Annotated in this window: 47 protein-coding genes (2 of these 47 running past the window's edge); 29 read left to right on the forward strand and 18 right to left on the reverse strand. The window is 61.0% G+C overall.

From position 1 onward, the window contains the following. The 3 genes in view from thrA to thrC are tightly spaced (at most 3 nt apart) and all read left to right on the forward strand, a layout consistent with a single transcriptional unit that may run on beyond the window. Positions 1-1,475: the 3' portion of a bifunctional aspartate kinase/homoserine dehydrogenase I gene (thrA, locus tag ACJ8IM_RS10350; protein WP_060422500.1), read on the forward strand. 985 nt of this gene lie to the left of the window's left edge; the window shows 1,475 of its 2,460 coding nt (coding positions 986-2,460); its start codon lies beyond the left edge, outside the window; its stop codon occupies positions 1,473-1,475. A 1-nt stretch (position 1,476) separates the two neighbouring features. Continuing rightward, complete coding sequence (gene thrB, locus ACJ8IM_RS10355; RefSeq protein WP_049213070.1) at positions 1,477-2,406, forward strand: homoserine kinase; 930 nt, start codon at positions 1,477-1,479, stop codon at positions 2,404-2,406. 3 nt (positions 2,407-2,409) lie between these two features. Beyond that, the gene (gene thrC / locus ACJ8IM_RS10360) at positions 2,410-3,699 is read left to right on the forward strand and encodes a threonine synthase (RefSeq protein WP_033652890.1); all 1,290 of its coding nucleotides are present in this window, start codon (positions 2,410-2,412) and stop codon (positions 3,697-3,699) included. Positions 3,700-3,745: 46 nt separating this feature from the next. On the opposite strand, the gene yaaA is transcribed toward thrC, so the two are convergent. Further along, positions 3,746-4,522, reverse strand: a complete 777-nt coding sequence (gene yaaA, locus ACJ8IM_RS10365; protein WP_101455738.1) for a peroxide stress protein YaaA — start codon at positions 4,520-4,522, stop codon at positions 3,746-3,748. A gap of 106 nt (positions 4,523-4,628) precedes the next feature. After that, positions 4,629-6,065 carry an alanine/glycine:cation symporter family protein gene (locus ACJ8IM_RS10370; RefSeq protein ID WP_033637048.1) on the reverse strand — a complete coding sequence of 479 codons (1,437 nt, stop codon included), beginning with the start codon at positions 6,063-6,065 and terminating at the stop codon, positions 4,629-4,631. Positions 6,066-6,447: 382 nt separating this feature from the next. On the opposite strand from ACJ8IM_RS10370, the gene tal reads away from it, so the two are divergent. The 3 genes from tal (at position 6,448) to ACJ8IM_RS10385 (ending at position 9,571) form a co-directional block, all read left to right on the forward strand. Next, positions 6,448-7,401, forward strand: coding sequence for a transaldolase (gene tal / locus ACJ8IM_RS10375; RefSeq protein WP_033637049.1), 954 nt, complete (start codon positions 6,448-6,450; stop codon positions 7,399-7,401). A gap of 150 nt (positions 7,402-7,551) precedes the next feature. After that, positions 7,552-8,139, forward strand: a complete 588-nt coding sequence (gene mog / locus ACJ8IM_RS10380) for a molybdopterin adenylyltransferase (RefSeq protein WP_004932980.1) — start codon at positions 7,552-7,554, stop codon at positions 8,137-8,139. Positions 8,140-8,263: 124 nt separating this feature from the next. Beyond that, positions 8,264-9,571, forward strand: coding sequence for an MFS transporter (locus ACJ8IM_RS10385; protein WP_033637050.1), 1,308 nt, complete (start codon positions 8,264-8,266; stop codon positions 9,569-9,571). 44 nt (positions 9,572-9,615) lie between these two features. Here ACJ8IM_RS10385 and satP read toward each other — a convergent pair whose 3' ends face one another. Continuing rightward, positions 9,616-10,215, reverse strand: a complete 600-nt coding sequence (gene satP, locus ACJ8IM_RS10390; RefSeq protein WP_033652984.1) for an acetate uptake transporter — start codon at positions 10,213-10,215, stop codon at positions 9,616-9,618. A gap of 325 nt (positions 10,216-10,540) precedes the next feature. Between satP and dnaK the strand changes: the two genes are divergently transcribed. The 4 genes from dnaK (at position 10,541) to nhaR (ending at position 16,180) form a co-directional block, all read left to right on the forward strand. After that, positions 10,541-12,454: a molecular chaperone DnaK gene (gene dnaK, locus ACJ8IM_RS10395; protein ID WP_004932972.1), complete on the forward strand. Its 1,914-nt coding sequence runs from the start codon at positions 10,541-10,543 to the stop codon at positions 12,452-12,454. A gap of 106 nt (positions 12,455-12,560) precedes the next feature. Beyond that, positions 12,561-13,685, forward strand: coding sequence for a molecular chaperone DnaJ (gene dnaJ / locus ACJ8IM_RS10400; protein ID WP_033637051.1), 1,125 nt, complete (start codon positions 12,561-12,563; stop codon positions 13,683-13,685). Between the two features lie 236 nt (positions 13,686-13,921). Further along, complete coding sequence (nhaA, locus tag ACJ8IM_RS10405; RefSeq protein WP_033649145.1) at positions 13,922-15,088, forward strand: Na+/H+ antiporter NhaA; 1,167 nt, start codon at positions 13,922-13,924, stop codon at positions 15,086-15,088. Between the two features lie 192 nt (positions 15,089-15,280). Beyond that, positions 15,281-16,180 carry a transcriptional activator NhaR gene (gene nhaR / locus ACJ8IM_RS10410; protein WP_004932962.1) on the forward strand — a complete coding sequence of 300 codons (900 nt, stop codon included), beginning with the start codon at positions 15,281-15,283 and terminating at the stop codon, positions 16,178-16,180. A 71-nt stretch (positions 16,181-16,251) separates the two neighbouring features. Here the strand turns inward: nhaR and rpsT are convergent, their stop codons facing one another. Beyond that, complete coding sequence (gene rpsT / locus ACJ8IM_RS10415) at positions 16,252-16,515, reverse strand: 30S ribosomal protein S20 (RefSeq protein WP_004932960.1); 264 nt, start codon at positions 16,513-16,515, stop codon at positions 16,252-16,254. Positions 16,516-16,905: 390 nt separating this feature from the next. On the opposite strand from rpsT, the gene ribF reads away from it, so the two are divergent. The 5 genes from ribF to ispH are packed head-to-tail and all read left to right on the forward strand — an operon-like array spanning position 16,906 to position 22,622. Continuing rightward, positions 16,906-17,844 carry a bifunctional riboflavin kinase/FAD synthetase gene (gene ribF / locus ACJ8IM_RS10420; RefSeq protein ID WP_033649147.1) on the forward strand — a complete coding sequence of 313 codons (939 nt, stop codon included), beginning with the start codon at positions 16,906-16,908 and terminating at the stop codon, positions 17,842-17,844. 32 nt (positions 17,845-17,876) lie between these two features. Then, complete coding sequence (ileS, locus tag ACJ8IM_RS10425) at positions 17,877-20,693, forward strand: isoleucine--tRNA ligase (RefSeq protein WP_033649149.1); 2,817 nt, start codon at positions 17,877-17,879, stop codon at positions 20,691-20,693. Positions 20,694-20,706: 13 nt separating this feature from the next. After that, a complete protein-coding gene (gene lspA, locus ACJ8IM_RS10430) occupies positions 20,707-21,216 on the forward strand; it encodes a signal peptidase II (RefSeq protein ID WP_041033196.1) in 510 nt (169 codons plus the stop codon). Position 21,217: 1 nt separating this feature from the next. Further along, positions 21,218-21,688, forward strand: a complete 471-nt coding sequence (fkpB, locus tag ACJ8IM_RS10435; RefSeq protein ID WP_033637057.1) for an FKBP-type peptidyl-prolyl cis-trans isomerase — start codon at positions 21,218-21,220, stop codon at positions 21,686-21,688. After that, complete coding sequence (gene ispH / locus ACJ8IM_RS10440; RefSeq protein WP_033637058.1) at positions 21,669-22,622, forward strand: 4-hydroxy-3-methylbut-2-enyl diphosphate reductase; 954 nt, start codon at positions 21,669-21,671, stop codon at positions 22,620-22,622. The genes fkpB and ispH overlap by 20 nt, the downstream gene beginning before the upstream one ends. 273 nt (positions 22,623-22,895) lie before the next feature. Here ispH and ACJ8IM_RS10445 read toward each other — a convergent pair whose 3' ends face one another. Beyond that, entirely contained in the window at positions 22,896-23,822 is a 927-nt protein-coding gene (locus ACJ8IM_RS10445) for a LysR family transcriptional regulator (protein WP_033652892.1), read from the reverse strand. A gap of 190 nt (positions 23,823-24,012) precedes the next feature. Between ACJ8IM_RS10445 and pvcA the strand changes: the two genes are divergently transcribed. The 4 genes from pvcA to dapB all read left to right on the forward strand — a co-directional run bounded on the left by pvcA (position 24,013) and on the right by dapB (position 28,307). Then, a complete protein-coding gene (gene pvcA, locus ACJ8IM_RS10450) occupies positions 24,013-24,978 on the forward strand; it encodes an L-tyrosine isonitrile synthase (protein ID WP_033637062.1) in 966 nt (321 codons plus the stop codon). A 96-nt stretch (positions 24,979-25,074) separates the two neighbouring features. Then, complete coding sequence (locus ACJ8IM_RS10455; RefSeq protein ID WP_033649154.1) at positions 25,075-25,938, forward strand: TauD/TfdA dioxygenase family protein; 864 nt, start codon at positions 25,075-25,077, stop codon at positions 25,936-25,938. 24 nt (positions 25,939-25,962) lie between these two features. Beyond that, the gene (locus ACJ8IM_RS10460) at positions 25,963-27,222 is read left to right on the forward strand and encodes a glycosyltransferase (protein ID WP_101455740.1); all 1,260 of its coding nucleotides are present in this window, start codon (positions 25,963-25,965) and stop codon (positions 27,220-27,222) included. Between the two features lie 263 nt (positions 27,223-27,485). Continuing rightward, positions 27,486-28,307: a 4-hydroxy-tetrahydrodipicolinate reductase gene (gene dapB / locus ACJ8IM_RS10465; protein WP_033649157.1), complete on the forward strand. Its 822-nt coding sequence runs from the start codon at positions 27,486-27,488 to the stop codon at positions 28,305-28,307. Between the two features lie 126 nt (positions 28,308-28,433). Here dapB and ACJ8IM_RS10470 read toward each other — a convergent pair whose 3' ends face one another. After that, positions 28,434-28,586: a hypothetical protein gene (locus ACJ8IM_RS10470; RefSeq protein WP_154067215.1), complete on the reverse strand. Its 153-nt coding sequence runs from the start codon at positions 28,584-28,586 to the stop codon at positions 28,434-28,436. Between the two features lie 191 nt (positions 28,587-28,777). Here ACJ8IM_RS10470 and carA point away from each other — a divergent pair, with 191 nt between their 5' ends. From carA to kefC, 4 genes are all read left to right on the forward strand, one after another. Then, the gene (gene carA, locus ACJ8IM_RS10475) at positions 28,778-29,926 is read left to right on the forward strand and encodes a glutamine-hydrolyzing carbamoyl-phosphate synthase small subunit (protein WP_048232622.1); all 1,149 of its coding nucleotides are present in this window, start codon (positions 28,778-28,780) and stop codon (positions 29,924-29,926) included. Between the two features lie 17 nt (positions 29,927-29,943). Beyond that, the gene (carB, locus tag ACJ8IM_RS10480; protein ID WP_038873387.1) at positions 29,944-33,168 is read left to right on the forward strand and encodes a carbamoyl-phosphate synthase large subunit; all 3,225 of its coding nucleotides are present in this window, start codon (positions 29,944-29,946) and stop codon (positions 33,166-33,168) included. A 176-nt stretch (positions 33,169-33,344) separates the two neighbouring features. Next, positions 33,345-33,902, forward strand: coding sequence for a glutathione-regulated potassium-efflux system oxidoreductase KefF (kefF, locus tag ACJ8IM_RS10485; protein ID WP_033637069.1), 558 nt, complete (start codon positions 33,345-33,347; stop codon positions 33,900-33,902). Continuing rightward, on the forward strand, positions 33,895-35,748 hold the full coding sequence (gene kefC, locus ACJ8IM_RS10490; RefSeq protein WP_033637070.1) for a glutathione-regulated potassium-efflux system protein KefC: 1,854 nt from the start codon (positions 33,895-33,897) through the stop codon (positions 35,746-35,748). Before kefF ends, kefC begins: the two co-directional genes overlap by 8 nt. Before the next feature lie 35 nt (positions 35,749-35,783). On the opposite strand, the gene ACJ8IM_RS10495 is transcribed toward kefC, so the two are convergent. Further along, a complete protein-coding gene (locus tag ACJ8IM_RS10495; protein WP_015376619.1) occupies positions 35,784-36,398 on the reverse strand; it encodes a LysE family translocator in 615 nt (204 codons plus the stop codon). A gap of 127 nt (positions 36,399-36,525) precedes the next feature. Between ACJ8IM_RS10495 and ACJ8IM_RS10500 the strand changes: the two genes are divergently transcribed. The 4 genes from ACJ8IM_RS10500 (at position 36,526) to ACJ8IM_RS10515 (ending at position 40,483) form a co-directional block, all read left to right on the forward strand. Further along, complete coding sequence (locus ACJ8IM_RS10500) at positions 36,526-37,326, forward strand: threonine/serine ThrE exporter family protein (protein WP_033637071.1); 801 nt, start codon at positions 36,526-36,528, stop codon at positions 37,324-37,326. Further along, positions 37,323-37,787, forward strand: coding sequence for a threonine/serine exporter (locus ACJ8IM_RS10505; protein ID WP_033652897.1), 465 nt, complete (start codon positions 37,323-37,325; stop codon positions 37,785-37,787). Before ACJ8IM_RS10500 ends, ACJ8IM_RS10505 begins: the two co-directional genes overlap by 4 nt. A 143-nt stretch (positions 37,788-37,930) precedes the next feature. Further along, a complete protein-coding gene (gene folA, locus ACJ8IM_RS10510; protein WP_033637073.1) occupies positions 37,931-38,413 on the forward strand; it encodes a type 3 dihydrofolate reductase in 483 nt (160 codons plus the stop codon). Positions 38,414-38,593: 180 nt separating this feature from the next. Beyond that, complete coding sequence (locus tag ACJ8IM_RS10515) at positions 38,594-40,483, forward strand: PhoX family protein (RefSeq protein WP_033652899.1); 1,890 nt, start codon at positions 38,594-38,596, stop codon at positions 40,481-40,483. Positions 40,484-40,527: 44 nt separating this feature from the next. On the opposite strand, the gene apaH is transcribed toward ACJ8IM_RS10515, so the two are convergent. The 6 genes from apaH to lptD all read right to left on the reverse strand — a co-directional run bounded on the left by apaH (position 40,528) and on the right by lptD (position 47,289). Further along, positions 40,528-41,379 carry a bis(5'-nucleosyl)-tetraphosphatase (symmetrical) ApaH gene (gene apaH / locus ACJ8IM_RS10520; RefSeq protein ID WP_033652900.1) on the reverse strand — a complete coding sequence of 284 codons (852 nt, stop codon included), beginning with the start codon at positions 41,377-41,379 and terminating at the stop codon, positions 40,528-40,530. A 2-nt stretch (positions 41,380-41,381) separates the two neighbouring features. Continuing rightward, positions 41,382-41,759: a Co2+/Mg2+ efflux protein ApaG gene (gene apaG, locus ACJ8IM_RS10525; protein ID WP_016929119.1), complete on the reverse strand. Its 378-nt coding sequence runs from the start codon at positions 41,757-41,759 to the stop codon at positions 41,382-41,384. A gap of 12 nt (positions 41,760-41,771) precedes the next feature. Further along, positions 41,772-42,590: a 16S rRNA (adenine(1518)-N(6)/adenine(1519)-N(6))-dimethyltransferase RsmA gene (gene rsmA, locus ACJ8IM_RS10530; protein ID WP_033637076.1), complete on the reverse strand. Its 819-nt coding sequence runs from the start codon at positions 42,588-42,590 to the stop codon at positions 41,772-41,774. Next, positions 42,583-43,575 (reverse strand): 4-hydroxythreonine-4-phosphate dehydrogenase PdxA, encoded by a 993-nt coding sequence (gene pdxA / locus ACJ8IM_RS10535; protein WP_033649277.1) that lies wholly within the window; start codon positions 43,573-43,575, stop codon positions 42,583-42,585. The genes rsmA and pdxA overlap by 8 nt, the downstream gene beginning before the upstream one ends. Next, positions 43,562-44,863 (reverse strand): peptidylprolyl isomerase SurA, encoded by a 1,302-nt coding sequence (gene surA, locus ACJ8IM_RS10540; RefSeq protein WP_033637077.1) that lies wholly within the window; start codon positions 44,861-44,863, stop codon positions 43,562-43,564. Before surA ends, pdxA begins: the two co-directional genes overlap by 14 nt. Before the next feature lie 65 nt (positions 44,864-44,928). Then, positions 44,929-47,289: an LPS assembly protein LptD gene (lptD, locus tag ACJ8IM_RS10545; protein WP_033652901.1), complete on the reverse strand. Its 2,361-nt coding sequence runs from the start codon at positions 47,287-47,289 to the stop codon at positions 44,929-44,931. Positions 47,290-47,516: 227 nt separating this feature from the next. On the opposite strand from lptD, the gene djlA reads away from it, so the two are divergent. Next, positions 47,517-48,338, forward strand: a complete 822-nt coding sequence (gene djlA / locus ACJ8IM_RS10550) for a co-chaperone DjlA (protein ID WP_033637079.1) — start codon at positions 47,517-47,519, stop codon at positions 48,336-48,338. Between the two features lie 127 nt (positions 48,339-48,465). Here djlA and rluA read toward each other — a convergent pair whose 3' ends face one another. From rluA to ACJ8IM_RS10565, 3 genes are all read right to left on the reverse strand, one after another. Next, on the reverse strand, positions 48,466-49,116 hold the full coding sequence (rluA, locus tag ACJ8IM_RS10555) for a bifunctional tRNA pseudouridine(32) synthase/23S rRNA pseudouridine(746) synthase RluA (protein WP_033637080.1): 651 nt from the start codon (positions 49,114-49,116) through the stop codon (positions 48,466-48,468). A 57-nt stretch (positions 49,117-49,173) separates the two neighbouring features. Further along, entirely contained in the window at positions 49,174-52,080 is a 2,907-nt protein-coding gene (gene rapA / locus ACJ8IM_RS10560) for an RNA polymerase-associated protein RapA (protein WP_033637081.1), read from the reverse strand. A gap of 246 nt (positions 52,081-52,326) precedes the next feature. Beyond that, positions 52,327-54,693, reverse strand: coding sequence for a DNA polymerase II (locus ACJ8IM_RS10565; protein ID WP_033652902.1), 2,367 nt, complete (start codon positions 54,691-54,693; stop codon positions 52,327-52,329). A gap of 214 nt (positions 54,694-54,907) precedes the next feature. Between ACJ8IM_RS10565 and ACJ8IM_RS10570 the strand changes: the two genes are divergently transcribed. Continuing rightward, on the forward strand, positions 54,908-55,678 hold the full coding sequence (locus tag ACJ8IM_RS10570; protein ID WP_033637083.1) for a DedA family protein: 771 nt from the start codon (positions 54,908-54,910) through the stop codon (positions 55,676-55,678). A gap of 26 nt (positions 55,679-55,704) precedes the next feature. Here ACJ8IM_RS10570 and ilvN read toward each other — a convergent pair whose 3' ends face one another. Both ilvN and ilvB read right to left on the reverse strand, forming a co-directional pair. Next, a complete protein-coding gene (gene ilvN / locus ACJ8IM_RS10575) occupies positions 55,705-55,998 on the reverse strand; it encodes an acetolactate synthase small subunit (RefSeq protein WP_016929110.1) in 294 nt (97 codons plus the stop codon). Positions 55,999-56,001: 3 nt separating this feature from the next. Beyond that, on the reverse strand, positions 56,002-57,671 hold the 3' portion of the coding sequence (gene ilvB / locus ACJ8IM_RS10580; RefSeq protein WP_308317420.1) for an acetolactate synthase large subunit. It continues 25 nt past the right edge of the window; the window shows 1,670 of its 1,695 coding nt (coding positions 26-1,695); its start codon lies beyond the right edge, outside the window; its stop codon occupies positions 56,002-56,004.

The raw sequence follows: 57,671 nt of genomic DNA on the forward strand, positions 1-57,671 counted from the left end.
TCGGCATGGCCGCGCGAGTGTTCGCCGTGATGTCGCGCGCCGGCATTTCGGTGGTGCTGATCACCCAATCCTCTTCCGAATACAGCATCAGCTTCTGCGTGCCGCAGGGCGAACTGCTGCGCGCGCGCCGCGCGCTGGAGGAGGAGTTCTATCTGGAGTTGAAAGACGGCGTGCTGGATCCGCTGGACGTGATGGAACGCCTGGCGATCATCTCGGTAGTCGGCGACGGCATGCGCACCCTGCGCGGCATCTCCGCGCGCTTCTTCTCCGCGCTGGCGCGCGCCAACATCAATATCGTCGCCATCGCCCAGGGCTCTTCCGAGCGTTCAATCTCGGTGGTGGTCAGCAATGAATCCGCCACCACCGGCGTGCGCGTCAGTCACCAGATGCTGTTCAACACCGATCAGGTGATCGAAGTGTTCGTCATCGGCGTCGGCGGCGTCGGCGGAGCGCTGATCGAACAGATTTACCGCCAGCAGCCGTGGCTGAAGCAAAAGCATATCGACCTGCGGGTGTGCGGCATCGCCAACTCGCGCGTGATGCTGACCAACGTGCACGGTATCGCGCTGGACAGCTGGCGCGACGAACTGGCCGGCGCGCAGGAGCCGTTCAATCTCGGCCGCCTGATCCGGCTGGTGAAGGAGTATCACCTGCTGAACCCGGTGATCGTCGACTGCACTTCCAGCCAGGCGGTGGCCGATCAGTATGTGGACTTCCTGGCGGACGGTTTCCACGTGGTGACGCCGAACAAAAAGGCCAACACCTCGTCGATGAACTATTATCAGCAACTGCGCGCGGCGGCCGCCGGTTCGCACCGCAAGTTTCTCTACGACACCAACGTCGGCGCCGGTTTGCCGGTGATTGAGAACCTGCAAAACCTGCTGAACGCCGGCGATGAGCTGGTACGCTTCTCCGGCATCCTGTCCGGTTCGCTGTCCTTTATCTTCGGCAAGCTGGATGAAGGGCTGTCGCTGTCGGCGGCGACCCTGCAGGCCCGGGCCAACGGCTACACCGAGCCGGATCCGCGCGACGATCTGTCCGGTATGGACGTGGCGCGCAAGCTGCTGATCCTGGCGCGCGAGGCCGGTTACAAGCTGGAGCTGAGCGATATCGAGGTCGAGTCGGTGCTGCCGCCGTCCTTCGACGCGTCGGGCGACGTGGAGCATTTCCTGGCGCGCCTGCCGGAGCTGGATAAAGAGTTCGCGCGCAACGTGGCCAACGCCGCCGAGCAAGGCAAGGTGCTGCGCTATGTCGGCCTGATCGACGAAGGCCGCTGCAAGGTGCGCATCGAGGCGGTGGACGGCAACGATCCGTTGTATAAAGTGAAGAACGGCGAGAACGCGCTGGCCTTCTACAGCCGCTACTATCAGCCGCTGCCGCTGGTGCTGCGCGGCTACGGCGCCGGTAACGATGTGACCGCAGCGGGCGTGTTCGCCGATCTGCTGCGCACACTGTCATGGAAGTTGGGAGTTTAATATGGTTAAGGTGTATGCACCGGCCTCGATCGGTAACGTCAGCGTCGGTTTCGATGTGCTGGGCGCGGCGGTTTCGCCGATCGACGGCACGCTGCTGGGCGACTGCGTCAGCGTAGAAGCCGCCGAGACGTTCAGTTTGCAGAATGCCGGGCGCTTCGTCAGCAAGCTGCCGGCCGAGCCGAAAGAGAACATCGTTTATCAATGCTGGGAGCGCTTCTGCCAGGAGATCGGCCGCGAAGTGCCGGTGGCGATGCGGTTGGAAAAGAACATGCCGATCGGATCGGGGCTGGGCTCCAGCGCCTGTTCGGTGGTGGCCGGGCTGATGGCGATGAACGAATTCTGCGATCGGCCGCTGGATGAGACGACGCTGCTCGGCCTGATGGGCGAGCTGGAAGGCCGCATTTCCGGCAGCGTGCATTACGATAACGTGGCGCCATGCTACCTTGGCGGCCTGCAGCTGATGCTGGAAGAAGAAGGCATCATCAGCCAGGAGGTGCCGTGCTTCGACGATTGGCTGTGGGTCATGGCCTATCCGGGCATCAAGGTCTCCACCGCCGAAGCGCGCGCCATTTTACCCGCGCAATACCGTCGCCAGGATTGCATCAGCCACGGCCGCTATCTGGCCGGCTTTATCCATGCCTGCCACACCCGGCAGCCGCAGCTGGCCGCCAAATTGATGCAGGACGTGATCGCCGAACCGTACCGCACCCGGCTGCTGCCGGGCTTCGCCGAAGCGCGCAAGGCGGCGCAGGAGATCGGCGCGCTGGCCTGCGGCATCTCCGGCTCCGGCCCGACGCTGTTCGCCGTCTGCAACGACGGCGCCACCGCGCAGCGCATGGCCGCCTGGCTGCAACAACACTATCTGCAAAACGACGAAGGTTTTGTTCATATTTGCCGTCTGGATACCGCAGGCGCTCGACTACTGGGATAACGCATGAAACTGTACAACCTTAAGGATCACAACGAGCAGGTCAGCTTCGCGCAGGCGATCAAACAAGGCCTGGGCAAGCAGCAGGGGCTGTTCTTCCCGCTGGAGCTGCCGGAGTTCGAACTGACCGAGATAGACCAACTGCTGGAGCAGGACTTTGTCACCCGCAGCAGCCGTATTCTGTCGGCCTTTATCGGCGAAGAGGTACCGGAAGCGGCGCTGAAGAAGCGCGTGCAGGCCGCTTTTGAGTTCCCGGCGCCGGTGGCGAAAGTGACCGAAGACGTCTCCTGCCTGGAGCTGTTCCACGGCCCGACGCTGGCGTTCAAAGACTTCGGCGGCCGCTTTATGGCGCAGATGCTGGCGGAAGTGGCCGGCGATCAGCCGGTGACCATTTTGACCGCCACCTCCGGCGACACCGGCGCCGCCGTGGCGCACGCCTTCTACGGCCTGAAAAACGTCCGGGTGGTGATCCTCTATCCGCAGGGCAAAATCAGTCCGCTGCAGGAGAAGCTGTTCTGTACTCTGGGCGGCAACATTCACACCGTAGCGATCGACGGCGACTTCGATGCTTGCCAGGCGCTGGTGAAGCAGGCGTTCGACGATCAGGAATTGAAGGACGCGCTGCACCTGAACTCGGCCAACTCGATCAACATCAGCCGCTTGCTGGCGCAGATCTGCTACTACTTCGAAGCGGTGGCGCAGCTGCCGCAGGAAGCACGCAATCAGCTGGTGATTTCGGTGCCGAGCGGCAACTTCGGCGATCTGACCGCCGGGCTGCTGGCCAAGTCGCTGGGCCTGCCGGTGAAGCGCTTTATTGCCGCCACCAACGCCAACGACACCGTGCCGCGCTTCCTGACCAGCGGCCAGTGGCAGCCGCACGCCACGGTCGCGACGCTGTCCAACGCCATGGACGTCAGCCAGCCGAACAACTGGCCGCGCGTGGAAGAGCTGTTCCGTCGTAAGGTCTGGCAGCTGAAAGAGCTGGGCCACGCGGCGGTCAGCGATGAGACCACCAAGGAAACGATGCGTGAACTGGCCGAGCTGGGTTATATCTCAGAACCGCACGCGGCCATTGCCTATCGCGCGCTGCGCGATCGGCTGCAGGAAGGGGAGTTCGGTCTGTTCCTCGGCACCGCGCATCCGGCCAAGTTTAAAGAGAGCGTGGAAGCGATCCTCGGCCAGGAGCTGCCGTTGCCGAAAGCGCTGGCGCTGCGGGCCGATCTGCCGCTGCTGTCGCACACGCTGCCGGCCGGCTTTGCCGAGCTGCGCAAGTTCCTGATGGCGCTGCCGGCCTGAGGTTCGGCAGGCTAGAATGCGAAAAGCCGTCTTGCGACGGCTTTTTTTATGCCTGCTCCGGGCGTTTGAACACCAGTTCATTGCCCTGCGAGGCGGCTTCGTCGAAGGCGTAGCCTTCCAGGTTGAAGTCCACCAGCTGCTCGCTGCGCGTCAGGCGATTTTTGATGATAAAGCGGCTCATCAACCCGCGCGCTTTCTTGGCGTAGAAGCTGATGACCTTGTACTTGCCGTTCTTCTCGTCGAGGAACACCGGTTTGATCAGCGCGCCGTGCAGTTTGGCCGGCTTCACCGCCTTGAAATACTCGTCGGACGCCAGGTTGACCACCACGTCGTCGCCCTGCTGCTCCAGCGCTTCGTTGAGTTTTTGGGTGATTTTATCGCCCCAGAAGCTGTACAGGTCTTTGCCTTTCGGGTTTTCCAGCTTGATGCCCATCTCCAGCCGGTACGGCATCATCAGATCGAGCGGGCGCAGCACGCCATACAGGCCGGACAGCATGCGCAGATGCTGCTGGGCGAAGTCGAAATCGGCTTCGCTGAAATCCTGCGCCTGCAGGCCGGTGTAAACGTCGCCCTTGAACGCCAGCAGCGCCTGACGGGCATTGTCTGGGGTAAATTTCGGCTGCCACTCGCTAAAGCGCGCGGCGTTCAGCCCGGCCAGCTTGTCGCTGATGCTCATCAGGCTGGCGATTTGCGCCGGTGTCAGCTCGCGGCAAATTTTGATCAGCTGTTTCGACTTGTCCAGCATTTCGGGCTGCGTGAAGCGTTCTGTCGCCAGCGGGCTGTCGTAATCGAGAGTTTTTGCAGGGGAAATAATAACGAGCATGGCCAGATCCTGTTTATCCAAGTGCGGATACTGTAGCAAAAAGCGCGGGAAAAAGGGGCAATCGGTCCAATAGGCAGGGGCGCGCACCGCACGCGCCCCGGAAAACTCAGCGCGGCGGCTTTTGGTCGTCCCACACGCCCGGCTCCAGCTGCGACTTCAGCTCCGGATAACGGTTGGCGTCGAAGGTCGGCAGCTTGCCCAGACGGCGTTGGCGATGGTAGTCGTCGGCCAGCTTAAGCGCCACCCGCGACAGCAACAGGATGGCCGTCAGGTTGGTGATGGCCATCAGCGCCATGGAGGTATCCGCCATTTTCCACACCAGCGGCAGCTCCGCCAGCGCGCCGAACATCACCATGCCCAACGCCACGCAGCGGAAAATCAGCAGGCCGCCCGGATGGTTGTGCTCGAGGAACACCAGGTTGCTCTCGGCATAGGCGTAGTTGGCGATGATCGAGGTGAAGGCGAAGAAGAAAATGGCGATGGCGACGAACGGCGCCCCCCAGCTGCCGACGGCGGTCGACAGCGCGCGCTGGGTCAGATCGATGCCGCTGATGCTGTCGGTCGGCTGATCGAGAATGCCGGAGGAGAGGATGATCGCCGCGGTGGCGCTGCAGATGACGATGGTATCGATAAACACCCCGAGCATTTGCACATAGCCCTGTGAGGCCGGATGCGGCGGATAAGGCGAAGCGGACGCCGCCGCGTTGGGCGCCGAGCCCATGCCGGCTTCGTTGGAGAACAGGCCGCGCTGCACGCCCTGGGTCATCGCCTGGGAGATGCCGTAACCGACGGCGCCGGCCGCGGCTTCCTGCAGGCCGAAGGCGCTTTTGAAGATCAGCGTCAGGATCGCCGGCATGTGTTCGATGTTATGGCCAATCACCCAGAGGGCCAGCAACAGGTAGGCGCCGGCCATCAGCGGCACCACCAGCTCGGCCACTTTGGCGATGGAGCGGATGCCGCCGAAGATCACCACGCCGCTCAGCAGCACCAGGCCGATGCCGACGTGCAGCGGCTGCAAATGGAAGGCGACGGCGGAGGCCTGCGCGATGGAGTTGGCTTGCACGGCGTTGAACACCAGGCCGAAAGCGATGATCAGGAAGATGGAGAACAGCACGCCCATCCAGCGCATGCCGAGACCCTTTTCCATGTAGTAGGCCGGGCCGCCGCGGTAGTTGCCGTTATCGTCTTTGGTTTTGTAGAGCTGCGCCAGCGAGCTTTCCACAAAGGAGGTGGCCATGCCGATAAACGCCACCACCCACATCCAGAAGATGGCGCCGGGGCCGCCGGCGGTCAGGGCGATGGCGACGCCGGTCAGGTTGCCGGTGCCGACGCGCGCCGCCAGCGTGGTACACAGCGCCTGGAAAGAGGAGATGCCGGCGCTGTCGCTTTTATTGCTGTTTTTCAACACCGAGAACATGTGGCTGAAGTGGCGGAGCTGGATAAAGCGGGTGCGCAACGTGAAGTAGATGCCGGTGCCGAGCAGCAGATAAATCAGCACCGACCCCCACAAAATGTTGTTTATAAAATTCATCAGGTCCGTCAAGGGATCCCTCCTTTATCGAAATTTAATGCGCACCTTGCAGCATCCACCGCAGGTGAAAAACATTGGCCTATTTTTTACAAGAGCTTAGCTGGAATCTGTCCGGCGTCAGTCGATTAAGATTTTTCGCAGATTAGCGGACGAATTGCATCAATTTTTTCGAATTTAACATAATTTATTCGGACAATAGCACGTTATTGCCTTTCCATCCGCTCGGTAATGGCGAAAGATATCGGCGTAAACGGTTGCTCGCCCAAGGATAAAACAGATGCCTGCGCGCCGCGGTTTTCCAGCCTTGCACCGGGCTTGGCGCATGTTATTATCAGGGCAGGGCATGGTTGAACAATGCCAAAAGTTCATGCACAAACGATGAGATAATGCCAACATGACCGACAAATTAACTTCCCTGCGCCAGCTGACCACGGTGGTTGCAGATACGGGTGATATCGCGGCAATGAAGCTGTATCAACCGCAGGACGCCACAACCAACCCTTCGCTGATCCTCAATGCAGCCCAAATTCCTGAATACCGTAAACTGATTGACGAAGCCATCGCCTGGGCGCGCGGCCAGAGCAGCGATCGCGAGCAGCAGATCGCCGACGCCGCCGACAAGCTGGCGGTCAATATCGGTCTGGAGATCCTCAAACTGGTTCCGGGCCGCATCTCCACCGAAGTGGATGCACGTCTGTCTTACGACACCGATGCCAGCGTGGCCAAGGCCAAGCGCCTGATCAAGCTGTACAACGAAGCCGGCATCAGCAACGATCGCATTCTGATCAAACTGGCCTCGACCTGGCAGGGCATCCGCGCGGCGGAGCAGCTGGAGAAAGAAGGCATCAACTGTAACCTGACGCTGCTGTTCTCCTTCGCTCAGGCTCGCGCCTGTGCCGAAGCCGGCGTTTACCTGATCTCGCCGTTCGTCGGCCGTATCCTCGACTGGTACAAAGCCAACGGCGACAAGAAAGAGTTCGCCCCGCATGAAGATCCGGGCGTGATCTCCGTGACCGAGATTTACCAGTACTACAAACAGCACGGTTACAACACCGTGGTGATGGGCGCCAGCTTCCGTAACGTCGGCGAAATCATCGAACTGGCCGGCTGCGACCGTCTGACCATCGCCCCTGCGCTGCTGAAAGAGCTGGCGGAGAGCGAAGGCGCGCTGGAGCGCAAACTGTCTTACACCGGTGAAGTGAAGGCGCGTCCTGCCGCACTGACCGAACCTGAGTTCTACTGGCAGCACAACCAGGATCCGATGGCGGTTGAGAAACTGACCGACGGCATCCGCAAGTTCGCCGTAGACCAGGGCAAACTGGAAAAAATGATCGCCGACCTGCTGTAATTCCGGCAGATCGCGCAGTAAAAAGGTGGCTCAGGCCACCTTTTTTTATGCCCGACGCACCCGCCGGCGAGGGAAGCCCTTATACTCTCGGCAATGACAACAGAACAGGGACGAACCCGTTCGGACCCCATCAGGCTGTAGAGGTTACGCATGGATATTTTACGTATTGGTTTGGTTTCCGTTTCCGACCGCGCTTCCGGCGGCGTTTATCAGGATAAAGGCATTCCGGCGCTGGAGGAATGGCTGAGCGGCGCGCTGGCGACGCCGTTCAAGCTGGAAACCCGGCTGATCCCCGATGAGCAGACGCAAATTGAACAGACGCTGTGCGAGCTGGTGGACGAAATGGGTTGCCATCTGGTGCTGACCACCGGCGGCACCGGGCCGGCGCGACGCGACGTCACCCCCGACGCCACGCTGGCGATCGCCGATCGCGTGATGCCTGGCTTCGGCGAGCAAATGCGTCAGATCAGCCTACACTATGTGCCAACGGCAATTCTTTCTCGCCAGGTGGGGGCGATCCGCAAGCAGGCGCTGATCATCAACCTGCCCGGCCAGCCGAAGTCGATCAAGGAAACGCTGGAAGGGGTAAAAGATGAGCAGGGCAATGCGGTGGTGCACGGCATCTTCGCCAGCGTGCCTTATTGCATTCAACTGCTCGACGGGCCTTACGTCGAAACGCACGCCGCGGTGGTAGCAGCATTTCGGCCAAAGAGCGCGCGTCGCGAGATAAACCTCTAAATTTCAGCGTTCTGCGAGATCGGCTTCAGCCCGTCTGGTGTGAAAATAATTTGCCGCTATAGTAAGGATTCTTTTACAGAAAGCCTGCGGCTTTTATTTTTACAGCCTTTACCGACGGTGCCCTATGCCTCACGACAATAATCGCCGGCTGAACCGGCAAGACTACAAAACGCTGACGTTGGCCGCGTTGGGCGGCGCGCTGGAGTTTTACGACTTCATCATCTTCGTGTTCTTTGCCGCCGTGGTCGGCGATCTGTTCTTCCCGGCGGACATGCCGGAATGGCTGCGGCTGGTGCAAACCTTCGGCATCTTCGCCGCCGGCTATCTGGCCCGTCCGCTGGGCGGCATCGTGATGGCGCACTTTGGCGATCTGGTCGGCCGCAAAAAGATGTTTACCCTGAGCATTCTGCTGATGGCGTTGCCGACGCTGGCGATGGGCCTGCTGCCGACCTACGCCAGCATCGGCATCGCTGCGCCGCTGCTGCTGCTGTTGATGCGCGTGCTGCAGGGGGCGGCGATCGGCGGTGAGGTGCCGGGCGCCTGGGTCTTCGTCGCCGAACACGTGCCGCGCCGGCGCATCGGCTTCGCCTGCGGCACGCTGACCGCCGGGCTGACGGTAGGCATCCTGCTGGGCTCGGTGGTGGCGACGGTGATCAACACCACGCTCAGCCCGCAGAGCATTGCCGGCGGCGGCTGGCGCATTCCTTTCCTGTTGGGCGGCATGTTCGGCCTGGTGGCGATGTACCTGCGCCGTTGGCTGCAGGAAACGCCGATCTTCATCGAGATGCAGGCGCGTAAAGCGCTGGCCGAAGAGCTGCCGCTGAAGTCGGTGGTGCTCAACCACAAACGGGAGGTGGCGGTATCGATGCTGCTGACCTGGCTGCTCTCCGCCGGCATCGTGGTGGTGATCCTGATGACCCCGACCTATCTGCAAAAGCAGTTCGGCATCGCGCCGGCCTTGACGCTGCAGGCCAACAGCATCGCTACCATCATGCTGATCGCCGGCTGCATCGTCGCCGGTTTGTCGGCCGATCGCTTCGGCGCCAGCAAAACGCTGGTGGTCGGCAGCGTGCTGCTGGCCGGCTGCAGTTGGCTGTTCTATCAAACGGTGGGCGTGCGCCCGGAAATGCTGTTCGCCTGCTATGCCCTGGTGGGGTTCAGCGTAGGCGTGGTGGGGGCCGTGCCGTACGTGATGGTGCGGGCTTTCCCGGCGGAAGTGCGGTTTACCGGTATCTCGTTCTCATATAACGTCTCGTACGCTATTTTTGGCGGTCTAACCCCTATTTTTGTGACGCTGATCATGAAATTAACCCCGTTAGCACCCGCTTACTACGTGTTGGCGCTGTCGCTCATCGGGCTGCTGCTCGGCGTCTACCTGCATCGCGACCTGAACAGCGAAGCCGGGGAGCGGCAAGCCGATTCCTACAGCTAAAAAAAAGCCCTGCAATGCAGGGCTTTTTCGTCAGGGAAGGGCGATTATGCGGTGACCGGCGAGGCCGCGACGCGGGCCGGGGCCGGTTCGCCAATCGGCAGCACGGTGCGGCCGTATTGCTCGTTGAGCACTTCGGCCATCGCCAGGTAAATGGCGCTGGCGCCGCAGATGATGCCTTCATAGCCGGCGAAGGTCAGCAGCGCGTGGTTGCCGGTGATGTTGCCGACGGCCAGCAGGGCGAACAGCAGCGTGAGGCTGGCGAACACGAACTGCAGTACGCGGTTGGCGCCCAGGGTGCCGAAGAACATGAACAGGGTGAAGACGCCCCACAGCGCCAGGTAGATGCCCAGCACGTGCGCCTCGGTGGCCTCAGCCAGGCCCAGACGCGGCAGCAGCAGCAGGCCGACCAGGCTCAGCCAGAAGCTGCCGTAGGCGGTGAAGGCGGTCATGCCGAAGGTGTTGCCCTTCTTGTATTCCAGCAGACCGGCCAGGATCTGGGCCAGGCCACCGAAGAAAATCCCCATGCTGATGATGGCGGAGTTCAGTGGGAAAAAGCCCGCGTTGTGCAGGTTCAGCAAGACGGTGGTCATCCCGAAGCCCATCAGGCCGAGAGGGCCGGGATTCGCCAACTTGTTGGTGTGCATAAGTCCTCTGCGATAACAGAAAATTAACGGAAACAGCGAAGTAAAATAATAAATGGTCTGAATGGCCAAAAAATCGAAGTTTTCCACCAGAGCGCGCGCATCATAATGATCCCCGCAGCCGGAAACAATGATCTGAATGACGATAAAAAAAAGAAATTTTTTTCGCCTTGCCCCTTGATGCCGGATTGGATGGCCCCATCTTATTTGCAACCGCAGCTGCTAACCGCGGGTCGCACTGAGATATCGGGCAGTTGAAAAGCAAAAAATCGCCCGCATATAGGTTAGCAACCTGACTGATTATGAATTTTTTAGTGGAGACGTTTAGATGGGCAAAATTATTGGTATCGACCTGGGTACTACCAACTCTTGCGTAGCAATTATGGATGGTGCCAAGGCACGCGTGCTGGAAAACGCCGAGGGCGACCGCACCACTCCTTCTATTATCGCATATACCCAGGACGGTGAAACTCTGGTTGGCCAGCCGGCTAAGCGTCAGGCAGTGACCAACCCTGAAAACACCCTGTTCGCCATCAAGCGCCTGATCGGTCGCCGCTTCCAGGATGAAGAAGCGCAGCGCGACAAAGCGATCATGCCGTACAAAATCGTCGAAGCCGACAACGGCGACGCCTGGCTGGAAGTGAAAGGCCAGAAAATGGCTCCGCCGCAGATCTCTGCGGAAGTGCTGAAAAAAATGAAGAAAACGGCGGAAGATTACCTGGGCGAACCGGTAACTGAAGCGGTTATCACCGTACCGGCTTACTTCAACGACGCCCAGCGTCAGGCGACCAAAGACGCCGGCCGCATCGCGGGTCTGGAAGTAAAACGCATCATCAACGAACCGACCGCTGCGGCCCTGGCCTACGGCCTGGACAAAGAAGTCGGCAACCGCACCATCGCGGTTTATGACCTGGGCGGCGGTACTTTCGATATCTCCATCATCGAAATCGACGACGTTGACGGCGAAAAAACCTTCGAAGTGCTGGCGACCAACGGTGACACCCACCTGGGTGGCGAAGACTTCGACAGCCGTCTGATCAACTACCTGGTGGAAGAGTTCAAGAAAGATCAGGGTATCGATCTGCGCAACGATCCGCTGGCGATGCAGCGCCTGAAAGAAGCCGCTGAGAAAGCGAAGATCGAACTGTCTTCCGCTCAGCAGACCGACGTTAACCTGCCGTACATCACTGCAGACGCGACCGGTCCAAAACACATGAACATCAAAGTGACTCGCGCCAAACTCGAGTCGCTGGTTGAAGATCTGGTTGCGCGCTCTATCGAGCCGCTGAAAGTGGCGCTGAAAGACGCAGGCCTGTCGGTTTCCGACATTCAGGACGTGATCCTGGTGGGCGGCCAGACCCGTATGCCAATGGTGCAGAAGAAAGTCGCAGACTTCTTCGGCAAAGAACCGCGTAAAGACGTGAACCCGGACGAAGCGGTTGCCGTGGGCGCGGCGGTACAGGGCGGCGTGTTGGCCGGTGATGTGAAGGACGTTCTGCTGCTGGACGTGACCCCGCTGTCGCTGGGTATCGAAACCATGGGCAGCGTGATGACGCCGCTGATCACCAAAAACACCACGATCCCGACCAAGCACAGCCAGGTGTTCTCTACCGCTGAAGACAACCAGTCTGCGGTAACCATCCACGTGCTGCAGGGTGAGCGTAAGCGCGCCAGCGATAACAAATCTCTGGGCCAGTTCAACCTGGACGGCATCCAGGCGGCACCGCGCGGCATGGCGCAGATCGAAGTGACCTTCGATATCGATGCCGACGGCATCCTGCACGTGTCTGCCAAAGACAAGAACACCGGCCGTGAGCAGAAGATCACCATCAAGGCATCTTCTGGCCTGAACGAAGACGAAATCCAGAAAATGGTGCGCGACGCCGAGCTGAACGCTGAAGCTGACCGCAAGTTCGAAGAGCTGGTGCAGACGCGTAACCAGGCGGATCACCTGATCCACGGCACGCGCAAGCAGCTGGAAGAAGCGGGCGACAAACTGCCGGCGGAAGACAAAACGGCGATCGAAGCGGCACTGAAAGATCTGGAAGCGGCGGTGAAAGGCGAAGACAAAGCCGAGATCGAAGCGAAGACTCAGGCTCTGGTGCAGGTTTCCGGCAAACTGCTGGAAATGGCTCAGGCGCAGCAGGCTCAGCAGGGTGCTGACGCCGGCGCGGACAACGCGGCGCAGAAAGACGACGACGTGGTTGACGCTGAGTTCGAAGAAGTTAAAGACAAAAAATAATCGCCCTTAAGCGGGCACGGGGCGGCCGAGGTGCCGTTCCCGGAAACCAGCACGGGCGTCGAGGCAACTCTGCGCCCGTGCACGCATGTTAAGGGTAAGCAAAAGAATGGCGAAGAAAGACTATTACGAGATTCTCGGCGTCAGCAAGACGGCGGATGAACGTGAGATCAAAAAGGCGTACAAACGCCTGGCGATGAAATACCATCCTGACCGCAACCAGGAACAAGACGCCGAAATCAAGTTTAAAGAAGTTAAAGAAGCTTACGAAGTCCTGACCGACGACCAGAAACGCGCGGCCTACGACCAGTATGGGCACGCGGCCTTTGAACAGGGCGGCATGGGCGGCGGCGGCTTTGGCGGCGGTGCCGACTTCAGCGATATCTTTGGCGACGTGTTTGGCGACATCTTCGGCGGAGGCCGCCGTCAGCGCGCCAGCCGCGGTTCCGATCTGCGCTATAACATGGAGCTGACCCTCGAGGAAGCGGTACGTGGCGTCACCAAAGAGATCCGCATCCCGACGCTGGAAGAGTGCGACGTCTGCCACGGCAGCGGCGCCAAGCCGGGCAGCTCGCCGGTGACCTGCCCAACCTGTCACGGCCAGGGCCAGGTGCAGATGCGCCAGGGCTTCTTCACCGTGCAGCAGGCGTGTCCGCACTGCCATGGCCGCGGTCAGATCATCAAAGATCCGTGCAACAAGTGCCACGGCCACGGCCGGGTAGAGAAATCCAAAACGCTGTCGGTGAAAATTCCGGCCGGCGTCGATACCGGCGACCGCATCCGCCTGGCGGGTGAAGGCGAAGCCGGCGAGCACGGCGCACCGGCGGGCGATCTGTACGTTCAGGTGCAGGTGAAGGCGCACCCGATCTTCGAGCGTGAAGGCAATAACCTGTACTGTGAAGTGCCGATCAACTTCGCCATGGCGGCGCTGGGCGGCGAGATTGAAGTGCCGACGCTGGACGGCCGGGTGAAACTGAAGGTGCCTTCGGAGACCCAAACCGGCAAGCTGTTCCGCATGCGCGGCAAGGGTGTGAAATCGGTGCGTGGCGGCAGCCAGGGCGACCTGCTGTGCCGCGTGGTGGTGGAAACCCCGGTCAATCTGAACGACAAGCAGAAGCAGCTGCTGCGTGAGCTGGAAGAGAGCCTGGGTGGCCCGTCCGGCGACAAGAACAGCCCGCGTTCGAAGAGCTTCTTCGACGGGGTGAAAAAGTTCTTTGACGATCTGACTCGCTAACCTGCTGTTTCTGCTGGTTTATGTTCTAACCCCGGGCGTTTGTCCCGGGGTTTTTATTTGCACGCCATACCCCTAATCCCCTATAAATAATGTGACTTATTCGTGCTTTTGATCGGTTTTATCGAGCTATTTAGCATTTATAAACTTATTTTTTCGAACTAAAACGCCCTCTATACTCACTTCATGACTGTGGTTTGCAGGGCGCTGCGCCCTGCACAGATTTGGAGAGACGTACTGTGACCAATATCATTCGTCAATTTTTACGTCAGGAAGCTGCGGGCGGCATCATTCTGATCGCGGCGGCAATCGTCGCCCTGATCATGGCCAACACCCCGGCGCAGGGGATCTATCAGGCATTCCTTAACCTGCCGGTGATGGTGAAGATTGCTTCGCTGGAGATCGCCAAGCCGCTGCTGCTGTGGATCAACGACGGCCTGATGGCCATCTTCTTCCTGGTGGTGGGGCTGGAGGTCAAGCGCGAGTTGATGCAAGGCTCGCTGTCCGGGCGCGACAAGGCGGTGTTTCCGGCGATCGCCGCGCTGGGGGGCATGCTGGCGCCGGCGCTGATTTACCTGCTGTTCAACGGCGCGGATGAAGTCACCCGCCAGGGCTGGGCGATCCCGGCCGCGACCGATATCGCCTTCGCGCTGGGCGTAATGGCGCTGCTGGGCAACCGGGTGCCGACCAGCCTGAAAGTGTTCCTGCTGGCGTTGGCGATCATCGATGACCTGGGCGTGATTATCATCATCGCGCTGTTCTACACCCACGAAGTGTCGATGGTGGCGCTGGGCGTGGCGGCGGCGGCGACGGTGCTATTGGCGGTAATGAACTGGCGTGGCGTGGGTAAAACCTCGCTGTATATGATGGTCGGCCTGGTGTTGTGGGTAGCGATCCTCAAGTCCGGGGTGCATGCGACGCTGGCCGGGGTGATCGTCGGCTTTATGATCCCGCTGAACGTGAAGAAGGGGCCGTCGCCGTCGGAAACGCTGGAACATGAGCTGCACCCCTGGGTTGCGTTTATGATCCTGCCGCTGTTCGCTTTCGCCAACGCCGGGGTTTCTTTGCAGGGCGTATCGCTGGAAGGATTGACGTCGCTGCTGCCGGTTGGGATTGCGGCCGGCCTGTTTATCGGTAAGCCGCTGGGGATTTTCCTCTTCAGCCTGCTGGCGGTGAAAATGGGCATCGCCCGTTTGCCTGAAGGCATCGGCTTCAAACAGGTGTTTGCCGTTTCGGTGCTCTGCGGCATTGGTTTCACCATGTCGATTTTTATCGCCTCGCTGGCGTTCGGCGATGCGGATGCGGCGCTCAGCACCTATTCCCGCCTGGGGATCTTGTTGGGCTCCACCGCTGCGGCGGTGGTAGGGTATGGATTGCTGCGTCTGGCGTTGCCGCGCGTACGTTAATCCTGAATGTGCCCGGTAAGGGCACATAATAAAATGGCTGGTCGGAGCTGCACGGTATAAAATATGTGCAGCTTCGGCCGTTGTTCGTTGGGACTAATGGGGCTATACGTTGTCTGAAGCAGGGAAAGGAAGTTTGTCGCTCGTCACGGCACACCGTTTGCCGCTGCGAAACGTTGTTAAGGAGAGCCGCTCGTGAGGATGTCGCATATCAACTTTAATCACCTTTACTATTTCTGGCAGGTCTGCAAGGCCGGTTCCGTGGTCGGTGCCGCCGAAGCGTTGTTTCTGACGCCGCAGACCATCACCGGCCAGATCAAAGCGCTGGAAGAGCGGTTGGACGGCAAGCTGTTCAAACGTCAGGGGCGCGGGTTGGTGCCTTCGGAGCTGGGGCAACTGGTGTTTCGTTATGCCGACAAGATGTTTATGCTCAGCCAGGAAATGCTGGATATCGTCAACTACCGCAAAGAGTCGAATCTGCTGTTCGACGTCGGCGTGGCCGATGCGCTGTCGAAGCGCCTGGTCAGCCAGGTATTGGAAACGGCGGTGGTGGTGGACAACGAACAGATCCACCTGCGTTGCTTTGAATCGACGCACGAGATGCTGCTGGAGCAGCTCAGCCAGCACAAGCTGGATATGATCCTGTCGGATTGTCCGGTGGACTCCAGCCAGCAGGAAGGGCTGTTCTCGCTGAAGCTGGGCGAGTGCGGCATCAGCTTCTTCTGCCGCCAGCCGGCGCCGGAGCTGCCGTTCCCGGCTTGTCTGGAGCAGCGCAAACTGCTGATCCCCGGCCGCCGCTCGATGCTGGGGCGCAAGCTGCTCAACTGGTTCAATACGCAGGGCATTCAGGTGGAGATCCTGGGCGAGTTCGACGATGCGGCGCTGATGAAGGCCTTCGGCATGTATCACAATGCGATTTTCGTGGCGCCGACGCTGTATGCGCAGGATACCTACAACGATGACAACGTGGTGGAGATTGGGCGCATCGACAGCGTGCAGGAGGAGTATTACATCATCTTCGCCGAGCGCATGATCCAGCATCCGGCGGTGCAGCGCGTGTGCAACAAAGATTTTTCTGCGCTGTTTTCCTGCTAGCGGTTCACTGAACGCAGGACGTAAAAAAACCGGCCTGAGCCGGTTTTTTTATCAAGCAGATAACGAAATGCTTATTGCATTGCGTTGATGCGTGCAGTCAGGTTTGACTTATGACGCGCTGCTTTGTTTTTGTGGATCAGGCCTTTAGCTGCCTGACGGTCCACCAGGGGCTGCATTACCAGGAATGCATTTTGTGCTGCTTCTTTGTCGCCAGCTGCGATAGCTGCGTCTACCTTCTTGATGAAGGTACGCACCATTGAGCGACGGCTTGCGTTATGCTTGCGGCGTTTCTCAGACTGTACGGCGCGTTTCTTAGCTGATTTGATATTAGCCAAGGTCCAACTCCCAAATATATTCTATTGAGGACAATTCAAAGGCCGAGGAATATGCCCTTTTAGCCTTCGTTTGTCAATGGATTTGTGCAAATAAGCGCCGTTTGTACAGGCGGCACTCGCTACGTTGTGATGGCGCAGGATTTTACCAGCTTCGCTCTTGGGAATACAGTGTTTCGCGAGAAAATTCGCCAATGTTTTGCCGCGGCGGGCGCAAGCCGTTGGCTGCGGTCGAGAATCGGCCCGGCGGCGCCGGATAAACTGCGGCGAAGCCGTTTCACGCGCAGATTATCTCCGGTATGGTGTGTCTATTACATAAAGGCACCAATCGCGGGTTAACCTTACCGGCTGTACAAGGTATAATCCGCCGATTTCCACTGTTTTGAGCCAGCTATGGAGCTAATTCGCGGCATTCACAATATCCGGGCGCGCCACCATGGTTGCGTGCTCACCATCGGCAACTTTGACGGCGTGCATCGCGGTCATCAGGCGTTGCTGGAGCAGTTGAAGCAACAAGGGCAACGCCTCGGGCTGCCGGTGATGGTCATGATCTTTGAGCCGCAGCCGCTGGAGATGTTCGCCGCAGACAAGGCGCCGGCCCGCTTGACGCGCCTGCGCGACAAGGCCAACTACCTGGCGCAGGCGGGCGTCGACTACCTGCTCTGCGTCAAGTTCGATCCGCGTTTTGCCGCCAACACCGCGCAGGCGTTCGTCGCCGAGCTGCTGGTGGAAAAACTGGGCGTCAAATTCCTGATGGTGGGGGATGATTTTCGCTTTGGCGCCGGGCGCCAGGGCGATTTTCCGCTATTGCAGCAGGCCGGAAAAGAGTACGGCTTCGAGGTGGTCAGCACCCCGACCTTCCGCGAAGGCGATCGGCGCATCAGCAGCACCGCGATCCGCACCGCGCTGAGCGAGGACGATCTGCCGCTGGCGGAGACCCTGCTGGGCCACCCGTACAGCATCTCCGGGCGCGTGGTGCATGGCGACGAGCTGGGCCGCACCATCGGCTTCCCGACCGCCAACCTGCCGCTCAAGCGCCTGGTGGCGCCGGTGAAAGGGGTGTATGCGGTGGAAGTGTACGGCCTGGGGCCGCAGCCGCTGCCGGGCGTGGCCAATATCGGTACGCGCCCGACCGTCGCCGGCGTGCGCCAGCAGCTGGAAGTGCATCTGCTGGATGTCACAATGGATCTTTACGGGCGCCATATTGAGGTGGTGCTCCGCGCAAAATTGCGCAATGAACAGCGGTTTGCTTCGCTCGATGCCCTGAAGCAGCAAATCGCCAATGATGTGGTGACGGCCCGGAAGTTCTTCGGGCTACAGACACCGGTTTAATCTCTATAGCCGAAAACGGAACCGAGAATCTAATGAGTGACTACAAGAATACCCTGAACTTGCCGGAAACAGGGTTCCCGATGCGCGGCGATCTCGCCAAGCGCGAACCTGGCATGCTGCAACGTTGGTATGAACAGGATCTGTACGGGATTATTCGTACTGCCAAAAAGGGCAAAAAAACCTTCATTTTGCATGACGGCCCTCCGTATGCGAACGGCAGCATTCACATTGGTCACTCGGTTAACAAGATTCTCAAAGACATTATCATCAAGTCGAAAGGGATGGCCGGCTTCGACTCGCCTTATGTGCCGGGTTGGGACTGCCACGGCCTGCCGATCGAACTGAAGGTTGAACAGCTGTACGGCAAACCGGGCGAGAAGCTGACGGCGGCCGAGTTCCGCCAGAAGTGCCGCGAGTACGCGGCCGAGCAGGTTGAAGGCCAGAAAAAGGACTTCATCCGCCTGGGCGTGCTGGGCGACTGGGATCGTCCGTACCTGACCATGGACTTCAAAACCGAAGCCAACATCATCCGCGCGCTGGGCAAGATCATCAGCAACGGCCACCTGCTGAAAGGTGCCAAGCCGGTTCACTGGTGCACCGACTGCGGATCGTCGCTGGCGGAAGCGGAAGTGGAGTATTACGACAAGACTTCGCCGTCGATCGACGTGACTTTCCATGCGGCCGACGCGGCTGCCGTGGCGGCCAAGTTCGGCGTGAGCAACTTCAGCGGCGCCATCTCCCTGGTTATCTGGACCACCACCCCGTGGACCCTGCCGGCCAACCGCGCGATCTCGCTGCACCCGGACTTCACCTATCAGCTGGTGCAGGTTGACGGCCAGTGCCTGATCCTGGCGGCCGAGCTGGTGGAAAGCGTGATGAAACGCGCCGGCATCACCGAATGGACGGTGCTGGGCAGCTGCAAAGGCGCCGATCTGGAGCTGCTGCGCTTCAAACACCCGTTTATGGGCTTCGACGTGCCGGCCATTATGGGCGAGCACGTGACGCTGGACGCCGGTACCGGTGCGGTGCATACCGCAGGTGGCCACGGTCCGGATGACTTCGTCATCAGCCAAAAATACGGTCTGGAGATCGCCAACCCGGTAGGGCCGAACGGCTGCTACCTGACCGGTACCCATCCGCTGCTGGACGGCAAGTTCGTCTTCAAGGCCAACGATCTGATCGTCGACCTGCTGCGTGAGAAAGGCGCGCTGCTGCACGTCGAGAAGTTCCTGCACAGCTACCCGTGCTGCTGGCGCCACAAGACGCCGATCATCTTCCGCGCCACGCCGCAATGGTTCATCAGCATGGATCAGAAAGGCCTGCGTCAGCAGTCGCTGGAAGAGATCAAAGGCGTGCAGTGGATCCCGGATTGGGGTCAGGCGCGCATCGAAATGATGGTGGCCAACCGCCCGGACTGGTGCATCTCGCGTCAGCGCACCTGGGGCGTGCCGATGTCGCTGTTCGTGCATAAAGAAACCGAGCAGCTGCACCCGCGCAGCGTTGAGCTGATGGAAGAAGTGGCCAAGCGCGTCGAGCAAGACGGCATTCAGGCTTGGTGGGATCTGGACGCCGCCGACATCCTCGGCGCGGACGCCGCCGACTACGTGAAAGTGCCGGATACGCTGGACGTGTGGTTCGACTCCGGCTCCACCCACGCTTCGGTGGTCGACGTGCGTCCTGAGTTCCACGGCCACAGCGCCGACATGTATCTGGAAGGCTCCGACCAACACCGCGGCTGGTTCATGTCATCGCTGATGATCTCCACCGCGATGAAAGGCAAGGCGCCTTATAAAGAAGTGCTGACCCACGGCTTCACCGTTGACGGCCAGGGCCGCAAGATGTCCAAGTCGATCGGCAACACCGTCAGCCCGCAGGACGTGATGAACAAGCTGGGCGGCGACATTCTGCGTCTGTGGGTGGCGTCGACCGATTACACCGGCGAGATTGCGGTGTCCGACGAGATCCTCAAGCGTTCCGCCGACTCTTATCGCCGCATCCGCAACACCGCGCGCTTCCTGCTGGCCAACCTGAACGGGTTCGAGCCGAGCACCGATTGCGTGGCGCCGGAAGACATGGTGGTGCTGGATCGCTGGGCGGTCGGCCGTGCGCTGGCGGCGCAGCAGGATATCGAGCAGGCTTACGCCAACTACGATTTCCATGAAGTGGTGCAGCGTCTGATGCAGTTCTGCTCGGTCGAGATGGGCTCCTTCTACCTGGATATCATCAAGGATCGTCAGTACACCGCGAAGAGCGACAGCGTCGCCCGCCGCAGCTGCCAGACCGCGCTGTATCACATCGTGGAAGCGCTGGTGCGCTGGATGGCGCCGATCATGTCGTTCACTGCGGACGAGATCTGGGGCTTCATGCCGGGCAAGCGCGCGCAGTACGTGTTCACCGAAGAGTGGTACGACGGCCTGTTCGGGCTGGCGGAAGGCGAGCCGATGAACGACGCTTTCTGGGCCGAGCTGCTGAAAGTGCGCGGCGAAGTGAACAAGGTGCTGGAGCAGGCGCGCGCCGACAAACGCCTCGGCGGTTCGCTGGAAGCGGCGGTGACGCTGTATGCCGACAGCGAGCTGGCGGCGCGCCTGAACAGCCTGCAGGATGAGCTGCGCTTCGTGCTGCTGACCTCTGCGGCGAGCGTGGCGCCATTGGCGGAGGCGCCGGCTGACGCGCAGGCTTCCGAGCTGCTGAAAGGGCTGAAGATCGCCTTCAGCACGGCACCGGGTGAGAAGTGCCCGCGCTGCTGGCATTACACCACCGATATCGGCCTGGTGGCGGAGCATGCAGACATCTGCGGCCGCTGTGTAAGCAACGTCGCCGGTGACGGCGAGAAGCGTAACTTTGCCTGAGAACTCGCGCCTGATGAGTAAATCAATTTGTTCGACCGGCCTGCGTTGGCTGTGGGTTGTGGTGGCGGTGCTGGCGCTGGATTTCGGCAGCAAGCAGTGGATCCTCGCTAACTTTACGCTGGGCCAGTCCCAGCCATTGATCCCGTCGTTCAACCTGTTTTACGCGCGCAACTACGGCGCCGCGTTCAGCTTCCTCGCCGATCACGGCGGCTGGCAGCGCTGGTTCTTCGCCGGCATCGCCATCGCCATCGTTGCGGTGCTGCTGGTGATGATGTACCGCAGTGCGGCGCAGCAGAAGCTGAACAACATCGCCTACGCCTTTATCATCGGCGGGGCGCTGGGCAATCTGTTCGACCGCCTGTGGCACGGTTTCGTGGTCGATTTCATCGACTTCTACGTCGGCGACTGGCACTACCCGACCTTCAACCTGGCGGACAGCTTTATCTGCGTGGGCGCGGCGATGATCGTGCTGGAAGGTTTCCTGTCGCCGGCGAACAAAAGCGCAAAGAGTAAAGGTGAGTAATATGACGGCTCAGGTTATCAGTGACAGCGCGGTGCTGGTTCACTTTACGCTGAAACTGGAAGACGGTTCGACCGCCGAATCCACCCGCAGCAGCGGCAAGCCGGCGCTGTTCCGCCTGGGTGACGGCAGCCTGTCGGCGCCGCTGGAGGCGCAGCTGCTCGGCCTGCGCGCGGGCGACAAATGCGCCTTTACCCTGCAGCCGGAAGCGGCGTTCGGCGCGGAGAACCCGGATCTGGTTCAGTTTTTCTCGCGCCGCGACTTCGCGGAAACCGGCGTGCCGGACGTGGGCACCATCATGCTGTTTACCGCCATCGACGGCAGTGAAATGCCGGGCGTGGTGCGCGCGGTGGCGGAAGATTCGATCACCGTCGATTTCAACCATCCGCTGGCGGGCCATCCGGTGACCTTCGATATCGAAGTGCTGGAGATCGATCCGCAGCAGGAGGAGATGCATGCAAATATTGCTGGCTAACCCGCGCGGCTTCTGCGCCGGGGTTGATCGTGCGATCAGCATCGTGGAACGCGCGCTGGAACTGTATGGCGCGCCGATCTACGTGCGGCATGAAGTGGTGCACAACCGCTACGTGGTCGACAGCCTGCGTGAGCGCGGCGCGGTGTTTATCGAAGAGATAGCCGAAGTGCCGGACGGCTCTATCCTGATCTTCTCGGCGCACGGCGTTTCTCAGGCGGTGCGCGCCGAAGCCAAGGCGCGCGATCTGACCATGCTGTTCGACGCCACTTGCCCGCTGGTGACCAAGGTGCATATGGAAGTAGCGCGCGCCAGCCGCCGCGGCACCGAAGCGATCCTGATCGGCCACGCCGGGCACCCGGAGGTGGAAGGCACCATGGGCCAGTACAGCAACCCGCAGGGTGGCATGTACCTGGTCGAATCGCCGGAAGACGTGTGGAAGCTGCAGGTGAAAGACGAAAACAACCTGTGCTTCATGACGCAGACCACGCTGTCGGTGGATGATACCTCGGACGTGATCGACGCCTTGCGTCAGCGTTTCCCGAAAATTATCGGGCCACGTAAGGATGATATCTGCTACGCCACTACCAACCGTCAGGAAGCGGTGCGCAACCTGGCCGGCGATGCGGACGTGGTGCTGGTGGTGGGGTCGAAGAACTCCTCCAACTCCAACCGTCTGGCGGAACTGGCGCAGCGCGTCGGCAAACCGGCTTATCTGATCGACTCGGCGGCGGATATTCAGGAAAGCTGGCTGAGCGAAGCGCGCAATATCGGCGTTACCGCCGGCGCCTCGGCACCGGACGTGCTGGTGCAGGAGGTGATCTCTCGCCTGAAAGCGCTGGGTGGCCTGGACGTGCATGAAATCAGCGGGCGTGAAGAGAACATCGTGTTTGAAGTGCCTAAAGAGCTGCGCGTGGACGTTCGTCAGATCGATTGACATGCGCCGGCGGATGACAACGGGGAGCTTAGGCTTCCCGTTTTTTTTGGAAAGCGCGCCGCGTAAAAAATAATATTCCATGCATATTCAAATTTTCTGCTAACTAAAGCCAAATTTATTCTGAGTATTTGAAATAACGTCGGTGTGATTAATTATATAGGCTGGCGAAAAGTTATTAATAAAGATATCATTAGGCTGCAATCTAAATAGGACCCGGTGTTGGTAAGGTGATTACAATAATTACAATAATAGATATTGCAGATGTTTCTTATTTTATTCCTGACGGATATGTTCTACGGCGCTTAATCCCTTCTCCTGCAAATAGAGTTTCATATGCTCCAGCAATCGTCTGACTTTTAATGGCTGGCTCTCCCTGCGCGGCATAATGGCGTAGCAATTAATTTCCGGTAACCGCCAATCGGGCAATATTTCAATCAGCTCGCCGCTGCGCAATTCACGTTCAACGTTGGCGAAGAAATTGCGAATGATACCCTTGCCGGTCAGCGCCAACTCCTTCATCGCCATACCGCTGTTGGTGAACAAGCGCCCGGTCATACGCATGCGGTGTTCACCGCCGTTACGATGGATCAGACGGACAAACTGCGGGTTGCCGAGCGGCGTAAAGGTGACCCATTGGTGGTGCGTCAGCGCCTGTGGCGAATCCGGCACGCCGTGATGCGCCAGGTAAGCCGGCGAGGCGCACAGCACTTCGCGGCAGCACGCCAGCCGCGTGGAAACGTAGCTGGAGTCGGCCAGCACGCCGCCGCGTATCGCCAGATCGATGCGCTGCGTGATGAGATCTATCTTCTCATCGTGGATTTCCAGCCGCAGCGTGAGACGGGGATGTTCGTCGAGAAAACTTTGCAGCGCAGGCACCAGGTAGTGAGTGGCGAATTCGGTGGAGGTGGCGACGCGCAGCTCACCGACCAGTTCGCCGCGCAGCGCGGCGATCCGTTGTTGGCCACGTTCGGCGGCGTGGATCATCAGCAGGCAATCTTCATAAAAGCACAATCCGGCTTCGGTCAGACTCAATGAACGCGTCGATCGCAGCAGTAATTGAATGCCCAGATGTTCCTCCAACTGGCGAATATGCTGGCTGACGGCGGAAGTCGTCATGCCCAATTCTTTTGCCGCCATGCTGAATGCGCCGCAATCGACCACTTTTGAGAAAATGGCCATGCGTTTTAAAATATTGCTCATAGTTTGTTAAGCACAACTTAACCAAGATTGTGAATTATACGGGCTAATAATATAGCACTATCTCTTCTATATTGCCTGAAGCATATAAACGCCGGGCTGATTATTATTTCGCAGGGTTTTTTCTCTTTTTGATAAATCTTATTGCGCTTATCAATAATTCACCCGCGCCACATCGCAACAGGAGCTCATTGTGGACAGCGCTCAGAAAGAAGAAATATCGTTAAAAATTCTACGTGAATTATTGCAATACCGCCGCCGCTTCCCCGGTGACGATACCTCGATTGCCGAAGAAGAACGGCGGGTCACTCAGGTGCAATTGCCGCGCATTCGGGCATTCATTGAAAACGAGCAACGTATCGAATTCGTGCTGCCGGCCTTTCCCACCAAGTCGCCCAACACCAACAAGGTGATCGGCGCGGTGCCGGACATGGCGGAGCGGCTGTCGCTGATCTTCCTCAACTCGCTGTGCCAGCGCATTCAACTCTATTACCCGCCGGGGGCGCATATCGTTATCTGCTCCGACGGCCACGTGTTCGGCGATCTGATCCGCGTCAGCGATGAAGCGATCAACCACTATCAGCGTGAGATTGAAAGCCTGCTGCATGAAGTGGGCGCGACGCACCTGAGCGTGTTCAACCTCGGCGACGTCAAAGGCCTGGCGGAACATACCGATGATTACGATCTGCTGCGCCGGCTGTTGGTGGAGGGCTATGCCGAATCGGAAGAGGCGATCAAGCAACAGCTGATGCAGGACGAACAGGGCCTCTTGCTGTACCGCGCCATCACGCGATTCCTGTATGAAGACAGCCAGCTGCCGGGCTACAGCGGTTCCAACGCCGCGCTGCAGAAAGACGCCAAACAACGCGCCTGCGGCGTGATCCAGCGCAGCTGGGCCTGGGGCAACCTGCTGGCGCAGCATTTCCCGGCGGCGATCCGCCTGTCGATTCACCCGCAGCCGGCCGACAGCCTGAAAATGGGCATCCACATGATGCCGACCAAAGACGACTGGCTAACGCCGTGGCACGGCGTGGCGGCCAACGTGAACGGCCAGTTCGTGCTGATGAAGCGTAAAGACGCGCAGAGCCTGGACGGCGAACTGGTGGAGATCCGCGGCACGCCGAGCCATTACCTGATCGAACAACCGCAGATGGCCTGAGGCCGTGGCGGGCTTTTGCGCCCGGAATCCTGGCGGGCGCGTTTTTGACGGCACGTTGCCGTGTGAGCAGCACATTCGATGCAAGGAGAATCACCGATGAACAACCAACCGCTTAATTGCCATATTCAACCGAATACCCCGTTTGGCGCGATCCTGACGCCGCAGCATCCGGGGCAAAAGATCGGCGAGCTGCCGGTGGCGGCGCTGCGGGCGCTGGCGCAGGAACACCACTTGCTGGTGCTGCGCGGATTCGACTCGGGTTTCAGCGAGGCGGAAGTTCTGACTCGCTACGCTGAGCAGTGGGGCGAGATCATGATGTGGCCGTTCGGCGCGGTGCTGGACGTGAAGGAGCATCCGGACGCCAAGGATCATATCTTCGACAGCAGCTACGTCCCGCTGCACTGGGATGGCATGTATAAGCCGACCATCCCCGAGTTCCAGCTGTTCCACTGCGTGGCGGCGCCGTCGCCGGACGAAGGCGGATGCACCACCTTCGTCGACACCACGCGGCTGTTGGCCAATGCGGACGAAGCGCTGCTGGATCAGTGGCTGTCGGTCTCGATCACCTACCGCATCAAGCAGGTGGTGCATTACGGCGGCGAAGTCTGTTCGCCGCTGGTGGTGCAGCACCCGAACGGCAGGGGCTTGATCATGCGCTACAATGAACCGCCGACGGAAGGAAAAAAATTCCTCAATCAACATGCGCTGGAATACCACGGCGTGCCGGAACACCAGCAGGAACAGTTCCACCACACTCTGCAGCAGCACCTGTACGATCCGCGTCACTATTATGCCCACCAATGGCAACAGGGCGACGTGGTGGTGGCGGACAACTTCTCGCTGCTGCACGGCCGTGAGGGCTTTACCGCCCGTTCCGCGCGTCATTTGCAGCGCGTGCATATTCAGAGCAACCCGGTGTGCGCCAATCTGGCGCTGAAGCCGGCCAACGCAGAAGCGTAAAGGAGCATTATGGCAAGGATACTGATGGCGGCGGTCGCCACTCCGGGGCACGTCTACCCGATGTTAGCCATCGCTCGCCACCTGATTGCCCAAGGGCATCAGGTGCGGGTGATGACCGGCGCGCTGTTTCGCGAACGCGCCGAGGCGGCGGGCGCGAGCTTCGTGCCGTTCGACGCGCAGGTGGATTTCGATTACCGCCACCTGGAAGAGCACTTCCCCGAGCGCGCCGCGCTGCCGCCGGGCAATGCGCAGATGGCGCTGGCGCTGAAGGATTTCTTCGCCGCACCGATCCCGTTGCTGGATCGGCAGCTGCGTGCGGCCATCGCCGCCGAAAAGACCGATCTGCTGATGGTGGAGAACTGCTTCTACGGCGTGCTGCCGCTGCTGCAGTCCGCCGAGCGGCCGCCGGTCTTCGGTATCGGCGCTACGCCGCTGTCGTATTCTTCGCGCGATGCTATTTTTTATGGCCCGCGTATCCCGCCGGCGCTGCTGCCGCAGGCGTTGACCCGTGAGCAGTTGGTGGATGAGGAAACGCGCGTGCTGATCGATGACGTGCAGCAGAGCTTCGATGCGGCGCTGCTGCAGGCGGGCGGGCGGGCGCTGGATCGCCCGTTCACCGACGCGCTGATCGGCGGCTGCGAGCGTTTCCTGCAGCTGGCTACCACGGCGCTGGAATATGAGCGTGACGATCTGCCGAGCGGCGTGCGATTCGTTGGCCCGCTGCGTAGCGGCGGCCAGCCGGCGGCGGAAGAGACGCTGTGGGAGGCGGACGATCGTCGGCCGCTGGTGATTGTGACACAGGGCACGCTGGCCAATGTCGATCTGCATCAGCTGATCGTGCCGACGCTGCAAGCGCTGGCGCATCTGCCGGTGCGGGTGCTGGCCACCACCGGCGGAAGGGCGACGGAAGGGCTGATGGACGCGCTGCCGGGCAATGCCAGAGTGCGGGAGTTTATCTCCTTCGAACGCTGGCTGCCGGAGACGGCTCTGCTGATCACCAACGGCGGTTACGGCTCGATCAACTATGCGCTGGACAGCGGCGTGCCGCTGATCGTCGCCGGCACCGGCGAGGACAAGCTGGAGGCGGCCGCGCGCGTGGTGGCCGCCGGCTGCGGCATCAGCCTGCACACCAGCACGCCGAGCGCCGAACAGATCCTGGCGGCGGCGACGCGCATTCTACAGCAGCCGATCTATCGGCAACGTGCGGCGCTGGTGCGTGAGGACTATGCCCGCCACGACGCGCTGACGGCGATCGCCAACGAAGTGGCCGCTATCACCGCCTGACCTCGCCGTTCTCCCTTCCCCAGGCGCCGTTTTCGGCGCCTTTATCCCGCATTTTTTTGCCATGGAAACTGCATGATTATGTACAATCGTCGCAGGCCGCCAAATCGGTTGAATGTTAATCTCACGACAGCGCCGCTGATGAAAGCGGGGGAATATCATAATTTTCTAATTATGAAATGAATCCTCTGGCGACGCTGAAGCGGGGCGGTTACCCTGAATCGATAGCCTAATGGGATAGGCGTCAAATCAAGAAGAGAGCAAGCATGAGTGATACACAAATCCGCATTGCGATTGCGGGCGCCGGCGGCCGGATGGGCCGTCAGTTGATCCAGGCGGTGCAGCAGGCGGAAGGCGTGGTATTGGGGGCGGCGCTGTCGCGCCCGGGTTCCAGCCTGATCGGCGTCGACGCCGGTGAGCTGGCGGGCATTGGCGCGCTGGGTGTCAAGGTGAGCGACAGTCTGGAGAAGGTGGCGAACGAGTTCGATATTTTGATCGACTTCACCCGCCCGGAAAGCACCCGGGGCTACCTGGATTTTTGCGTGGCGCACCACAAGGCGATGGTGATTGGCACTACCGGCTTCGATGACGCCGGCAAGCAGGCGATCCGCGATGCGGCGCAGCATATCGGCATCGTGTTCGCCGCCAACTTCAGCGTCGGCGTCAACCTGGTGCTGAAACTGCTGGAGAAGGCCGCGCAGGTGATGGGCGACTATACCGATATCGAAATCGTTGAGGCGCACCACCGCCACAAAGTGGATGCGCCGTCGGGCACGGCGTTGGCCATGGGCGAAGCGATCGCCGGCGCGCTGGGGCGCGATCTGAAAAGCTGCGCGGTCTATGCGCGCGAAGGCCATACCGGCGAGCGCGATCCGAAAAGCATCGGCTTTGCCACCATTCGCGCCGGCGACATCGTCGGCGAGCACACCGCGATGTTCGCCGACATCGGTGAACGGGTGGAAATCACCCATAAAGCCTCCAGCCGTATGACTTTTGCCAGCGGCGCGGTGCGAGCGGCTTCCTGGTTACATAACCGTGATAAAGGTCTGTTTGATATGCGCGACGTGTTGAATTTGGACCAATTATAATTGATTTGCATACCATCGTGATGTGGTTGTATTGATCATAATGCTATGATAATCGGACAATAAATTTATTGTCCTTTTTTTTAACATGAAAAATGAAGTGTTGGTTTTATTTTGTTGTCGTTATTGTTATTTATCGATGATTATCTCGCTAATCACCCCGTTTTCATCCACCAGATCCCATTTCAGCGTCTTTTTAAGCCCATTCTGGCGCCATTTTCCGTCATTCAGCTTCGCAACCGTTTTCCAGCCCCGGTTTTCTGTGTTTTTATCGACGCTCAAGCCACATGAGCGCCGAGAACTGCAAAAATAAAACAAAAAACGGCAGTTTGGGTAGACAAGCCGGGCACTCATCATTAAAATGCGCCCAATTTGCCAAAAATTGGCCTCGCGGACGGTTTTTGCATTGATTTAGATCGCGATATCTGAATTAATATGCAAATATTGTGATTGATTATTCCTCGGAGGATGTTTTGATAAAGTCAGCGCTATTGGTTCTGGAAGACGGAACCCAATTCCACGGTCGGGCCATCGGGGCAGAGGGAACGGCAGTGGGGGAAGTGGTCTTCAATACGTCGATGACCGGTTATCAAGAAATCCTCACTGATCCTTCCTATTCCCGCCAGATCGTTACTCTTACTTATCCTCATATCGGCAATGTCGGCACCAATGCTTCCGACGAAGAATCCTCCGCAGTACACGCCCAAGGCCTCGTCATTCGTGACCTCCCGCTGATCGCCAGCAACTACCGCAACGAAGAAAGCCTGTCCGACTACCTCAAGCGTCACAACATCGTGGCGATCGCCGATATCGATACCCGTAAATTAACCCGCCTGCTGCGCGAGAAGGGCGCCCAGAACGGCTGCATCATCGCCGCCGACTCGCCGGACGCCGCGCTGGCCCTGGCCAAGGCGCAAGGTTTCCCGGGGTTGAAGGGCATGGATCTGGCGAAAGAGGTCACCACCCAAGAGGCTTACAGCTGGCAGCAAGGCAGCTGGACGCTTGAAGGCGACCTGCCCGAAGCCAAAACCGCCGCGGAGCTGCCGTTCCACGTGGTGGCTTACGACTACGGCGCCAAGCGCAACATCCTGCGCATGCTGGTGGATCGCGGCTGCCGCCTGACCGTGGTGCCGGCGCAGACCCCGGCCGACGAGGTGCTGAAAATGAATCCGGACGGCATCTTCCTGTCCAACGGCCCGGGCGACCCGGAGCCGTGCGACTACGCCATCGCCGCCATCAAACAGTTCCTGGAAACCGACATCCCGGTGTTCGGCATCTGCCTGGGCCACCAGCTGCTGGCGCTGGCCAGCGGGGCGAAAACCATGAAGATGAAGCTCGGCCACCACGGCGGCAACCACCCGGTGAAGGATCTGGACAACAACACCGTGATGATCACCGCGCAGAACCACGGCTTCGCCGTCGATGAAAACAACCTGCCGGCGAACCTGCGCGTCACGCACAAATCGCTGTTCGACCACACGGTGCAGGGCATTCACCGCACCGACAAGGCGGCGTTCAGCTTCCAGGGTCACCCGGAAGCCAGCCCAGGCCCGCACGATGCCGCGCCGCTGTTCGATCACTTTATCGAACTGATTGAGACTTACCGTTCTAACGCCAAATAATCAGGAGCAGTAAAAAAATGCCAAAACGTACAGACATAAAAAGCATCCTGATCCTCGGCGCTGGCCCGATCGTTATCGGCCAGGCGTGTGAGTTCGACTACTCGGGTGCCCAGGCGTGTAAAGCGCTGCGCGAAGAGGGTTACCGCGTCATTCTGGTCAACTCCAACCCGGCGACCATCATGACCGACCCGGAAATGGCCGACGCGACCTACATCGAGCCGATCCACTGGGAAGTGGTGCGCAAGATCATCGAAAAAGAGCGCCCGGATGCGGTGCTGCCGACCATGGGCGGCCAGACGGCGCTGAACTGCGCGCTGGAGCTGGAGCGTCAGGGCGTGCTGGCAGAGTTCGGCGTGACCATGATCGGCGCCACCGCCGATGCGATCGACAAGGCCGAAGACCGTCGCCGTTTCGACGTGGCGATGAAGAAAATCGGTCTGGATACCGCGCGTTCCGGCATTGCGCACACCATGGAAGAAGCGCTGGCGGTCGCCGCTGACGTCGGCTTCCCGTGCATCATCCGCCCTTCCTTTACCATGGGCGGCACCGGCGGCGGCATCGCCTACAACCGCGAAGAGTTCGAAGAGATCTGCGAACGCGGCCTGGATCTGTCGCCGACCAACGAGCTGCTGATCGATGAATCGCTGATCGGTTGGAAAGAGTACGAGATGGAAGTGGTGCGCGATAAGAACGACAACTGCATCATCGTCTGTTCTATCGAAAACTTCGACGCCATGGGCATCCACACCGGCGACTCGATCACCGTCGCGCCGGCCCAGACCCTGACCGACAAGGAATACCAAATCATGCGCAACGCCTCGATGGCGGTGCTGCGTGAGATCGGCGTGGAAACCGGCGGCTCCAACGTGCAGTTCTCGGTCAACCCGAAAACCGGCCGCCTGATCGTTATCGAAATGAACCCGCGCGTGTCGCGCTCTTCGGCGCTGGCGTCGAAAGCCACCGGCTTCCCTATCGCCAAGATCGCCGCAAAGCTGGCGGTGGGCTACACCCTCGATGAGCTGATGAACGACATCACCGGCGGCCGCACCCCGGCATCGTTCGAACCGTCCATCGACTACGTCGTGACCAAGATCCCGCGCTTCAACTTCGAGAAGTTCGCCGGCGCCAACGACCGCCTGACCACCCAGATGAAATCGGTCGGCGAAGTGATGGCCATCGGCCGCACCCAGCAGGAGTCGCTGCAAAAAGCGCTGCGCGGCCTGGAAGTGGGCGCCACCGGCTTCGACCCGAAAGTGAGCCTGGACGATCCGGAAGCGCTGACCAAAATCCGCCGCGAGCTGAAAGACGCCGGCTCTGACCGCATCTGGTACATCGCCGACGCCTTCCGCGCCGGTCTGTCGGTTGACGGCGTCTTCAACCTGACCAACGTCGACCGCTGGTTCCTGGTGCAGATTGAAGAGCTGGTGCGCCTGGAAGAGCAGGTGGCCGAAGCGGGCATCAACGGCCTGAACAAAGCGTTCCTGCGCACCCTGAAGCGCAAGGGCTTCGCCGATGCGCGTCTGGCCAAGCTGGCCGGCGTCGCCGAGAGCGAAATTCGCAAGCTGCGCCACAGCCACGGCCTGCATCCGGTGTACAAGCGCGTGGATACCTGCGCGGCGGAATTCGCCACCGACACCGCCTACATGTACTCCACCTATGAAGAAGAGTGCGAGTCCAACCCGACCAACGACCGGCCGAAAGTGATGGTGCTGGGCGGCGGGCCGAACCGTATCGGCCAGGGCATCGAGTTCGACTACTGCTGCGTGCACGCCTCGCTGGCGCTGCGCGAAGACGGCTACGAGACCATCATGGTCAACTGCAACCCGGAAACCGTCTCCACCGACTACGACACCTCCGACCGTCTGTATTTCGAGCCGGTAACGCTGGAAGACGTGCTGGAAATCGTGCGCATCGAGAAGCCGAAGGGCGTGATCGTGCAGTACGGCGGCCAGACCCCGCTGAAGCTGGCGCGTGAGCTGGAAGCCGCGGGCGTGCCGATCATCGGCACCAGCCCGGACGCCATCGACCGCGCCGAAGACCGCGAGCGCTTCCAGCAGGCGGTTAACCGTCTGGGCCTGAAGCAGCCGGCCAACGCCACCGTCACCGCCATCGAGCAGGCGGTGGAGAAGGCGGCGGGCATCGGCTATCCGCTGGTGGTGCGCCCTTCCTACGTGCTGGGCGGCCGGGCGATGGAAATTGTCTATGACGAAACCGACCTGCGCCGTTACTTCCAGACTGCGGTCAGCGTGTCCAACGATGCGCCGGTGCTGCTGGACCGCTTCCTGGACGACGCGGTGGAAGTGGACGTCGACGCCATCTGCGACGGCGAGCGCGTGCTGATTGGCGGCATCATGGAGCACATCGAGCAGGCGGGCGTGCACTCCGGCGACTCCGCGTGTTCGCTGCCGGCGTACACCCTGAGCCAGGAAATTCAGGACGTGATGCGTCGCCAGGTGGAAAAACTGGCGTTCGAGCTGCAGGTACGCGGCCTGATGAACGTGCAGTTCGCGGTGAAAGACAACGAAGTCTACCTGATTGAAGTCAACCCGCGCGCCGCGCGCACCGTGCCGTTCGTCTCCAAAGCGACCGGCGTGCCGTTGGCCAAGGTGGCCGCGCGCGTAATGGCGGGCAAAACGCTGGTCGAGCAGGGCGTGACCGAAGAAATTATCCCGCCGTACTACTCGGTGAAAGAAGTGGTGCTGCCGTTCAACAAATTCCCGGGCGTCGACCCGATTCTGGGGCCGGAAATGCGCTCTACCGGGGAAGTGATGGGCGTGGGCCGCACCTTTGCGGAAGCCTTCTCCAAAGCGATGCTGGGCAGCAACTCGGGCATGAAGAAGCAGGGCCGCGCGCTGCTGTCGGTGCGTGAAGGCGACAAGGCCCGCGTGGTCGATTTGGCCGCCAGCCTGCTGAAGCAAGGCTTCGAGCTGGACGCCACCCACGGCACCGCGGTGGTGCTGGGCGAAGCGGGCATCAACCCGCGCCTTGTCAACAAGGTGCACGAAGGGCGTCCGCACATTCAGGACCGTATCAAAAACGGCGAGTACACCTACATCGTCAACACCACGGCCGGCCGTCAGGCGATTGAGGACTCCAAGCTGATTCGCCGCAGCGCCCTGCAGTACAAGGTGCACTACGACACCACGTTGAACGGCGGCTTCGCTACCGCGATGGCGCTGAAAGCGGATCCGACCGAGCAGGTGACGTCGGTGCAGGAAATGCACGCGCGCATCGGCAAGTAACCGCGCGATAACGCTACGCCAGGGGCGCTGCAGTTCAATGCAGCGCCCTTTTTTTATTCAGCGAATTTGTCGGCAGGCGTTAAAAATTTCCGCTATCAATCAGTGGCCAAACTGTCACCCTGTGTGATTGGTATATGCTTGGTGTATTGGCAAGGAACGAAGGAACGACGATAACAATGATTCTGATAATTTACGCTCACCCGTATCCCCGGCATTCGCATGCCAATCAGCGCCTGCTGCAGGCGGTGAGGGATCTCCCCGAGGTAGAGGTGCGCTCGCTGTATGAGCTGTACCCCGATTTCAATATCGATATCAACGCCGAGCAGCGGGCGCTGGAGCGCGCCGACCTGGTGGTGCTGCAGCATCCGATGCAGTGGTACAGCTTCCCGCCGCTGTTGAAGCTGTGGATCGACAAAGTGCTGGAGCACGGCTGGGCCTACGGCCACGACGGCAACGCGCTGGTGGGTAAAGACTGCCTGTGGGCGGTGACCAGCGGCGGCGACGAGCACCACTTCGAGCTGGGCGACTTTCCCAACTTCGCTGCGCTGGCGCAGCCGCTGCAGGCCACGGCGATCTACTGCGGCATGAACTGGCAACCCTATTTTGCCGTACATAATACTTTTACCTGCAACGAACCGGCGCTGCTCGCCGCCGGCGAAGCCTACCGGCAGCGGTTGGTCGACTATCTGATGGAACATGCCGAAGCGGAAACTCGGGAGGCCAGCCATGGATAACCACCACATGATGATCGAGGGGCTGATCTACCTCGGCTCCGCCGCGCTGTTCGTGCCGATCGCGGTGCGTCTGGGGCTGGGCTCGGTGCTCGGCTACCTGATCGCCGGCTGCATCATTGGCCCCTGGGGGCTGAAGCTGGTGTCGGACGCCGAATCGATCCTGACCTTCGCCGAGATCGGCGTGGTGCTGATGCTGTTTATCATCGGCCTGGAGCTGGATCCCAAGCGGCTGTGGACGCTGCGCGCCTCGGTATTCGGCGGCGGCAGCATTCAGATGGTGGGCTGCGGCCTGGCGCTGAGCGCCTTCTGTTACTTCCTCGGCCTCAACTGGAAGGTGGCGCTGCTGATAGGTTTGACGCTGGCGCTCTCATCCACCGCCATCGCCATGCAGGCGATGAGCGAACGCAACCTGACGCCGTCGCCGATCGGCCGCAGCGCATTTGCGGTGCTGCTGTTCCAGGATATCGCGGCGATCCCGCTGGTGGCGATGATCCCGCTGCTGGCCAGCAGCGGCGCCACCACCACGCTGGGCGCTTTCGTGCTGTCGGCGGCCAAGGTGGTGGGCGCGTTGACGATGGTGGTGCTGCTCGGCCGCTACGTCACCCGCCCGCTGCTGCACTTCGTCGCCCGTTCGGGCATGCGCGAGGTGTTCAGCGCCGTGGCGCTGTTCCTGGTGTTCGGCTTCGGCATCCTGCTGGAGATGGCCGGGCTGTCGATGGCGATGGGGGCGTTCCTCGCCGGGGTGCTGCTGGCGAGCTCGGAATACCGCCACGCGCTGGAGAGCGATATTCAGCCGTTCAAAGGGCTGCTTCTGGGGCTGTTCTTTATCGGCGTCGGCATGTCGATCGACTTCGGCACGCTGTTCCATCACCCGCTGCTGATCGCCTCGCTGTTGCTGGGCTTTATGCTGATCAAGGCAGCGCTGCTGTGGCTGATTGGGCCGCTGCTCGGCGTGCCGAAGCGCCAGCGCGGCCTGTTTGCCATTCTGCTGGGGCAGGGCAGTGAATTCGCCTTCGTGATCTTCAGCGCCGCGCAGCTGGCCGGCGTACTGCCGGTCGAATGGGCCAAGTCGCTGACGCTGGCGGTGGCGCTGTCGATGGCGGCCACGCCGCTGCTGTTGGTGATCGCCGCGCAGCTGGAGAAAAATGCGCCGAAAGAGGAGCGCCCGGCGGACGTCATCGACGACGAAAATGCCAGCGTGATCATCGCCGGCTTCGGCCGTTTCGGCCAGATCGCCGGCCGCTTGCTGCTGGCCAACGGCGTACACACCGTGGTGCTGGATCACGATCCGGACCATATCGAAACGCTGCGCAAATTCGACACCAAGGTGTTCTACGGCGACGCCACGCGCGCCGATCTGCTGGAGGCCGCTGGCGCCGCCCACGCCAAGGTGCTGATCAACGCCATCGATGACGTGGAAGACAGCCTGGCGCTAACCGAGCTGGCCAGGCAGCACTTCCCGCATCTGAAGGTGGTGGCACGGGCGCGCGACGTCGATCACTGGTATCAGCTGCGGCAGCTGGGGGTGGAAAAACCGGAGCGCGAAACCTTCGAAAGCTCGCTGCGCGTCGGCCGTGAAACGCTGGAGCTGCTGGGGCTGGACGCCTATGAGGCGCGCGAGAAGGCGGACACGTTCCGCCGCTATAACCTGAAGATGCTGGAAGACACGCTGGAGAATTATCAGGACACCGAGTTCCGCATCGCCAGCCTGCAGCGGGCCAAGGAGATGCTCAGCGCGGCCATCGAGCAGGATCAGAATCGGCTGGCGCGGGTGCAGCAGACCGGCTGGCGCGGCAGTATCGACGGCAAGGCGCCGGAGGACGAGGTGGTGGAAGCCAAAGGATAAGAGTAGGGGCGCCAGATCGGCGCCCCTTCTTTTGCTTAGCTCAGCGCGACCTTGATGCCCAGGGCGATCAGCATGCCGCCCAGCAGCTTGTCGACGATCTTCTGGGTCTTTTCCAACCCGCGGCGCACCGGCCCGCTCTGGATCAGGAACACCAGCAGCGGCCACCAGATAACCGACAGGCCGAGAATAATCCCCGCGTACCACAGCTTGTCGCCCAGACCGGAATCGATCTGCAGCACCTGGGTGAACACCGCCAGGAAGAACAGGGTGGCCTTCGGGTTCAGCAGGTTGCACAGGTAGCCTTGCGCAAAGGCGCTCTTCAGGCTGACCTGCTGCTGCGGCAGATTGCTGACGTTCATCTTGCCGCCGCCGCGCGACAGCAGCGCCTGGATGCCGATCCACACCAGATAGACCGCCCCGGCGTATTTCAGCAGGTTAAACAGCCACGGCGTGGTGGTGATCACCACCGCCAGCCCGGCGACGCAGTAGGACATGTGGGTGGCGACGCCGCAGATCACGCCGAAGGCGGTCATCATGGCGGCCAGCCGCGGATAGCGGGCGGCGTTTTTGATCACCAGGAAAAAATCCGGGCCGGGGGAGAGCATGCCGAGGGCGGCAATGCCGGCGACGAACAGCGAAGTTTCAAGCATGGGAGCGTCTCGCGCAAAAGACAGAGTTCTGGCGATAATAACGCCGCTTCCTCTGATGCGCATCAACCCAATGAGGTATTGTTAGGCTCTATGATAATAATTCATCTACCGCCAGCAACGGAGCACCATGCAGCAGACTAACGCCACAGACCGGCCGGAGCCGCACCGGCAACAGCGTGAAATTACCCGCCTGTGCATTCAATGCGCGCTGCTGCTGTTGCAGCACGGCGCCGAGAGCACGGTGGTGGAACAGCTGTCGACCCGCCTGGGGCTGGCGCTGGGGATGGACAGCGTGGAAAGCTCGATCTCCGCCAATGCGGTGGTGTTGACCACTCTCAGCCACGGTGCCTGTCTGACCACCACCCGCAAGAACGTCGATCGCGGCATCAATATGCAGGTGGTGACCGAAGTGCAGCATATCGTGATCCTCGCCGAGCATCGCCTGGCGGATGCGCACGACGTGGCGCGCCGCTTTGACAGGATCCGGCCGCTGCGTTACCCGCGCTGGCTGGTGGTGCTGATGGTGGGGTTGTCCTGCGGGTGTTTCAGCATGCTCAACGGCGGCGGCGGCGATGCTTTCCTGGTGACCTTTATCGCCAGCGGCGCGGCGATGCTGGTGCGTCAAATCCTCACCGCCCGCCATATGAATCCGCTGATCAATTTTTGCCTGACGGCGTTTGTCGCTACGTCGATCTCCGGACTGCTGCTGCGCCTGCCGGCGTTTAAAGACACCTCGAGCGTGGCGATGGCCGCCAGCGTGCTGTTGCTGGTGCCGGGCTTCCCGCTGATCAACGCGGTGGCAGACATGTTCAAGGGGCACGTCAATACCGGGCTGGCGCGTTGGGCGATGGCCAGCCTGCTGACGCTGGCGACCTGCATCGGGGTAGTGATGGCGATGTCGCTGTGGGATCTGCGGGGGTGGTCATGAGTCTGCTGTGGGCCTTGTTGCAGGAGATGCTGTTGGCGGCGGTGCCGGCGCTGGGCTTCGCCATGGTGTTCAACGTGCCGCTGCGCGCGCTGCGCTATTGCGCGTTGCTCGGGGCTATCGGGCGCGGCTCGCGCATGCTGATGATGTATGGCGGCATGAACATCGAGTGGGCCTCGCTGCTGGCGGCGATCCTGATCGGTATCATCGGCATCTACTGGTCGCGCTGGCTGCTGGCGCACCCGAAGGTGTTCACCGTGGCGGCGGTGATCCCGATGTTCCCCGGCATTTCCGCCTATACCGCGATGATAACGGTGGTGGAGATCTCGCATCTGGGCTACAGCGAAGCCCTGATGGAGACCATGATCACCAACTTCCTCAAGGCCAGTTTTATCGTTGGCGCATTGTCGATCGGCCTGTCGTTGCCGGGCCTGTGGCTGTACCGCAAACGCCCCAGCGTGTGAAATGACCTGGCGGGAGATCGTTGGTTATTAGATATACTGATAAGAGCTATCTTATATATTCATCTTGCTTGATTAGCCTATCGACGGCACTCAGGCCTTTACGTATAGTGTCACCAATTTTGCTGCCTACACAGGGTTAAACAATGATTATCAGCCTGATCGCTGCCTTGGCGGCGGATCGCGTTATTGGCATGGAAAACGCCATGCCGTGGCACCTGCCGGCGGACCTTGCGTGGTTTAAACGCAACACGTTGAATAAGCCGGTTATTATGGGCCGCAAGACCTTCGAGTCCATCGGCCGCCCGCTGCCGGGCCGCCACAATATCGTTTTGAGCAGCCGCCCGGGCAATGCCGCCGGGGTGACCTGGGTGACCTCGCTGGATGAAGCGCTGGCCGCCGCGGGCGAGGTGGAAGAAGTGATGGTGATCGGCGGTGGGCGCATCTATACCCAGCTGCTGCCGCGCGCCGATCGCCTGTACCTGACGCACATCGACGCCGAAGTCGGCGGCGATACCCACTTCCCGGATTACGAGCCGGACGAGTGGGAAACCACGTTCAGCGAATTCCACGACGCCGACGATCTGAACTCGCACAGCTACTGCTTCGAAATCCTGCAGCGCCGCTGATTTAAGCGTGCTAGCCAACTCTCCCCGGGGGCGCAAGCAATTGCGCCCCCGGCCTTTTTGCGTCCGTCGTTTGTAACCTTTCCGTCACATTACCTGATTAGTATGAAGTCCAACTCTGAGCGCCACGGCAACTCTGGTGAATCTTGACCGCGGCGCCATAACTAAAAAGGTAACCACGCTATGACCAAGCAAATTGAGCAATTAGACGCCGACCGCCTGATCGATCCCACTCGCCGCAAACTGCTGCTCGGCAGCGCCGGCGCCGTCGGCCTGGCCGGTTTTCTCGGCGGCGGCATCTGGTCGGTCTCCAGTGAGGCGTTGGCCGAGGATCTGCCGCCGAACAAGCTGTTGGGCTTTCAGGGCATCGCCGCGTCTACCGCCGATGAGGTGACCATCGCGCCGGGCTACCGCGCCGAGGTGCTGATCTCCTGGGGCGAGCCGCTGGTGGACGGCGCGCCGGCCTTCGATCCGCAGGGCAACAACAGCGCCGCCGATCAGGAAAAACAGTTCGGCGACAATAACGACGGCATGAGCTTCTTCCCGATCGATGACAATCATGGCGTGATGGCCATCAATAACGAATACGTTAACGAGCAGTACCTGTTCGCCCACGGCGGCGCCAAGGCCACCAGCCTGGAAGAGGTGCGCAAATCGCAGGCGGCGCACGGCGTCTCCATCGTGGCGGTAAAGCGCGTCGGCGACGGCCAGCGCTGGGAGGTGGAGCGCCCGTCGCGCTATAACCGCCGCATCACCGCCAATACCGAAATGCAGTTCAGCGGCCCGGCCGCCGGGCACCCGCTGCTGCAGACCGCCGCCGATCCGAGCGGGCGCAAGGTGCTGGGCACTTTCGGCAACTGCGCCAACGGCAAGACGCCGTGGGGCACCTACCTGACCTGCGAAGAAAACTTCGATACCTACTTTGGCACTCATCAGGCTGATTACAAAACCACGCCGGAACAGAAGCGCTACACGCTGAAGGTCAGCGAACCGGAGCGCAACTGGCCGGACTATGACGAGCGCTTCGACGTGGCGAAGAACCCCAACGAATTCAACCGCCACGGCTGGATCGTCGAGATCGATCCGCTGAATCCGACCTCGACGCCCATCAAGCACACCGCGCTGGGCCGCTTCAAGCACGAGAACGCGGCGGTGACCGTGGCCAAAGATGGCCGTTTGGTGGTGTACATGGGTGACGACGAACGCGGCGAACATATCTATAAGTACGTTTCCAAAGGCGTGGTCGACGCCGCCAATCCGGCCAACAATCGCACGCTGCTGGACGAAGGGACGCTGTACGTGGCGCAGTTCGACGGCGATGAGGCCGGCACGCCGCTGAAGGGCAAAGGGCGCTGGATTGCGCTCGAGTTCGGCAAGAACGGCCTGACGCCGGAGAACGGTTTCCGCGACGAGGCCGAAGTGCTGATCTTCGCCCGCAAGGCGGCGCAGCAGGTCGGCGCCACCAAAATGGATCGCCCGGAGTGGATCGCGGTGAACCCGCATGACGGCCGCGCGTACTGCACGTTGACCAACAACAGCAAGCGCGGCGAGGAAGGGATGCCGCTGAACGCCGCCAACCCGCGGCCGAACAATATCTATGGCCAGATCATTCGCTGGGACGAGGGCGGCGACGCCACCGCCGGCACCTTCGCCTGGGACATCTATGCGCTGTGCGGCAATCCGATCGCCCATCCGGAAGGCGTCAACCGCGGCACGCCGAACATCACGGCGGAAAATACCTTCAACAGCCCGGATGGGCTGGGCTTCGATCGCGCCGGCCGTCTGTGGATCCTCACCGACGGCAAGTACAGCAACAAGGGCGATTACGCCGGGCAGGGCAACAACCAGATGCTGGTGGGCGATCCGATCAGCGGCGAAATTCGCCGTTTCATGGTGGGGCCGAAGTCCTGCGAACTGACCGGCATCACCTTCACCCCGGACTACAAGACGATGTTCGTCAACGTGCAGCATCCGGGAGAAGAGGGCGATTCGCACTTCCCAAACAACAGCCCGCGCCCGCGTTCATCGGTGTTGATGATCACGCGTGAAGATGCCGGGGTGATTGGGGCGTAAGGCGCTAAAGAGAGCAAAGGCGGCCTGGGGCCGCCTTGATGTTTTCAGAACGCGGCCAGCCTGCCGGCGTGGTCGGGCGCCTCGCCGCGATTAGCGGGCTGCGTGAAGTAACGGTGGTCTTCCCAGCGCAGCATCGTCAGATCGCCGCCCCAGCAGCAGCCTGTGTCCAGCCCGATCACGCCTTCCGGCGTGCCCTTGCCTTCCAGCGAGGCCCAGTGGCCGAAGACGATGGTGTATTCCGGATCCACCAGGCGCGGCAGCTCGAACCACGGTTTCAGCGGCGCGGGTGCGGTGCCCGGCGCATCTTTGCAGATCATGTCGAGCTGGCCGTTGGGGAAGCAATAACGCATGCGCGTCAGCGCATTGGTGCTGAAACGCAGACGCGCCAGGCCGCTCAGCTCCGGCGTCCAGTTGTTCGGCATATCGCCGTACATGGCGTCGAGGAACAGCGGGTAGCTGTCGCTGCTTAATACCGCTTCCACTTCGCGCGCGCACATTTTCGCGGTGTCGATATCCCACTGCGGGGTGATGCCGGCGTGCGCCATCACCAGCTTTTGCTCATCGTCCACCTGCAGCACCGGTTGGCGGCGCAGCCAGTTGATCAGCTCGTCGGCGTCCGGCGCCTCCAGCAGCGGGGTGATGCGATCTTTGGGTTTGTTGCGGCTGATGCCGGCGTAAACCGCCAGCAGGTGCAGATCGTGGTTGCCCAGCACCATGCGCACCGCCGGGCCGAGCGAGCGCACGAAGCGCAGCACGTCCAGCGAGGCGGGGCCGCGCGCCACCAGATCGCCGGTCAGCCACAGTTGATCGCGCTCGGGATCGAACGCAACCTGAGCCAGCAGCGACTTCAGTTCATCGAAACAGCCGTGAACGTCGCCGATAAGGTATGTCGACATAATTAATGGATCAGCGTTGGAATGGCTAAGCGAAACACGGGAATAGCGGTGCGGAACGGCTGACCCTGGTGGTCAACCATTTCGTAATGGCCTTCCATGGTGCCCAGCGGCGTTTCCAGAATGGCGCCGCTGGTGTACTGAAACTCTCCGCCGGGCGGAATGACGGGCTGTTCGCCGATCACGCCTTCGCCCTGAACTTCGGTTTGGCGGCCGTTGCTGTTGGTGATCAGCCAGTAACGGCCCAGCAGTTGCACGTCGGTCCGCCCCAGATTGCGGATGGTGATGGTATAGGCGAAGACGTAACGCTCTTCTTCAGGGATCGACTGTGATTCCACATAGATGCTCTGAACCTGAATACACACGCGGGGCGAATCAATCATGACAACAACTCCTTATTGCTGCGGCGCCGGATTGGCTGACAGCCAGTTCGCCAGCTTGCAGTACTGCGCCACAGAAATATTTTCTGCTCTGAGCGAAGGATCGACGCCCAGCTCCGTCAGCTGCTCCGGCGTGAACAGGTCGCCCAGGCTGTTGCGGATGGTTTTCCGCCGCTGGTTGAACGCCTGCGTGGTGATGCGGCTCAGCATGCGCACGTCGCCCACCGGATTCGGCAGCACGCTGTGCGGCACCAGACGCACCACGGCGGAATCGACCTTCGGCGGCGGCGCGAACGCGGTCGGCGGCACTTCCAGCACCGGAATGACGTTGCAGTAGTACTGCGCCATCACGGTCAAACGCCCGTAGGCCTTGCTGTTCGGGCCGGCCACCAGACGGTTGACCACCTCTTTTTGCAACATAAAGTGCATGTCGCGGATTGCCTGAGTATAGCTGAAAAGGTGGAACATCAGCGGCGTCGAAATATTGTACGGCAGGTTACCAAATACGCGCAGCGGTTGGCCAGCTTCCTCGGCCAGTTCGGCGAAATTCACCGTCATGGCGTCCTGCTGGTGGATGGTCAGCTTGTCTTTCAGCCGCGGGTGGTTTTCCAGCCGGGTGGCCAGATCGCGGTCCAGTTCGATCACCGTCATGCGGTCCATGCGCGCGCCGACCGGCTCGGTCAAGGCGCCGAGGCCGGGGCCGATCTCGACCACCGCTTCGCCCGGCTGCGGGTGAATGGCGGAGACAATGCTATCGATGACAAACTGATCGGTTAAAAAGTTTTGTCCAAAGCGTTTGCGGGCAAAGTGCCCTTGGTGGACTCTGTTATTCATTACAATTAATTATCATTTTAATGGCGAGATTCAGGGCCGTTTGGAAACTGCCGACATCGGCGGTGCCGGTGCCGGCCAGTTCCAGAGCGGTACCGTGGTCGACCGAGGTGCGTATGAAAGGCAAACCGAGGGTGATATTCACCGCGCGGCCGAACCCTTGGTATTTTAGCACCGGCAGCCCCTGATCGTGATACATCGCCAGCACCGCATCGGCATCTTGCAGATATTTGGGCTGGAACAGGGTGTCCGCCGGCAGCGGGCCGACAAGATGGATGCCCTCAGCGCGCAGCGCGTCGAGCGCAGGGATGATGGTGTCTATCTCTTCGTGCCCCATATGGCCGCCTTCCCCGGCGTGGGGGTTCAGGCCGCAGACGTAAATGTGCGGCCGGGCGATGCCAAATTTGGTTTTCAGATCGTGGTCGAGGATGCGGATGACTTCGAACAGGCTCTGTTGCGTGATGGCGCCCGGCACCGCCAGCAGCGGCAGGTGGGTGGTCGCCAGCGCCACGCGCAGCTCTTCGGTCGCGAGCATCATCACCACGCGATCGCAGCGGCTGCGATCGGCAAAGAATTCGGTATGGCCGATAAACGGCACGCCGGCGTCGTTGATCACGCCCTTGTTCACCGGGCCGGTGATCAGCGCAGCGAATTCGCCGTTGAGGCAGCCGTCGCAGGCGCGCGCCAGGGTTTCCACCACGTAGGCACTGTTGCCGACGTTCAGCTCCCCGGCGGTGACCGGGTGAGCGAGCGGGACCGGCAGTACGGTCAGCGTGCCGGCGCGTTGCGCTTCGGCCGGTTGCTGCGGCTGGTAGTCGCGCAGCGTCAGCGGCAGGCCCAAACGCTTGGCGCGTTCAAGCAGCAGGGCCGGATCGGCGCACACCACCAGCTCAACAGGCCAATCCTGTTGCGCCAGCGCTGCCACCAAATCCGGCCCTACCCCGGCGGGTTCGCCGGGGGTAATGACGACGCGTTTATTGCTGTGCATCGCTGCCATCGAGGATCTTCACGTAAGCCTGGGCGCGCTGTTCCTGCATCCAGGTCTGCGCTTCTTCGGCGAATTTACGGTTGAACAGCATGCGGTAAGCGCGATCTTTCTGCGCGGCGTCGGTCTTATCCACCTGGCGGGTATCCAGCAGCTGGATCAGGTGCCAGCCGAAGGAAGAGTGGACCGGCGCGCTGATTTCACCCTTGCTCAGCTTCAGCAACGCATCGCGGAAGGCCGGATCGTAGATGTCCGGGGAAGCCCAGCCCAGATCGCCGCCCTGCATGGCGGAACCCGGATCCTGCGACAGCTGTTTGGCTTCGTCGGCAAACTTGGCGCGGCCGCTCTTGATCGCTTCCGCCACGGATTGCAGCTTGGCGCGCGCCTGATCGTCGGTCAGCACCACCGAAGGCTTCAGCAGGATGTGACGGGCGTGCACTTCGGTGACCGACACCGACTGGCTGGCGCCGCGGATGTCGTTCACTTTCAGGATGTGGAAGCCGACGCCTGAACGGATTGGGCCGACGACGTCGCCTTTCTTGGCGCTCACCAGACGTTCCGCGAACAGGGTCGGGATCTCTTGCAGCTTGCCCCAGCCCATGTTGCCGCCTTTCAGCGCCTGAGAATCGGCGGAGTAGGTGATCGCCAGCTTGCCGAAGTCGGCGCCGCTGTTGATCTCACCCACCAGGCGTTTGGCCAGCTCTTCGGCTTTGTCGACCTGCTGCTGCGACGGATTCTCCGGCAGCGGGATCAGGATGTGGCTGATGTTCATTTCGGTGTCGCTGCCGTTCTGCGCGCCCACCTGTTTCGCCAGCGCGTCCACTTCCTGCGGCAGGATGGTGACGCGACGGCGCACTTCGTTGTTACGCACTTCGGAGATCAGCATCTCTTTGCGGATCTGCGAACGGTAGGTGTTGTAGTTCAACCCTTCGTACGACAGGCGGCTGCGCAGCTGATCGACGCTCATCTTGTTTTGCGCGGCGATGTTGGCGATCGCCTTGTCCAGATCGGCGTCGGACACGGTGATGCCCATTTTCTTGGCCATCTGCAGCTGGATGTTATCCATGATCAGGCGTTCGATGATCTGATGGCGCAGCGTCTTGTCGTCCGGCAATTGCTGGCCGGCCTGCTGGGCGTTGAGCTTCACTGACTGCAACAGACCGTTGACGTCGCTTTCGAGTACCACGCCGTTATCCACGACGGCGGCGACTTTATCCACTTCTTGGGGTGCTGCGAACGCGGCATTGGCGCAAACCACCAATCCGAGAATAAGCGTTCTCCAGTTCTTCATACATTTCCCATTATGTAATCCGCAAATGCGGGTGAAAGTTCTCGTTTTCAAAGTGTTGCAAAGCGTCAGAATGCGCGCTGATACGGCAGAATGCCGGAGCGCAGCATTTCTGCGGAGCCGAGACTATGATCGCTGCTCAGGCCGCGCAGTTCGACGTTGAACGAAACTCTGTTGTCGTAAACGCTGGTATTGTTGCTGTTGTTCCAAGCGGTGATCTTGCGCTCATAGCCCAGGGTCACCGCCCAGCAGCAGGTGTTGTACTTCAGCCCCACCAGCTGATCGGCGGATTGCTTGGCGCGGGTGTCGTAGTAATACGCCCCGACCACCGCCCAACGATCGGCGATCGGCCAGCTGCCGGTGATGCCCACCTGCGAGATGCCGTCCTGGAAGGCCGGAACCGTTTTGGTGTTCAACGCCGTCTGGATGTATTCCGGCGTGGCGTAACGGTAGTTCAACTGCACCACGCGCTCGGCGTCCTGGCGGTATTCCACCACGCCGTTGCCCAGCGAGACGCTGTTCAGGCGGGTGTCGTACTGCAGGCCGCCGCGCAGGCCCCAACGATCGTCGATTTTCCAATAGGTATCGCCGGCCCAGGCCACGCTGCCGGTATCGTCGTTGTTGTCGTACCCGGTTACCTGATCGCCGGTGCGCGAACGGCTGAAGTAGTAGATTTGACCCACGGAAGCGTTAAAACGTTCAACCAGCGCGTCATCATAAATGCGGGTGGTCAAACCGGTGGAGACGCGGTTCTGCGAAGCGATGCGATCCAGGCCGCTGTAGGTGCGGTCGCGGAACAGGCCGGAGTAGTCGGTCTGCAGCAGCGTGGTGTCGTAGGTGTAGATGTTGCTCTGGTCGCGGTACGGCACGTACAGGTACTGTACGCGCGGCTCCAGCGTCTGTGTGGCGCCTTCGGCCCAGATCATCGGGCGTTCGAACACCAGCTTGCCGTCGACCTTGAACTGCGGCAATACGCGGTTGACCGAATCATCAAGCTCCGGTGCAACGGCGCCTTTGCGGCTCTGGTAGTTGGCGGCGAAACCGTCAGGAATATCCTGCTGGTAGTGGGTCGCCATCACCTTGGCTTCGGTGTTCAGGCTGGCCCAGCCGTTGGTGAGCGGCAGGTTGAGCGTCGGCTCCATATGCAGACGGGTGGCGTCCGGGCTGTACGGGTTGACGCTGGTGAACTTGGCCGCCTGGCCGTAAATATGGAAGTCGAACGGGCCGATGTCGTTTTTGTAGTAGTTCAGATCCAGCTGCGGCTGAACTTTATACGATTCCGACTGCGAGCGATCGGTATCGTCGTAAATCTGGAACTGCTTGGAACTCAGCGTGGCGTTCCAGTTCTCGTTGGCGTAGCCGAGGCTGAATTTCTGCGTGGCGTAGCCGTCGGTGGTGGAACCGTACTTGGAGTCCAGATCGGTGAAGTATTTGGAATCGCTGACCTTGGTGTAGTCGACGTTGAAGCGCCACACCTGATCCATGACGCCGTTGTGGTTCCAGTAGAACAGCCAGCGCTTGCTGTCGTCATGATCTTTGCCGTATTCCTTGTCGTCCGGCAACCAGTCGAACTCCATCAGGCCGAGGCCCGGCTGCACCAGATAGCGGAACTCGGTCTGCCACTGCAGGCCGCGCTTGGACATATAGTGCGGCGTGATGGTGGCGTCGTAGTTCGGCGCGATGTTCCAGTAGTACGGCAACATGAACTCGAAGCCGTTGTTGCTGCCGTACTTGGCGTTCGGGATCAGGAAGCCGGAACGGCGCTTGTCGCCGACCGGCAATTGCAGGTACGGGCTGTAGAACACCGGCACGCCGCCGATGCGGAAGCGGGCGTTCCACACTTCCGCCACCTGCTCTTCGCGATCGTGGATCACTTCGGAGCCGACCACGCTCCAGCTGTCGTCGCCCGGCAGACAGGAGGTGAAGGTGCCGTTTTCCAGAATGGTGTAACGGTTGGCGCCGCGCATTTTCATCTTGTCGGCGTCGCCACGCCCCTGACGGCCTACCATTTGGTAGTCGCCTTCATAGACGTCGGTATCTTTGGTGTTCAGGTTCGACCAGGCCTTCGGGCCTTTCAGTTTGATCTGATTGTCGCTGTAGTGCACGTCGCCGGTGGCGGTGACGGTGCGCACCGGCTCCGCCTGGCCAGGGTTTTGCGTCTGGTTCAGCTCGACTTCTTTGGCGGTCAGGGTGCTGTTGCCCTGCTCGATATGCACGTTGCCGCTGAACAGGGCGCTTTTCGGATAGTCGGCGCGCGAGTCATCGGCATTGATGGTGACCGGCAGGCTGTTCGGATCGCCGCTGACCAAAGGTTTGTCGTAAACGGGAACGCCAAGCATGCATTGCTCGGCCAGATCAGCCAGCGCGTGCTGACTGTAGAGTGCCGTCCAAATCATCGTGGCCAGCAGTGTTGGGAAACTTTTTTTCATACGCGGTTTTGGTGTTCCGTCATCAGAGGCGTCATGTCCGGCAAACGGTCAGAGACTATATTACTCATCTGCGTTGCGCTAGTGCTAAATCCAGCCGTTTACTTGCGTCGTCGTTAGGCGCAAAGATAAATGACAGGTATGATAATCCAAATTCTGGGAAAAATCGCCTGCGCCCTTTCCTGAAGCGAAGGGGGCGGGCGGCTTTCGGCATGATAATTGAGGAGTATATGCAGTATTGGGGAAAACTGCTCGGCGTCATCGTCGCCATTTGGTCTGGCGCGGGATTCTGGGGTGTAGTTCTGGGGCTGATTATCGGTCATATGATCGATACGGCGCGCAGCAATAAGCGCAGCCGGGGTTTCTTCACCGACCAGCAAACGCGGCAAACGCTGTTTTTCCGCACCACTTTTCAGGTGATGGGCCACCTGACCAAATCCAAAGGACGCGTTACCGAGGCAGATATCCAGATTGCCAGCCTGTTCATGGATCGCCTGCAGCTGCACGGCGAAGCGCGCACCGCGGCGCAGCAGGCGTTCCGCGAGGGGAAACAGAGCCAGTTCCCGCTGCGTGAGACGCTGCAGCAGTTCCGCAGCATTTGTTTTGGCCGCTTCGATTTGATTCGGATGTTTCTGGAAATTCAGATTCAGGCGGCGTTCGCCGACGGCTCGCTACACCCGAATGAACGCCAGGTGCTGTATGTCATCGCCGAAGAGCTGGGCATTTCGCATGCGCAGTTCGATCAGTTTCTCAGCATGATGGAGGGCGGGCGTCAGTTCGGCGGCGGTCAGCAGGGCGGGTATTCGCAGGGCGGCTATCAGCAGGCTCAGCGCGGCCCGACGCTCGACGATGCGTGCAAGGTGCTCGGCGTGCGCAGCAGCGACGATGCCGCCACCATCAAACGCGCCTACCGCAAATTGATGAGCGAACACCATCCGGATAAGCTGGTGGCGAAGGGCTTGCCGCCGCAGATGATGGAAATGGCCAAGCAGAAAGCGCAGGAAATTCAGGCGGCGTACGATCTGATCAAACGCGAGAAAGGCTTCAAATAACGATACCCGTCATACTTCTGGCTGCCTGCGCTTACCCCGGTCACGTACTTTTTGTACGCTCCCGGGGCTGCGCTTAGTTGCCGCCTTCCTGCAACTCGAATTATTTAGGGTATCCCTGAGATTAGCCTCAGAAATCCGGTTCGGCGCGAAAGTGCATCGGCGTCTGGAAGGCGGGGTGGGTGATGCGCAGCTCTTGCGCATGCAGCTGCAGCCGCGGCGCCATCGCCTTGGCCTCCGGCGGGGCGTAGAAACCGTCGCCGAGGATCGGATGCCCCAGCGCCAGCATGTGCACCCGCAGCTGGTGCGAGCGGCCGGTGATCGGCGTCAGCTTTACGCGCGTGCTGCCGTCGGCGTCGCGTGACAGCACCTGATACTCCGTCTGCGCCGCTTTGCCGGTGTCAAAACACACCTTTTGCAGCGGCCGGTTCGGCCAGTCGCAGATCAGCGGCAAGTCCACCAACCCTTCGTCATGCGCCATATGCCCCCAAACGCGGGCGATATAGGATTTCTTCGGTTCGCGTTCGCGGAACTGACGCTTCAGCTCGCGCTCGGCGGCCTTGTTGAGTGCCACCACGATCACCCCGCTGGTGGCCATGTCCAGCCGGTGCACCGACTCAGCGGCCGGATGATCGGCCTGAATGCGGGTCATCAGGCTGTCTTTGTTTTCCGGCGCGCGGCCGGGCACCGACAGCAAGCCGCTGGGCTTGTTGACCACCATGATGTGTTCATCCTGATACAGGATGTGCAGCGGGTCCTGCGGGGGATTGTAGGGTTCCATCTTGGCTCCGCGAAAAGGGCCGAACGGGGAGGCGGTTGCCGCCCCGCGTCGCGCCGGTTACTGGTGGGTGACCACCACCAGACGAATGGCGTCGAGACGCCAGCCGGCTTCATTAAGGTTGGCCAGCACCTGACGGCGGTTGAACTCCAGCGCTTCGACTTCGTCGTCGCGGATGTTCGGGTTGACCGCCTTCAGCGCTTCCAGACGCGCCAGCTCGGCGCTCAGCTTGTCGTCCGCCTCTTGCTTCGCCTGTTCGATAAGCGTGCGCGCCTGCGCTTCCACCAGGCTTTCCGCCTGCTGCAGCATGGCGTGCACGTCTTGCTGCACGGCGTTGACCAGCTTGCTGGAGGTGTGGCGGTTGACCGCGTTCAACTGGCGGTTGAAGCTTTCGAACTCGACCTGCGCCGCCAGATTGGTGCCCTTGCGGTCCATCAGCATGCGGATCGGCGTCGGCGGCAGGAAGCGGGTCAGCTGCAGGTGCTTCGGCGCCTGAGCCTCCACCACGTACACCAGCTCAACCAACAGGGTGCCGACCGGCAACGCTTTGTTTTTCAACAGGGACACCGCGCAGCTGCCGGTATCGCCGGACAGGATCAGATCCAGGCCGTTGCGGATGATCGGGTGCTCCCAGCTGACGAACTGCGCGTCTTCGCGCGACAGCGCCCGATCGCGGTCGAAGGTGACGGTGCAGCCGTCCTGCGGCAGGCCCGGGAAGTCCGGCACCAGCATATGGTCGGACGGCGTCAGCACGATCAGGTTGTCGCTGCGGTCTTCCTGATTGATGCCGACGATGTCGAACAGGTTGAGCGCGAAGCCCACCAGATTGACGTCGTTATCCTGCTCGGCGATGGCGGCAGCCAGCGCCTGGGCTTTGTCGCCGCCGTTGGAGTGCATCTCCAGCAGGCGGTCGCGGCCCTGTTCCAGCTGCGCTTTCAATTGATCGTGCTGCTGGCGGCAGGCGTGGATGAATTCGTCGAAGCCTTCCTGTTCGGTCGGCGCGGCCAGATAACCGATCAACTGCTCGTAGCAGCTGTCGTAGATGGTGCGGCCGGTCGGGCAGGTGTGTTCGAAGGCGTCCAGCCCCTCGTGGAACCAGCGGCCCAGCACCGCCTGCGCGGTGTGCTCCAGGTAAGGCACCATGATTTGGATGTCGTGCATCTGGCCGATACGGTCCAGACGGCCGATACGCTGTTCCAGCAGATCCGGGTTGAACGGCAGATCGAACATCACCAGCTGGCTGGCGAACTGGAAGTTGCGGCCTTCGGAGCCGATCTCGGAACACAGCAGCACCTGCGCGCCTTCCTCTTCGGAGGCGAAGTAGGCGGCGGCGCGGTCGCGCTCGATAATCGACAGCCCTTCGTGGAACACCGCGGCGCGGATCGCTTCACGCTCGCGCAGCACCTGCTCCAGCTGCAGCGCGGTGTCAGCCTTGGCGCAGATCACCAGCACTTTTTCGTTGCGGTTGGCCAGCAGGTAGTCCAGCAGCCACTCGACGCGCGGGTCGAAGTTCCACCAGGTGGCGTTTTCGCCCTCGAATTCCTGGTAGATCTGCTCCGGGTACAGCATGTCGCGCGCGCGCGCTTCGACGGACTTCTTGGCGCCCATGATACCGGACACTTTGATCGCGGTCTGATACTGGGTCGGCAACGGCAGCTTGATCTGGTGCAGGTTGCGGTGCGGGAAGCCCTTCACGCCGTTACGGGTGTTGCGGAACAGCACGCGGCTGGTGCCGTGGCGATCCATCAGCATGGAAACCAGCTCCTGGCGCGCCTGCTCGGCGTTGTCGCCTTCGCTGTTGGCGGCTTTGAGCAGCGGTTCGATGTCCTGCTCGTCGATCAGCTCGCCCAACAGGTTCAATTTGTCGTCGGCCAGGCGTTTACCGCTCAGCAGCAGGGTGACGGCGTCGGCCACCGGGCGGTATTTCTGCTGCTCGGCGACGAACTCGCCGTAGTCGTGGAAACGGTTTGGATCGAGCAGGCGCAGGCGCGCGAAGTGGCTCTGTTGGCCCAGCTGTTCCGGGGTGGCGGTCAGCAGCAGCACGCCGGGGATATGCTCGGCCAACTGCTCGATCACCTGATATTCGCGGCTCGGCGCTTCTTCGCTCCAGGCCAGGTGGTGCGCTTCGTCGACCACCAGCAGATCCCACTGGGCGTCCGCCAGCTCTTCCAGGCGCTGCTTGTTGCGGCGCACGAAGTCCAGCGAGCAGATCACCAGCTGTTCGGTTTCGAACGGGTTGCTGCTGTCGAGCTTGGCTTCGGCGTAGCGGCTGTCGTCGAACAGCGAGAAGTAGAGGTTGAAGCGGCGCATCATCTCCACCAGCCACTGGTGCTGCAACGTTTCCGGCACCACGATCAGCACGCGCTCGGCGCGGCCCGCCAGCAGCTGCTGGTGGATGATCATGCCGGCTTCGATGGTTTTGCCGAGGCCGACTTCGTCCGCCAGCAGCACGCGCGGCGCATGGCGCTGGCCGACTTCATGGGCGATGTGCAGCTGGTGCGGGATCAGGCTGGCGCGCATGCCGCGCAGGCCGGCGAACGGCAGGCGATACTGCTCGCTCTGGTACTTGCGCGCGCGAAAACGCAGCGCGAAACGGTCCATGCGGTCAATTTGGCCGGCGAACAGGCGATCCTGCGGCTTGCTGAAGGTCAGCTTGCTGTCCAGCAGGACTTCGCGCATCGCCACGCCGCTCTCCTGGGTGTCCTGGCGGGTGCCGATATAGGTCAACAGACCGTTTTCCTCTTTCACCTCTTCCACCTGCAGCTGCCATCCCTCGTGGCTGCTGACGGTATCGCCCGGGTTGAACATCACGCGGGTGATCGGCGAATCGTTTCTGGCATAGAGGCGGTTTTCACCGGTGGCGGGGAAAAGCAGGGTAATCATGCGCGCGTCCAGCGCCACGACGGTGCCCAGTCCTAATTCGCTTTCCGTGTCGCTGATCCAGCGTTGACCAAGAGTAAAAGGCATATATTGTCGGCTCGATTCTTTGTAAGTAAGTCTTGTTACCGGGCGGGAAGGGCCGCGGCACCTGTACTGAACGTCTGCTATCCCGGTTTGTTTTAAATTTGACGGGCAATAGCCATTCACGCCATGCAGACGTCGCGAGACGGCAGGGCTAAGCGTGGTTCAGTTTTGGGAAGGGCGCTATGGTAATGGAAGGCGGCGCGTTCGTCACCTGCAAAACCGGATGATTTTTCTTAACCTGGCGCAATCTCAAAACAGCCCCATCTGCCCGGTGACCAACGTGGTGAAATCGTCGTGCAAGAAAGGGAGTATAGCGTCTGCCACCGGTTGCAGCTGGCGTTCGAGGTAATGCTGATAGTCGATGGGCGAATGGCGCGTTTCCAGCGGTTCCGGCCCGGCGACGGTCATCACGTAGCTGATCCAGCCGCCGTTCTGATACTGCAGCGGCCGCCCCTGGCTGCGGTTGTAATCGTCGGCGATGCGCGCGGCGCGGGCGTGCGGCGGCACGTTGCGCTGATAGTCGTCGAGTTTCCTGCGCAGGCGCTTGCGGTACACCAGCTGATCGTCGAAGTCGCCGTTCAGTGTTTTGCCGACGTAGTCGCGCACATAGTCCTGGTAGGGTTGCCGTTTGAAGATGCGCTGATAGAGCTGCTGCTGGAACTGCTGCGCCAGCGGCGTCCAGTCGGTGCGTACCGTTTCCAGGCCTTTGTACACCATCTCTTCCTCGCCGCCGCCGCGCGCGATCAGGCCGGCGTAGCGCTTCTTGCTGCCCTGTTCGGCGCCGCGAATGGTCGGCATCAGGAAGCGCGAATAGTGGGTTTCGAACTCCAGCTCCAGCGCGTTCTCCAGCCCGAACTGCTGCTGCAGATGCTGCTGCCACCAGGCGTTGACCCGCTGCACCAGCGCCCGACCGATCTGCGCCGCCTGCTGCTCATCATGCGGCTGTTTCAGCCACACGAAGGTGGAGTCTGTGTCGCCGTAAATCACCTGATAGCCTTCGGCTTCGATCAGTTCGCGGGTTTGGCGCATGATCTCGTGGCCGCGCAGGGTGATCGACGACGCCAGCCGCGGATCGAAGAAGCGGCAGCCGCTCGATCCCAGCACGCCGTACAGCGCGTTCATGATGATCTTCAGCGCCTGCGACAGGGGCTTGTTGTGCTGGCGCTTGGCGGCCTCGCGCCCTTGCCAGATCTGCTCGACGATTGCCGGCAGGCAGTGTTTGCTGCGCGAGAAGCGGGCGTTGCGAAAGCCGGGCACCGAATCGGCGTCGTTTGGGTGGCGCATGCCTTCCACCAGCCCGACCGGATCGATCAGGAAGGTGCGGATGATCGACGGGTACAGGCTTTTATAGTCCAGCACCAGCACCGAATCGTACAGGCCGGGCCGGGAGTCCATCACGAAGCCGCCGGGGCTGTGTTCCTCCGGCTGTTCGCCGAGGTTGGGGGCGACAAAGCCCAGGCGGTGCATGCGCGGCATATAAAGGTGGCTGAAGGCCGCCACCGATCCGCCGCTGCGATCGGCCGCCAGCCCGGTGACGGTGGCGCGTTCCAGCAGAAAGTTGAGCAGATCGGCCTTGGCGAAGATGCGCGTCACCAGCTCGCAGTCCTTCAGGTTGTAGCGGGCCAGCGCCGGCTTGTCTTCGGCGAAGCGCCGGTCGATCTCCGCCATGCGTTGATAAGGGTTGTCGATCGCCTTGCCTTCACCCAGCAGTTCCTGCGAAACGTACTCCAGGCTGAAGGAGGGAAAGTTCCAGGTGGCGGACTTCAGCGCTTCGATGCCGTCGATGATCAGGCGGCCGGCGGCGGCGGCGAAAAAGTGGTTCTGCTTGAAGCCGTGCTCGCGCCACTCCAACAGGTTGCCGCCGCGCCCCAGCCGCAGCGGGATTTGGTAGCGTTCGGCGTGCTTTTGCAGCACCCGCAGATCGAACTGCACCAGGTTCCAGCCGATGATGGCGTCGGGATCGTGGCGCTCCAGCCACGCGTTGAGTCGTTCCAGCAGTTGGGGGCGGCTGGCGCAGTATTCCAGATCGAAATCCAGCGGCGCATCGCCGCCGTTGGCCGGCCCCAGCATGTACACCTGCCGCTGGCCGCAGCCTTCCAGCGCGATGGAGTAAAGCTCGCCGTGGGCGGTGGTTTCGATATCCAGCGACACCAGCCTGAGCGTCGGGCGGTAGTCCGGCGCCGGCTTCATCTGGCCATTGAGCAACGGCCCGCCGCCGTTGGCCTGGCCGTTGAACCACACCGGCGCGGTGATGAAGCGCTCCATCAGATAGCGTTCGGGCGGGCGAATGTCGGCCTCGTAGACCGTAACGCCGCCTTCCCGCAGCAGTTTTTCCAGCTTGATGAGCTGACGGTGCTGGCGGCAGTACAGCCCCAGCATCGGGCGGTGATGAAAATCCGTCAGTGCCAGCGGTTTCAGTTCCACCTGCCGTTCTTCGCGCAACAGCAGTTCCGCGCGCGGCTTTTGTTCGGCGGGGATAAACGCCACCGAGATTTGCGGCGGCAAGCGCAGCTGACGCGGGCCCGCGTCGGTCGCCAGCCAAAATTCGACCTCGGTGCCGGCGGGCGTGTCGCGCCAGTGGCGAGTGAGCAGGAAACCCTGTTGCAGTGCTGTCATAACCCCTTCGTCTTCCGCCGGGCGGCGTGCGCGACATTCAGCGAGATGTCGGTTTTGGCGCTAATATAGATAAATTATAGTATGTGTTTTTATACAGTCATTGTCCATCGGCGTTCGGCGCTGCCAAATACGCATACAATTCATCGATTGACTCGCCAGCGGCGGCGCTGGAAAATCCTCGGCCCCGTTTGGCCGAATAATCCGCAGAGGTGTAATGGAAGCCTATTTACAAGATTTGATCACCCAGTCGCTGGCTTTCACCCTGATGGTCGTCCTGCTGGTCGCTTTTCTCGAGTCGCTGGCGCTGGTGGGGCTGCTGCTGCCCGGCACGGTGATGATGGCCAGCATCGGCGCGCTGATCGGCAGCGGCAAGGTGGACTTCTACTACGCCTGGGCGGCGGGGATCGTCGGCTGCCTGCTCGGCGACTGGATCTCTTATTTCGTCGGCCGCGCCTTCAAGGGGCCCTTGCACCGCTGGTCGTTCCTGAAGAAGAACAAAGCGCTGCTCGACAAAACCGAGCACGCCTTGCACCAGCACAGCATGGCGACCATTCTGATCGGCCGCTTCGTTGGCCCGACGCGCCCGCTGGTGCCGATGGTGGCCGGCATGCTCGATCTGCCGCCGTACAAGTTTGCCTTGCCGAACATCATCGGTTGCCTGACCTGGCCGCCGGTCTATTTCTTCCCTGGCATCCTGGCGGGCGTGGCGATCGACATTCCCGCCGGCGCCAACAGCGCGATGTTCAAGTGGCTGCTGCTCGCCGCGGCACTCACGATCTGGCTGGCTGTGTGGCTGAGCTGGCGCTGGTGGCGTGAGGATAAGCGCAGCGCCGATCGGCTGAGCCGTTGGCTGACGCCGCTGCGGCTGCGCGTGGTTTGCGGATTGAGCTGGCTGGCGGCGCTGGCGGTCGGTTATCTGCTGAGCCAGCAGCCCTTGATGCCGGTGTATCGGCACCTGCTGTGGCAGGTGCTGTCCGGGCAATGATTGCGGGGGCGTAAGCCCCCTTCGTATTACTGAAAGAACGCTTCCAGCTGTTCAAATACCCGCACGTCTTCGCTGTGGCGCTTCACCTGCAGCACGTCTTCCAGCTTTTCCACCTGGCTGATCATTTGCTCCAGCCGCTGATCGTCGGCGACCAATAGCCAAATGCGGCTCTGCTGGCCGTCCTTCAGCGGCAGACACAGAATGCCTTCGACGTTGAACGCGCGGCGAGCGAACAGCCCGCAAACGTGCGACATGACGCCGGGATGGTTGCGCACGGCCAGCTCCAGGATCACCTGGGGTTTATCTTGTGGTTGCAGCATGGCTTATTCTCCAATCATGTCGATGTTGGCGGCGCCCGGCGGCACCATCGGGAACACTTTTTCGTTGATATCGATCAGCGCGTGAATCAGGCAGGGCCCCGGGCGTTGGATCGCTTCGGCCAGCGCCGCCTGCGGATCTTCCGCGGCGTTCAAATCGCAGGTATCCAGCCCGAATCCGGCGGCGATCTTCAGGAAGTCGGTGCGCTTCGGATAGGCGGCGGCGAAGATGCGCTGCTGGTAGAACAGGGTTTGCTGCTGGTGCACCAGCCCCAGCGCCTGGTTGTTCATCAAAATGATTTTCACGTCCAGATCGTGTTCGACGGCGGTGGCCATTTCCTGAATGTTCATCATCAGGCTGCCGTCGCCGGAGAAGCACAGCACTTTACGCTCGGGCTCCGCCAGCGCCGCGCCGATCGCCGCCGGCAGACCGAAGCCCATGGTGCCCAGGCCGCCCGACGTCAGCCACTGGCGCGGCCGACTCAGCGGATAGGCCTGCGCCACCCACATCTGATGCTGGCCCACGTCGGTGGTGATAATGGCGCTGTCGTCCACGCAGCGCGCGGCGGCCAGCACCAGGCCGTAATGGCTCAGCGGATCGTCGGCGTTCGGCATGTTGAACGGGAACTCGCGCTTCAGGTCGTTGACGGTGCTCAGCCACGCGCTGCGCGGCTGCGTGTCGATCTGCGGCAGCAGCTGTTGCAGTACCTGGCCGACGTCGGCATGGATCGCCACGTTGGCCTGTTTGACCTTGCCCAGCTCGGCGCGATCGATATCCACGTGAATGATGGCGGCGTTAGGGCAGAACTGCTCGGTTTTGCCGATTGCCCGATCGTCGAAGCGCGCGCCCAGCACGATCAGCAGATCGGCCTCCTGCAGAATGAAGTTGGTGCTGCGCGCCGCGTGCATGCCCAACATGCCCAGCGACAGCGGGTGTTCCACCGGCATCGCCCCCAGCGCCATCAGCGTCATGGTGGTGGGCAGACCGGCGCGCTCGGCCAGTTCCAGCGCCTGCCGGTGAGCGTCGGCGCAGATGATACCGCCGCCCAGGTAGAGGATCGGGCGTTTCGCCTGGTTGATTATCGCGGCGGCCTGCGCAACCAGCGCCGGATCGAAGGTTGGGGCGGCGTCCGGCACGGCGATCGGCGGCAGCTCTTCCAGGGTGATGGTGGCGGTTTGCACATCTTTCGGCACATCGATCCAGACCGGGCCGGGGCGGCCGGATTCGGCGATGCGGAACGCGTCGCCGATCACCTGCGGCAGCTCGCGGATATCGCGCACCAGATGGTTGTGCTTGGTGATCGGAATGGAAATGCCGTAGGTGTCCACCTCCTGGAAGGCGTCGGTGCCGATCATTGAGGAGGGCACCTGACCGGTGATGCACACCAGCGGAATGGAGTCGAGCTTGGCGTCGGCGATGGCGGTGACCAGGTTGGTGGCGCCCGGCCCGCTGGAGGCGATGCACACCGCCGCTTTGCCGTTGGCGCGCGCCATGCCCTGCGCCATAAAGCCCGCGCCCTGTTCGTGGCGCGCCAGCACGTGGTGAATGCGGGTGCTTTGGCTCAGCGCGTCATACAGCGGCAGCGCGGCGCCGCCGGGGATGCCGGCGACGGTGGTGATACCCTGCCGCTCCAGCAGATGAACGATCAAATGTGCGCCGGTGAAGCTGGTGCCCG

It is taken from the genome of Serratia sp. CY33525 (assembly GCF_052169115.1).
GTDB lineage: Bacteria > Pseudomonadota > Gammaproteobacteria > Enterobacterales > Enterobacteriaceae > Serratia > Serratia sarumanii.

Coding starts and splice junctions, on each gene's coding strand:
- thrB (WP_049213070.1), top strand. CDS start 1,477: ATGGTTAAGGTGTATGCACCGGCCTCGATCGGTAACGTCAGCGTCGGT.
- thrC (WP_033652890.1), top strand. CDS start 2,410: ATGAAACTGTACAACCTTAAGGATCACAACGAGCAGGTCAGCTTCGCG.
- yaaA (WP_101455738.1), bottom strand. CDS start 4,522: ATGCTCGTTATTATTTCCCCTGCAAAAACTCTCGATTACGACAGCCCG.
- tal (WP_033637049.1), top strand. CDS start 6,448: ATGACCGACAAATTAACTTCCCTGCGCCAGCTGACCACGGTGGTTGCA.
- mog (WP_004932980.1), top strand. CDS start 7,552: ATGGATATTTTACGTATTGGTTTGGTTTCCGTTTCCGACCGCGCTTCC.
- ACJ8IM_RS10385 (WP_033637050.1), top strand. CDS start 8,264: ATGCCTCACGACAATAATCGCCGGCTGAACCGGCAAGACTACAAAACG.
- satP (WP_033652984.1), bottom strand. CDS start 10,215: ATGCACACCAACAAGTTGGCGAATCCCGGCCCTCTCGGCCTGATGGGC.
- dnaK (WP_004932972.1), top strand. CDS start 10,541: ATGGGCAAAATTATTGGTATCGACCTGGGTACTACCAACTCTTGCGTA.
- dnaJ (WP_033637051.1), top strand. CDS start 12,561: ATGGCGAAGAAAGACTATTACGAGATTCTCGGCGTCAGCAAGACGGCG.
- ribF (WP_033649147.1), top strand. CDS start 16,906: ATGGAGCTAATTCGCGGCATTCACAATATCCGGGCGCGCCACCATGGT.
- ileS (WP_033649149.1), top strand. CDS start 17,877: ATGAGTGACTACAAGAATACCCTGAACTTGCCGGAAACAGGGTTCCCG.
- lspA (WP_041033196.1), top strand. CDS start 20,707: ATGAGTAAATCAATTTGTTCGACCGGCCTGCGTTGGCTGTGGGTTGTG.
- fkpB (WP_033637057.1), top strand. CDS start 21,218: ATGACGGCTCAGGTTATCAGTGACAGCGCGGTGCTGGTTCACTTTACG.
- ispH (WP_033637058.1), top strand. CDS start 21,669: ATGCAAATATTGCTGGCTAACCCGCGCGGCTTCTGCGCCGGGGTTGAT.
- ACJ8IM_RS10445 (WP_033652892.1), bottom strand. CDS start 23,822: ATGAGCAATATTTTAAAACGCATGGCCATTTTCTCAAAAGTGGTCGAT.
- ACJ8IM_RS10455 (WP_033649154.1), top strand. CDS start 25,075: ATGAACAACCAACCGCTTAATTGCCATATTCAACCGAATACCCCGTTT.
- ACJ8IM_RS10460 (WP_101455740.1), top strand. CDS start 25,963: ATGGCGGCGGTCGCCACTCCGGGGCACGTCTACCCGATGTTAGCCATC.
- dapB (WP_033649157.1), top strand. CDS start 27,486: ATGAGTGATACACAAATCCGCATTGCGATTGCGGGCGCCGGCGGCCGG.
- carB (WP_038873387.1), top strand. CDS start 29,944: ATGCCAAAACGTACAGACATAAAAAGCATCCTGATCCTCGGCGCTGGC.
- kefF (WP_033637069.1), top strand. CDS start 33,345: ATGATTCTGATAATTTACGCTCACCCGTATCCCCGGCATTCGCATGCC.
- kefC (WP_033637070.1), top strand. CDS start 33,895: ATGGATAACCACCACATGATGATCGAGGGGCTGATCTACCTCGGCTCC.
- ACJ8IM_RS10495 (WP_015376619.1), bottom strand. CDS start 36,398: ATGCTTGAAACTTCGCTGTTCGTCGCCGGCATTGCCGCCCTCGGCATG.
- ACJ8IM_RS10500 (WP_033637071.1), top strand. CDS start 36,526: ATGCAGCAGACTAACGCCACAGACCGGCCGGAGCCGCACCGGCAACAG.
- ACJ8IM_RS10505 (WP_033652897.1), top strand. CDS start 37,323: ATGAGTCTGCTGTGGGCCTTGTTGCAGGAGATGCTGTTGGCGGCGGTG.
- folA (WP_033637073.1), top strand. CDS start 37,931: ATGATTATCAGCCTGATCGCTGCCTTGGCGGCGGATCGCGTTATTGGC.
- ACJ8IM_RS10515 (WP_033652899.1), top strand. CDS start 38,594: ATGACCAAGCAAATTGAGCAATTAGACGCCGACCGCCTGATCGATCCC.
- apaH (WP_033652900.1), bottom strand. CDS start 41,379: ATGTCGACATACCTTATCGGCGACGTTCACGGCTGTTTCGATGAACTG.
- apaG (WP_016929119.1), bottom strand. CDS start 41,759: ATGATTGATTCGCCCCGCGTGTGTATTCAGGTTCAGAGCATCTATGTG.
- rsmA (WP_033637076.1), bottom strand. CDS start 42,590: ATGAATAACAGAGTCCACCAAGGGCACTTTGCCCGCAAACGCTTTGGA.
- pdxA (WP_033649277.1), bottom strand. CDS start 43,575: ATGCACAGCAATAAACGCGTCGTCATTACCCCCGGCGAACCCGCCGGG.
- surA (WP_033637077.1), bottom strand. CDS start 44,863: ATGAAGAACTGGAGAACGCTTATTCTCGGATTGGTGGTTTGCGCCAAT.
- lptD (WP_033652901.1), bottom strand. CDS start 47,289: ATGAAAAAAAGTTTCCCAACACTGCTGGCCACGATGATTTGGACGGCA.
- djlA (WP_033637079.1), top strand. CDS start 47,517: ATGCAGTATTGGGGAAAACTGCTCGGCGTCATCGTCGCCATTTGGTCT.
- rluA (WP_033637080.1), bottom strand. CDS start 49,116: ATGGAACCCTACAATCCCCCGCAGGACCCGCTGCACATCCTGTATCAG.
- rapA (WP_033637081.1), bottom strand. CDS start 52,080: ATGCCTTTTACTCTTGGTCAACGCTGGATCAGCGACACGGAAAGCGAA.
- ACJ8IM_RS10565 (WP_033652902.1), bottom strand. CDS start 54,693: ATGACAGCACTGCAACAGGGTTTCCTGCTCACTCGCCACTGGCGCGAC.
- ACJ8IM_RS10570 (WP_033637083.1), top strand. CDS start 54,908: ATGGAAGCCTATTTACAAGATTTGATCACCCAGTCGCTGGCTTTCACC.
- ilvN (WP_016929110.1), bottom strand. CDS start 55,998: ATGCTGCAACCACAAGATAAACCCCAGGTGATCCTGGAGCTGGCCGTG.